Annotated in this window: 49 protein-coding genes (1 of these 49 running past the window's edge); 34 read left to right on the top strand and 15 right to left on the bottom strand. The window is 62.2% G+C overall.

The window, feature by feature from the left end; translation table 11 throughout:
- The 8 genes from odhB to ACQZ6J_RS13925 all read left to right on the top strand — a co-directional run.
- A protein-coding gene (odhB, locus tag ACQZ6J_RS13960) for a 2-oxoglutarate dehydrogenase complex dihydrolipoyllysine-residue succinyltransferase (protein ID WP_449084491.1) crosses the window boundary here: on the top strand, positions 1–892 show its 3' portion. The gene continues 335 nt to the left of window position 1, outside the view; only the last 892 of its 1,227 coding nucleotides appear in the window; its start codon lies off the left edge, out of view; it ends in the stop codon at positions 890–892.
- A 14-nt stretch (positions 893–906) separates the two neighbouring features.
- Positions 907–1,656: a DUF4241 domain-containing protein gene (locus tag ACQZ6J_RS13955; protein WP_163987040.1), complete on the top strand. Its 750-nt coding sequence runs from the start codon at positions 907–909 to the stop codon at positions 1,654–1,656.
- 2 nt (positions 1,657–1,658) lie between these two features.
- On the top strand, positions 1,659–2,180 hold the full coding sequence (locus ACQZ6J_RS13950) for a hypothetical protein (protein ID WP_449084490.1): 522 nt from the start codon (positions 1,659–1,661) through the stop codon (positions 2,178–2,180).
- Positions 2,177–2,932 carry an SDR family oxidoreductase gene (locus ACQZ6J_RS13945; protein ID WP_163987039.1) on the top strand — a complete coding sequence of 252 codons (756 nt, stop codon included), beginning with the start codon at positions 2,177–2,179 and terminating at the stop codon, positions 2,930–2,932. The genes ACQZ6J_RS13950 and ACQZ6J_RS13945 overlap by 4 nt, the downstream gene beginning before the upstream one ends.
- A gap of 18 nt (positions 2,933–2,950) precedes the next feature.
- Entirely contained in the window at positions 2,951–3,589 is a 639-nt protein-coding gene (locus ACQZ6J_RS13940; protein WP_163987038.1) for a LysE family translocator, read from the top strand.
- Positions 3,590–3,617: 28 nt separating this feature from the next.
- Positions 3,618–5,024 carry a dihydrolipoyl dehydrogenase gene (gene lpdA / locus ACQZ6J_RS13935; protein ID WP_163987037.1) on the top strand — a complete coding sequence of 469 codons (1,407 nt, stop codon included), beginning with the start codon at positions 3,618–3,620 and terminating at the stop codon, positions 5,022–5,024.
- A 114-nt stretch (positions 5,025–5,138) separates the two neighbouring features.
- Positions 5,139–8,000 carry a M16 family metallopeptidase gene (locus ACQZ6J_RS13930; RefSeq protein ID WP_449084489.1) on the top strand — a complete coding sequence of 954 codons (2,862 nt, stop codon included), beginning with the start codon at positions 5,139–5,141 and terminating at the stop codon, positions 7,998–8,000.
- 202 nt (positions 8,001–8,202) lie between these two features.
- Complete coding sequence (locus ACQZ6J_RS13925) at positions 8,203–8,715, top strand: DUF2867 domain-containing protein (protein ID WP_449084488.1); 513 nt, start codon at positions 8,203–8,205, stop codon at positions 8,713–8,715.
- On the opposite strand, the gene ACQZ6J_RS13920 is transcribed toward ACQZ6J_RS13925, so the two are convergent.
- Both ACQZ6J_RS13920 and ACQZ6J_RS13915 read right to left on the bottom strand, forming a co-directional pair.
- Positions 8,693–9,784, bottom strand: coding sequence for a TraB/GumN family protein (locus tag ACQZ6J_RS13920; RefSeq protein ID WP_449084487.1), 1,092 nt, complete (start codon positions 9,782–9,784; stop codon positions 8,693–8,695). The genes ACQZ6J_RS13925 and ACQZ6J_RS13920 overlap by 23 nt on opposite strands.
- 130 nt (positions 9,785–9,914) lie before the next feature.
- Positions 9,915–10,850, bottom strand: coding sequence for a tyrosine recombinase XerC (locus ACQZ6J_RS13915; RefSeq protein WP_449084703.1), 936 nt, complete (start codon positions 10,848–10,850; stop codon positions 9,915–9,917).
- A 246-nt stretch (positions 10,851–11,096) separates the two neighbouring features.
- Between ACQZ6J_RS13915 and ACQZ6J_RS13910 the strand changes: the two genes are divergently transcribed.
- From ACQZ6J_RS13910 to ACQZ6J_RS13865, 10 genes are all read left to right on the top strand, one after another.
- Positions 11,097–12,041 carry a GNAT family N-acetyltransferase gene (locus ACQZ6J_RS13910; protein ID WP_449084486.1) on the top strand — a complete coding sequence of 315 codons (945 nt, stop codon included), beginning with the start codon at positions 11,097–11,099 and terminating at the stop codon, positions 12,039–12,041.
- Between the two features lie 26 nt (positions 12,042–12,067).
- Entirely contained in the window at positions 12,068–13,204 is a 1,137-nt protein-coding gene (locus tag ACQZ6J_RS13905) for an AAA family ATPase (protein WP_449084485.1), read from the top strand.
- A 60-nt stretch (positions 13,205–13,264) separates the two neighbouring features.
- On the top strand, positions 13,265–13,972 hold the full coding sequence (locus tag ACQZ6J_RS13900) for a uridylate kinase (protein ID WP_449084484.1): 708 nt from the start codon (positions 13,265–13,267) through the stop codon (positions 13,970–13,972).
- Between the two features lie 656 nt (positions 13,973–14,628).
- Entirely contained in the window at positions 14,629–16,860 is a 2,232-nt protein-coding gene (locus tag ACQZ6J_RS13895; RefSeq protein ID WP_449084483.1) for a primosomal protein N', read from the top strand.
- A gap of 110 nt (positions 16,861–16,970) precedes the next feature.
- Positions 16,971–17,354, top strand: a complete 384-nt coding sequence (locus ACQZ6J_RS13890) for an AGROH133_08824 family phage infection protein (protein WP_449084482.1) — start codon at positions 16,971–16,973, stop codon at positions 17,352–17,354.
- A gap of 262 nt (positions 17,355–17,616) precedes the next feature.
- Entirely contained in the window at positions 17,617–18,183 is a 567-nt protein-coding gene (locus ACQZ6J_RS13885) for a F0F1 ATP synthase subunit delta (RefSeq protein WP_449084481.1), read from the top strand.
- A complete protein-coding gene (gene atpA / locus ACQZ6J_RS13880; RefSeq protein ID WP_163987027.1) occupies positions 18,183–19,712 on the top strand; it encodes a F0F1 ATP synthase subunit alpha in 1,530 nt (509 codons plus the stop codon). Before ACQZ6J_RS13885 ends, atpA begins: the two co-directional genes overlap by 1 nt.
- A gap of 28 nt (positions 19,713–19,740) precedes the next feature.
- Positions 19,741–20,625, top strand: coding sequence for a F0F1 ATP synthase subunit gamma (locus ACQZ6J_RS13875; RefSeq protein ID WP_163987026.1), 885 nt, complete (start codon positions 19,741–19,743; stop codon positions 20,623–20,625).
- Between the two features lie 23 nt (positions 20,626–20,648).
- Positions 20,649–22,079 carry a F0F1 ATP synthase subunit beta gene (gene atpD, locus ACQZ6J_RS13870; protein WP_163987025.1) on the top strand — a complete coding sequence of 477 codons (1,431 nt, stop codon included), beginning with the start codon at positions 20,649–20,651 and terminating at the stop codon, positions 22,077–22,079.
- 77 nt (positions 22,080–22,156) lie between these two features.
- A complete protein-coding gene (locus ACQZ6J_RS13865) occupies positions 22,157–22,564 on the top strand; it encodes a F0F1 ATP synthase subunit epsilon (protein WP_163987024.1) in 408 nt (135 codons plus the stop codon).
- Between the two features lie 90 nt (positions 22,565–22,654).
- On the opposite strand, the gene ACQZ6J_RS13860 is transcribed toward ACQZ6J_RS13865, so the two are convergent.
- Both ACQZ6J_RS13860 and ACQZ6J_RS13855 read right to left on the bottom strand, forming a co-directional pair.
- Positions 22,655–23,221, bottom strand: a complete 567-nt coding sequence (locus tag ACQZ6J_RS13860; RefSeq protein WP_449084480.1) for a type II secretion system protein GspG — start codon at positions 23,219–23,221, stop codon at positions 22,655–22,657.
- A gap of 227 nt (positions 23,222–23,448) precedes the next feature.
- Positions 23,449–24,351 (bottom strand): LysR substrate-binding domain-containing protein, encoded by a 903-nt coding sequence (locus tag ACQZ6J_RS13855; protein ID WP_449084479.1) that lies wholly within the window; start codon positions 24,349–24,351, stop codon positions 23,449–23,451.
- Between the two features lie 116 nt (positions 24,352–24,467).
- On the opposite strand from ACQZ6J_RS13855, the gene ACQZ6J_RS13850 reads away from it, so the two are divergent.
- The 3 genes from ACQZ6J_RS13850 to ACQZ6J_RS13840 all read left to right on the top strand — a co-directional run bounded on the left by ACQZ6J_RS13850 (position 24,468) and on the right by ACQZ6J_RS13840 (position 28,298).
- Positions 24,468–25,613 (top strand): iron-containing alcohol dehydrogenase, encoded by a 1,146-nt coding sequence (locus ACQZ6J_RS13850; protein WP_449084478.1) that lies wholly within the window; start codon positions 24,468–24,470, stop codon positions 25,611–25,613.
- Between the two features lies 1 nt (position 25,614).
- Positions 25,615–27,114, top strand: a complete 1,500-nt coding sequence (locus ACQZ6J_RS13845) for an aldehyde dehydrogenase (RefSeq protein ID WP_449084477.1) — start codon at positions 25,615–25,617, stop codon at positions 27,112–27,114.
- A 62-nt stretch (positions 27,115–27,176) separates the two neighbouring features.
- Positions 27,177–28,298 carry a mandelate racemase/muconate lactonizing enzyme family protein gene (locus ACQZ6J_RS13840; protein WP_449084476.1) on the top strand — a complete coding sequence of 374 codons (1,122 nt, stop codon included), beginning with the start codon at positions 27,177–27,179 and terminating at the stop codon, positions 28,296–28,298.
- Positions 28,299–28,438: 140 nt separating this feature from the next.
- Here the strand turns inward: ACQZ6J_RS13840 and ACQZ6J_RS13835 are convergent, their stop codons facing one another.
- Together ACQZ6J_RS13835 and ACQZ6J_RS13830 are read right to left on the bottom strand one after the other, a co-directional pair.
- Positions 28,439–29,650 carry an acyltransferase family protein gene (locus tag ACQZ6J_RS13835; RefSeq protein WP_449084475.1) on the bottom strand — a complete coding sequence of 404 codons (1,212 nt, stop codon included), beginning with the start codon at positions 29,648–29,650 and terminating at the stop codon, positions 28,439–28,441.
- 192 nt (positions 29,651–29,842) lie between these two features.
- Positions 29,843–30,418: an NADPH-dependent FMN reductase gene (locus ACQZ6J_RS13830; protein ID WP_449084474.1), complete on the bottom strand. Its 576-nt coding sequence runs from the start codon at positions 30,416–30,418 to the stop codon at positions 29,843–29,845.
- 74 nt (positions 30,419–30,492) lie between these two features.
- Here ACQZ6J_RS13830 and soxR point away from each other — a divergent pair, with 74 nt between their 5' ends.
- Positions 30,493–30,957 carry a redox-sensitive transcriptional activator SoxR gene (soxR, locus tag ACQZ6J_RS13825; protein WP_163987017.1) on the top strand — a complete coding sequence of 155 codons (465 nt, stop codon included), beginning with the start codon at positions 30,493–30,495 and terminating at the stop codon, positions 30,955–30,957.
- 9 nt (positions 30,958–30,966) lie between these two features.
- On the opposite strand, the gene glpD is transcribed toward soxR, so the two are convergent.
- Both glpD and ACQZ6J_RS13815 read right to left on the bottom strand, forming a co-directional pair.
- Entirely contained in the window at positions 30,967–32,478 is a 1,512-nt protein-coding gene (glpD, locus tag ACQZ6J_RS13820) for a glycerol-3-phosphate dehydrogenase (RefSeq protein WP_449084473.1), read from the bottom strand.
- A 113-nt stretch (positions 32,479–32,591) separates the two neighbouring features.
- Positions 32,592–33,365 carry a DeoR/GlpR family DNA-binding transcription regulator gene (locus tag ACQZ6J_RS13815; RefSeq protein WP_163987015.1) on the bottom strand — a complete coding sequence of 258 codons (774 nt, stop codon included), beginning with the start codon at positions 33,363–33,365 and terminating at the stop codon, positions 32,592–32,594.
- A gap of 96 nt (positions 33,366–33,461) precedes the next feature.
- Between ACQZ6J_RS13815 and ACQZ6J_RS13810 the strand changes: the two genes are divergently transcribed.
- The 8 genes from ACQZ6J_RS13810 to ACQZ6J_RS13775 all read left to right on the top strand — a co-directional run bounded on the left by ACQZ6J_RS13810 (position 33,462) and on the right by ACQZ6J_RS13775 (position 41,966).
- Entirely contained in the window at positions 33,462–34,232 is a 771-nt protein-coding gene (locus ACQZ6J_RS13810; protein WP_449084472.1) for an SDR family NAD(P)-dependent oxidoreductase, read from the top strand.
- A 103-nt stretch (positions 34,233–34,335) separates the two neighbouring features.
- Positions 34,336–34,674 (top strand): ArsR/SmtB family transcription factor, encoded by a 339-nt coding sequence (locus ACQZ6J_RS13805; RefSeq protein ID WP_163987013.1) that lies wholly within the window; start codon positions 34,336–34,338, stop codon positions 34,672–34,674.
- Positions 34,675–34,744: 70 nt separating this feature from the next.
- Complete coding sequence (locus ACQZ6J_RS13800) at positions 34,745–35,638, top strand: LysR family transcriptional regulator (protein WP_163987012.1); 894 nt, start codon at positions 34,745–34,747, stop codon at positions 35,636–35,638.
- Between the two features lie 163 nt (positions 35,639–35,801).
- Positions 35,802–36,281, top strand: a complete 480-nt coding sequence (locus ACQZ6J_RS13795) for a formate dehydrogenase subunit gamma (RefSeq protein ID WP_163987011.1) — start codon at positions 35,802–35,804, stop codon at positions 36,279–36,281.
- Positions 36,278–37,834, top strand: a complete 1,557-nt coding sequence (locus tag ACQZ6J_RS13790; protein WP_449084471.1) for a formate dehydrogenase beta subunit — start codon at positions 36,278–36,280, stop codon at positions 37,832–37,834. The genes ACQZ6J_RS13795 and ACQZ6J_RS13790 overlap by 4 nt, the downstream gene beginning before the upstream one ends.
- A gap of 5 nt (positions 37,835–37,839) precedes the next feature.
- Complete coding sequence (gene fdhF / locus ACQZ6J_RS13785) at positions 37,840–40,719, top strand: formate dehydrogenase subunit alpha (RefSeq protein ID WP_449084470.1); 2,880 nt, start codon at positions 37,840–37,842, stop codon at positions 40,717–40,719.
- Positions 40,720–40,906: 187 nt separating this feature from the next.
- A complete protein-coding gene (gene fdhD, locus ACQZ6J_RS13780) occupies positions 40,907–41,734 on the top strand; it encodes a formate dehydrogenase accessory sulfurtransferase FdhD (RefSeq protein ID WP_449084469.1) in 828 nt (275 codons plus the stop codon).
- Positions 41,724–41,966, top strand: coding sequence for a formate dehydrogenase subunit delta (locus tag ACQZ6J_RS13775; protein WP_449084468.1), 243 nt, complete (start codon positions 41,724–41,726; stop codon positions 41,964–41,966). Before fdhD ends, ACQZ6J_RS13775 begins: the two co-directional genes overlap by 11 nt.
- 171 nt (positions 41,967–42,137) lie before the next feature.
- Here ACQZ6J_RS13775 and ACQZ6J_RS13770 read toward each other — a convergent pair whose 3' ends face one another.
- The 3 genes from ACQZ6J_RS13770 to rocF all read right to left on the bottom strand — a co-directional run bounded on the left by ACQZ6J_RS13770 (position 42,138) and on the right by rocF (position 45,871).
- Positions 42,138–43,811: a methyl-accepting chemotaxis protein gene (locus tag ACQZ6J_RS13770; RefSeq protein ID WP_449084467.1), complete on the bottom strand. Its 1,674-nt coding sequence runs from the start codon at positions 43,809–43,811 to the stop codon at positions 42,138–42,140.
- 296 nt (positions 43,812–44,107) lie between these two features.
- Positions 44,108–44,584, bottom strand: a complete 477-nt coding sequence (locus tag ACQZ6J_RS13765; RefSeq protein WP_163987005.1) for a chemotaxis protein CheW — start codon at positions 44,582–44,584, stop codon at positions 44,108–44,110.
- 351 nt (positions 44,585–44,935) lie between these two features.
- Positions 44,936–45,871 carry an arginase gene (gene rocF / locus ACQZ6J_RS13760; protein WP_163987004.1) on the bottom strand — a complete coding sequence of 312 codons (936 nt, stop codon included), beginning with the start codon at positions 45,869–45,871 and terminating at the stop codon, positions 44,936–44,938.
- A gap of 241 nt (positions 45,872–46,112) precedes the next feature.
- Between rocF and ACQZ6J_RS13755 the strand changes: the two genes are divergently transcribed.
- A complete protein-coding gene (locus ACQZ6J_RS13755; protein WP_112804040.1) occupies positions 46,113–46,541 on the top strand; it encodes an Lrp/AsnC family transcriptional regulator in 429 nt (142 codons plus the stop codon).
- Between the two features lie 3 nt (positions 46,542–46,544).
- Here the strand turns inward: ACQZ6J_RS13755 and ACQZ6J_RS13750 are convergent, their stop codons facing one another.
- From ACQZ6J_RS13750 to ACQZ6J_RS13740, 3 genes are all read right to left on the bottom strand, one after another.
- Positions 46,545–50,735: a translocation/assembly module TamB domain-containing protein gene (locus tag ACQZ6J_RS13750; protein ID WP_449084466.1), complete on the bottom strand. Its 4,191-nt coding sequence runs from the start codon at positions 50,733–50,735 to the stop codon at positions 46,545–46,547.
- 65 nt (positions 50,736–50,800) lie between these two features.
- Positions 50,801–52,726: an autotransporter assembly complex protein TamA gene (locus ACQZ6J_RS13745; protein ID WP_449084465.1), complete on the bottom strand. Its 1,926-nt coding sequence runs from the start codon at positions 52,724–52,726 to the stop codon at positions 50,801–50,803.
- Positions 52,727–53,048: 322 nt separating this feature from the next.
- Positions 53,049–53,324 (bottom strand): glycine zipper domain-containing protein, encoded by a 276-nt coding sequence (locus tag ACQZ6J_RS13740; protein WP_163987001.1) that lies wholly within the window; start codon positions 53,322–53,324, stop codon positions 53,049–53,051.
- A 294-nt stretch (positions 53,325–53,618) separates the two neighbouring features.
- On the opposite strand from ACQZ6J_RS13740, the gene ACQZ6J_RS13735 reads away from it, so the two are divergent.
- From ACQZ6J_RS13735 to ACQZ6J_RS13725, 3 genes are all read left to right on the top strand, one after another.
- Positions 53,619–54,107 carry a (2Fe-2S)-binding protein gene (locus tag ACQZ6J_RS13735; RefSeq protein ID WP_449084464.1) on the top strand — a complete coding sequence of 163 codons (489 nt, stop codon included), beginning with the start codon at positions 53,619–53,621 and terminating at the stop codon, positions 54,105–54,107.
- Positions 54,108–54,191: 84 nt separating this feature from the next.
- Positions 54,192–56,537 carry a xanthine dehydrogenase family protein molybdopterin-binding subunit gene (locus tag ACQZ6J_RS13730; RefSeq protein WP_449084463.1) on the top strand — a complete coding sequence of 782 codons (2,346 nt, stop codon included), beginning with the start codon at positions 54,192–54,194 and terminating at the stop codon, positions 56,535–56,537.
- A gap of 20 nt (positions 56,538–56,557) precedes the next feature.
- Complete coding sequence (locus tag ACQZ6J_RS13725; RefSeq protein WP_449084462.1) at positions 56,558–57,352, top strand: FAD binding domain-containing protein; 795 nt, start codon at positions 56,558–56,560, stop codon at positions 57,350–57,352.
- A 121-nt stretch (positions 57,353–57,473) separates the two neighbouring features.
- Here the strand turns inward: ACQZ6J_RS13725 and ACQZ6J_RS13720 are convergent.
- On the bottom strand, positions 57,474–57,671 hold a 198-nt coding region (locus ACQZ6J_RS13720; protein ID WP_449084718.1), incomplete at its 5' end, for a hypothetical protein.

Below are 57,671 nucleotides of genomic sequence, written 5' to 3'. Positions count from 1 at the left end.
GCCGCCGGCTCCTGCCGCTGCCAAGCTGCTCGCTGAAAACAATCTCTCCGCCGATCAGGTCGAGGGCAGCGGCAAGCGCGGCCAGGTGCTGAAGGGCGATGTCATCGCCGCCGTTGCCAAGGCCGCTTCGGCGCCGGCAGCCGCACCGGCTGCTCCGGTCGCAGCGCGCGCGCCGACCGCCGTCGAGGACGTCAGCCGCGAAGAGCGCGTCAAGATGACCCGCCTGCGCCAGACGATCGCCCGCCGCCTCAAGGATGCGCAGAACACCGCCGCCATGCTCACCACCTACAACGAGGTGGACATGAAGGCCGTCATGGACCTGCGCAACAAGTACAAGGACATCTTCGAGAAGAAGCATGGCGTGAAGCTCGGCTTCATGGGCTTCTTCACCAAGGCCGTCACCCACGCGCTGAAGGAACTGCCGGCTGTCAACGCCGAGATCGACGGCACCGACATCATCTACAAGAACTACTGCCACATCGGCATGGCCGTCGGGACCGACAAGGGTCTCGTCGTTCCGGTTATCCGCGATGCCGACCAGATGTCGATCGCCGAGGTCGAGAAGGAGCTGGGCCGTCTGGCAAAGGCTGCCCGCGACGGAACGCTATCGATGGCCGACATGCAGGGCGGCACCTTCACCATCACCAACGGCGGTGTCTACGGTTCGCTGATGTCTTCGCCGATCCTGAACGCGCCGCAGTCGGGCATTCTCGGCATGCACAAGATCCAGGAACGTCCGGTCGCCATCGGCGGTCAGGTCGTCATCCGTCCGATGATGTATCTGGCGCTTTCCTACGACCATCGCATGGTCGACGGCAAGGAAGCGGTTACCTTCCTCGTGCGCGTCAAGGAAAGCCTGGAAGATCCGGAACGTCTGGTTCTCGATCTCTAAGGGAGCGGTGGATCATGTCGACATGGCCCATGCGGACGCTGCACGGATTGTTGTGCGCTGTCGCCGCATGGATACCATCGTCCGCCGGCGCGGGTGAGCTCGACATTTCCAGGCTCAGCAGCAACTTCGATCTGGCGTCGCTCAGCGACGCCGATCTCGCCGCCCGCTCGATCAAGGCTCTCCATGTCGGCAAGGTGGAGTTGACCTCCGGGCGCGTCGTCGCCAGCGATCCGCTCGTCGGGCCCGATCGCGCGGCGTTTGTCCGGACGGTTCCTCCCGGCGACTATCCCGTCACGCTCTACGAAGCCTTCGGCCGCATCGCCGCTGCCGGCATGCGCTTTGCCGAGGGCAGGCCGGTGCGCTGGGAGCTGGCGCTGATCCCGGGCCAGGATATCGGTTCGCTGAAGGGCGACGAATTCTTCGGCTATCCCGTCGATGCCGGTCTTGGCTGCTATATGGATGCCGAGACCTATGCTCTGATCCAGGAGCGCGAAACGCAGGTTCGGGCAGAGAAGGCATCGCCCGATATCAATTACTATGACGACGTCCTGGCCTCCGAACTCGGAGTGAACGACGACAGATACGCCATGCATCGGCCGATACCGGGCAAGCGTGGCAATGTCGCCGTTTTCTGGAGCGGCTGGGGCGACGGTTTCTATCCGGTTTTCTGGGGCCTCGATGCCGACGGCAGGCCGCTGGTTCTGTTCACCGATTTCGGCGTGACCGAAAATGCCGATGGCCGGCGCGAGCCGGGAGGGGAGTGACCATGCTGGCTGAAAGCACGATGGCACGACTGGCCTCGACGCATTGGATGATGCTGGCCTTCGCGATCAATCCGGTATCTGCCTATGCTGACGAATGCGTGCAGGAAAAGGCCGTCTACGTCGATATGGACAATGCCTACGAGCTGCGGTTCGAGCCGATGGGATCGGAGTCGGCGGTCAGCAACAGGTTCAAGCTTGCGGTGCGCAACACCGCCGTCGTTGCCGATGGCGTCGTCATGCGCAGCGACGATCAATTGCGCGCCGATGGCCGCATCATGTTCGAATGCCCCGAAGGCGACGTAACTGGGGCTGATCTCAGAGCCTGCACCGTCTGGCAGGGCATGGTCTATGCCTCCGATCTGACGGGCCATATCCGTGCACTGCCAGCGGAAGGCGAGAACGCGGCGGACCGGCTTTTCCTGCCGGCGCTTGGACCTTCGATCCAGAAGTCGTCTCTCTGGGGCGAGGGAAAGGCGACCGTCGCACCTTGGGATGTCCTCAGTCTGAAAGGATGCTACCAATGACCGAGAGTGCTGCTGTTCTTCTCGTAACCGGTGGTAGCCGCGGCATCGGTGCCGCGGTGTGCCTGGCCGCCGCCCAGCATGGCTGGGCCGTGGCGGTGAACTACGCGTCCAACAAGGATGCGGCCGAGGCCGTGGTGGGGACGATCCGCGACGCCGGCGGCGAGGCGATCGCGGTTGCCGGCGATATCGGCAAGCCCGAGGATATCAAATCCGTCTTCGCCAAGGTCGACGCGTATTTCGGCCGGATCGACGGCCTCGTCAACAATGCCGGCATCGTCGATGTCATCCAGCGCCTGGACGAGATGACGCCGGAACGGCTCGACCGCATGTTCCGCATCAACGTCACCGGCTCGATGCTGGTCGCGGCCGAGGCCGTGCGCCGCATGTCGACCCGCCATGGGGGCAAGGGCGGGGTGATCGTCAACGTCTCCTCCATGGCCGCAACGCTCGGCGGCGGCGGCCAGTATGTCGACTATGCCGCCTCCAAGGGAGCGATCGATACGTTCACGGTCGGCCTTGCGCGTGAGGTGGCGTCGGAAGGCATCCGCGTCAACGCGGTCCGGCCCGGCATCATCGATACGGATATCCATGCCGCCGCCGGCCTGCCGGATCGGGCGCGCGACATCGCGCCGCAATTGCCGATGAAGCGTGCCGGAACGTCCGACGAGGTTGCCGACGCCATCCTCTACCTCCTCAGTCCTCACGCATCCTATATTACGGGTGCTCTGCTCGACGTGAGCGGCGGCCGCTGATCAGAATGGACAAGTGACATGCAGTATATTCTCGAATTCCTCGGCCTGATGGCGGTGTTCTCGATCTTCATCGTCGTTCCCGGCGCGGACTTTGCCGTGATCCTGCGCCAGAGCATCGTACATGGCCGCCGCGCCGCCATGATGACCGGGCTCGGCATGGGCTTCTCGCTGCTGTTCCACATCAGCTACACCATTCTCGGCCTGGGGCTCATCGTGTCGCAGTCGCTGATGCTGTTCAGCATGATCAAGTGGGCGGGCGTCCTCTATCTCGTCTACCTGGGCATCAAGTCCTTCCGCGAGCCGGGCTTCAAGGTGAAGGATGTCGAGATCACCGAGGAAGACCGCAAGCCGGTTTCTGTCTGGCGCTGCCTGGCGACGGGCTTCGTCACCAATGCGCTTAACCCGAAGCCGGTGCTGTTCTTCCTGTCGCTGTTTTCGACGCTGGTCCATCACGACACGCCGGCGCTCATCCAGTTCAGCTACGGCATCGGCATGGCAACGGCGCTCGTCGCCTGGTTTGCCGGCGTCTCCACCTTCTTCACCGTCAAGCCGGTCCGCGATCGCTTCATCGCCGGCGGCAAATGGTTCAACCGCATCACCGGAGCGGCGCTCGTCGGCTTCGGCATCCGCCTCGCCTTGGCACGGGCGACCGACTAACAAAGATACAAAACAAGGAAATTAAACCATGTCCTACGATGTGATCATTATCGGAACCGGCCCCGGCGGCTATGTCTGTGCAGTCAAGGCAGCGCAGCTCGGCCTGAAGGTCGCGGTCGTCGAAAAGCGCGCGACCTACGGCGGCACCTGCCTCAACATCGGCTGCATTCCGTCCAAGGCGCTGCTGCACGCTTCCGAAATGTTCCATCATGCCGGCCATGGCATGGATGCGCTCGGCGTCGAGGTTGCCGCGCCGACGCTCAATCTTCCGAAGATGATGGCGCACAAGGATGCGACCGTGAAGTCGAACGTCGACGGCGTCGCCTTCCTCTTCAAGAAGAACAAGATCGACGCCTTCCAGGGCACCGGCAAGATCGTTGCCGCCGGCAAGGTTGCCGTGACGGCCGACGACGGCAAGGTGACCGAGATCGAGGGCAAGAACATCGTCATCGCCACCGGCTCCGACGTTGCCGGCATTCCGGGCGTTCCGCTCGAAATCGACGAAAAGGTCATCATCTCCTCGACCGGCGGCATCGCGCTCGACAAGGTGCCGGGCAAGTTGATCGTCGTCGGCGGCGGTGTCATCGGCCTCGAGCTGGGCTCGGTCTGGTCGCGTCTCGGCGCCAAGGTGACTGTCGTCGAATATCTCGACAGCATCCTCGGCGGCATGGACGGCGAAGTTTCCAAGCAGTTCCAGCGCATGCTGGCCAAGCAGGGCATTGAATTCCATCTCGGCGCCAAGGTGGTCGGCGTCGAAAAATCCGGCAACGGCGCGAAGGTTACTTTCGAGCCGGTCAAGGGCGGCGACAAGGTCGTGCTCGATGCCGACGTCGTGCTGGTTGCGACCGGCCGCAAGCCCTACACGGCAGGCCTTGGCCTCGAAGAGGCTGGCGTTGCGCTCGACAATCGCGGCCGCGTCGAGATCGACGGCCACTTCAAGACCAATGTCGCCGGCATCTATGCCATCGGCGACGTGGTGAAGGGCCCGATGCTCGCGCACAAGGCGGAAGACGAGGGCGTGGCGCTGGCCGAAATCCTCGCCGGCCAGGCCGGCCATGTGAACTATGACGTCATCCCGAGCGTCGTCTATACGCAGCCGGAAGTCGCCTCCGTCGGCAAGACCGAGGAAGAGCTGAAGGCAGCGGGCATCGCCTACAAGGTCGGCAAGTTCCCGTTCTCCGCCAACGGCCGCGCCCGCGCCATGCTGGCGACGGACGGTTTCGTCAAGATCCTGGCCGACAAGGAAACGGATCGGGTTCTCGGCGGCCATATCGTCGGCTTCGGCGCCGGCGAGATGATCCACGAGATTGCCGTGCTGATGGAATTCGGCGGCTCTTCGGAAGATCTCGGCCGCACCTGCCATGCGCATCCGACCATGTCGGAAGCCGTGAAGGAAGCAGCGCTCGCGACCTTCTTCAAGCCGATCCACATGTAAGAACCGGCGGTTTCCGCCGGGTTCCGCGCCAGGATTGCAATGCTTGCCCGATGATGCGATGAACGGGGCTCCCGTGCATCGCATCATCGACTCGTTCTCATCAACAAAGCAAGCATGTCACGTCAAATCCCAGCCGCTCACCCATCCGTAAAACTTTTCGTTGCGAGCGCGCTCGCTCTCCTCGTCACCGTTGCGGCGCCCGCGCATGCCGAAGCGCCCGTCGTGGGCTGGCCGCAGGCGGTCAGCGACCTGCCGGTGGAACAGGGGATCCGTTTCGGTACGCTGCCGAACGGCATGCGCTTTGCCGTCATGCACAACGCGACGCCCTCGGGTCAGGTGGCCATCCGCTTCCGCATCGGCGCCGGCTCCCTCCAGGAGCGCGATGACCAGCGCGGCCTGGCGCATTTTCTCGAGCACATGGCCTTCAAGGGGTCGACCCATGTTCCCGAAGGCGAGATGGTGCGCATCCTCCAGCGCCTCGGCCTTGCCTTCGGCGCGGATACCAACGCTTCCACGAGCTATGGCGAAACCGTTTATGCGCTGGATCTGCCGGAGGCCGATCCCGAGACCGTTTCGACCGGCTTGATGCTGATGCGCGAAACCGCCAGCGAGCTGAAGCTCGATGCGGGCGCCTTCGACCGCGAGCGCGGCGTCATTCTTTCGGAAGAGAAACTGCGCGACACGCCGCAATATCGCGGCGGGATCGGTTTCCTCGATCAGGTGCTGCCGGGCCAGCTCGTGCCGCAGCGTTCGCCCATCGGCAAGACCGATATCATCAGCAACGCTCCGGTCGATCTGGTGCGGGACTTTTACCGAACCTATTATCGACCGGATCGCGCCACCCTGATCGTCGTCGGCGATATCGATGCCGCCGCTGTCGAAGCCGATATCCGTAATCGGTTCGGCAATTGGACCGCAGCCACGGCCGCGCCGGCGGACCCTGACCTCGGCACGCCTGAAAAGCACGGAGAACGTGTCGGCACGGTCGTCGTGCCCGGCGGTGCGACCCGCGTTCAGATCGTATGGACGCGGCCCTATGACGCCTCGCCGGATACGGCTGCCAAGCGCCGCGCGCAGCTGGTCGAGGACATCGGTCTTGCCGTTCTCAACCGGCGCCTGTCGGTGTTGGCGCAGCAGCCCAATCCGCCCTTCGTCAGCGCGCAAGCCGGCGCCCAGGATGTGTTCAAATCGGCTCGTATCGCGATGATTGCGGCCGATAGCGATCCCGCCAAGTGGCAGGCCGCGCTTGCCGCAATCGACCAGGAGCAGCGCCGCATCGCGCAGTTCGGCGTCGACCAGAGCGAGATCGACCGTGAAATCGCCGAATATCGTTCGATGCTGCAGGCCGCGGCTGGCGGAGCGGCAACGCGCACGAGCCCGGACATTGCCGGCACGCTCAACTGGAGCGCCGGCGAGAACCTGGTCTTCACCTCGCCCGCGGAAGACCTCGCCTTGTTCGATACCGCGATGAAAGGCCTGGCTGCGGATGACGTCAACCAAGCTCTTCAGCGCGTCTTCGCCGGCAACGGTCCGCAACTCGTGCTGCAGGTTCCGCAAATGCCCGATGGCGGCGATGCGGCTGTCGAAAAGGTCTATGCCGCTTCCCGCGCCGTAGCGGTGAAGGCGCCGGAATATGCGGCCTCCGTCGCATGGCCCTATACCGATTTCGGAAAGCCGGGCGATGTCGTCGAACGATGTGCGGTCGATGATCTCGGCATTACGATGGTCCGTTTCGCCAATGGCGTCCGCTTGACCGTCAAGCCCACCAAGTACCGGCAGGACGAGGTGCTCGTGCGCGCCAATATCGGCCATGGCCGGCTGGACCTGCCGCACGATCGCCTGCTGCCGATATGGGCTGCGCCGGCGCTGCCGCTGTCCGGCCTGAAGGCCATCAGCTACGACGACATGCAGAAGGCCTTTGCGGCAAAGGTTGTCGGCAGCGATTTCTCCATTCAGGATTCGGACTTCAAGTTCGAGGGTGCCACACGTCCGCAAGACCTGCAGACGCAGTTGCAGCTTCTGACGGCCTATGTCTCCGATCCGGCTTACCGTCCCGATGTCTTCAAGCGGGTCCAGCAAGCCTATCTGAATACTCTTACGCAGCTTCAGGCCACGCCGGGCACCGTGCTCCAGCGTGATTTCTCCAGTCTTCTGCATTCCGACGATCCGCGCTGGACATTTCCGGACCGGACGCAATTGCTCGATGCCAAGCCGGAAGATTTCGAGGCGCTCCTGCGGCCGCTTCTTGCAACGGGACAGATCGAAGTCATCATCGCGGGCGACGTCGAGGTCGATGACGCCATCCGCATGACCGCGCAGACTTTTGGCGCGCTGCCGGCGCGTGGCGACGAGAAGAGTAAAACGGACGGGGCCGACGTGCATTTTCCCGCGCCAACGTCCGAACCGGTCGTCCGGCTGCACGATGGGCGAAACGATAGTGCCGGTGCCGCCGTCGCCATGCCGATCGGCGATTTCCTCTCCGATCTGCCGAGAGCGGCTGCGGCCAATGTGGCCGGAGCCATCCTGCAGAACCGCCTGATCGAGCAATTCCGCCTTGCGGAAGGGGCAACGTACAGCCCTCAGGGCGATGTCGATCTCTCCCGGTCGATTCCCGGCTATGGCTTTGCCTATGCCTATGTCGAGACTATCCCCGCCAAGGTGGATCATTTCTTCGAGCTGGTGGACAAGATTACCGACGAGCTGCGCAATGGAGACGTTTCTCCCGACGAACTGACGCGGGCCAAGGTTCCGATCGTCGAAGCGGTAAAGCGTTCGCAACAGACCAACGGCTATTGGCTTCAGAACCTTCGCAATGCCCAGACGGATCCCCGGCGCCTGGAGCGGATCCGCAGCAGCATCAGCGGTTATGAGGCTGTAACCGCGCAGGATGTCCGCACCATCGCAACCACATATCTGAAGCCGGATGCCTCCTGGCGATTGAAGATATTGCCGGTTAACGGATCGGCCGTTCGCTAAAGAGATTCCGCGTTTCATCGAAGCGCGGAATTGCCCTATCTCTTTGCTTCTACGCGATTCCGGATGGAAGAGTGCGCAGCACTTTTACTGGAATTGCCGTGGCCGCGATCAGCCGGCCAAATTGCCGCATCCGGCGTTTGTGATTCGGGTCGATTTGCACCCTGTGCTAGAGTGCGGTGACTGCAAATCAACGGATGACGCGATGTCTGCAAGACCTCTGATGGTGGAACCGAATATGCCGCATCCTGCTTTGCCGGATGCCGATTGGGCGGATTGCTTCGAACTCCAGATCCCGACATCGGATCTTACCGCCGGTGCCGCTGCACGGAGCATGCTCACCCGTTTTCCGCTATGGGTACGGCTCCTGTTGCGATTGCGCGACGCGGCGACCGGTCCGTTCGGGCTGAGGTCTTCCAGCGGCCATCAGGCGGATGGACTGGAAAAGATCGGGTTCTTTCCGGTCGTCAGCAAATCCGACAGCCAGATCGTGCTTGGCTTCGACGATCGGCATCTGGATTTTCGGGTCGTCATCGATGTCCGGAATGACGAGCAAGGGCGCCGGCTTGTGGATACGACCACGCTCGTCAGGCGCAAGATACTGCTTGGCCGGATCTATATCGCTCTGATCGCGCCGTTCCATCGGCTGATCGTCGCGACGATGCTTGCCGATTTAGGCAAGCGCATGCGGGCGCTCAGTTCGCGGCCGTTACCGTAAAACCCTGACCGCGCAGCAGTGCCACGAGACCCTGATCGCCGACGAGATGAAGCGCGCCGACGGCGATGAAGGCGTTGCCCTTGTCGAGAACCGGCGCTGCGCGCTCGGCCATGATCTTGTTGCGGTCGAGGATGATGCGCTGCTCGAAGGCGGTGGTATCGTCGTCCGTGATCGTCTGGTCCGGCTCGATCACCTTCAGCATCGGGATCATCGCGCCGATATTGCCATCGAGATAGAGGTCGGTCATCGTTTCGTTGACGTCGTTGATCTTGTCGCCCAGTTCCAGCGTCTGCATCAGCGATTTCAGGTGCAGCGCGATCGGCAGGTCGCTCATGGCCTTGGCCTGTTCGGCAAGCGTTTCCAGACCCTTGACCTGCTTGCCCTCGGCTGCGGCATCGGTCGCCAGCTTCTGATCGAGAAATTTTGCGCCGCCGGCCTTGCGGCGAACCTCGCAGCCCGTCATTTCGAAGGAGCTCGAGATCAGCCAGGGCTGCATGCGCGAGACGGCGGCCAGCGTCAGGCCGCGTGCCTTCAATCCCTCCTCAAGGCGAGTATTGTCTTCCGGCGACAGATGCTCGCTGATGGTGGAACCATCGGTCAGCATCGTCAGCGACGGATTGGCGAAGAGGGCGGCCGCCGCCTTCTTGTCGTCCAGGATTTCGTCGGATTCGACGACGATCGTGTCGGCCGCGGCAACCGCGTCTGCCGCACCCTTCGGCAAGGTGAGCACGCGCGAATCCGAGACGTGCATGGTGCCGAGCAGCCATGACGGTTTCAGGCCGGGCTTCTCGATCTTCCAGAAAATGCCCTTGCCGTTTTCCACCTTGTCGCCGGCGGCGATGATCGAGGCGTATTTTGCCGGATCGGTCTTTTGAAGTTCCGCCATGAGATCCTTGCCGCCGCAGCTGTCGGACACCCCGCCTTCGGCATGGGCCGGCTGCAGCGTCAGCAGGGTCACGAGCAGCACGATAGCCAGCATCAACGGAAAGGCCGTGGCAAGCCAAAGGAGGATATCGCCGCGCGTCGGCTTCGTCGATCGCATCGTCTTGGATCCAAGGGCAGAAATCATCAAAACCTTCCGTTCGCAGAGGGCACGACTCCTAGCGCTCGAAAGCGGCTTTCGGGAGGCATGCCAGCACAGCCTTCTGCTCTATTCGTTCGAGACGGAGATTCCCTTAACGCGAGAGGTTAATCTTTCCTTACGCGCGTGGATGGGCGCGGTCGTAGACTTCGAGCAGCCGCGAGGAATCGACGCCGGTATAGACCTGCGTGGTCGATAGGCTGGCATGGCCGAGCAATTCCTGGATGGTGCGCAAATCGCCGCCGCCGGCCAGCAGATGGGTAGCGAACGAGTGGCGAAGCGCGTGGGGCGTTGCCGTGTCGGGCAGCCCGAATGCGCCGCGCAGCTTCTGCATGCCATGCTGGATGATGCCCGGCTGCAGTTTGCCGCCGCGCGCGCCGCGAAAGAGCGGGCCGTCGGCATCGAGATGGTAGGGGCATGTCGCGCGGTAGTGATCCACCGCCTCGACGACGATTGCCAGCAGCGGCACCAGCCGCGTCTTGTTGCCCTTGCCGGTGATGCGCAGCGAAGTCGCGCCCGGCGAAAAATCCTGCGGCTTCAGATCCAGCGCTTCGGAAATGCGCAGGCCGCAGCCGTAAAGCAGGGTCAGCACGGCCGCGTCGCGCGCGGCGATCCATGGTTCCTCGTGCAGCTGCGCCTCGTCGCTGACGACCGTGATCGCCTGCTTGTCGGACAGCGGCTTGGGAAGCGATTTCGGCTGCTTGGGTGAACGCACCGCGGCCGCGCCGGCGGCATTCACCAGGCCCTTCTTCTCGAGGTAGCGCAAAAGTGAACGAAGGCCGGCGAGATTGCGCCCCAGCGAGCGCGCCCCGGCGCCATCCTTTCGGCGTGCGGCCAGAAAGGCGCGAAAATCGGCAGGGCGAAGTGCGTGGATATCCTCGATCGTTACCGGACCGCCGAGATGGCCGGTCAGGAAGGCCAGGAACTGCCGGGTGTCGCGCTCATAGGCATTCAGCGTATGGGCCGAAAGCCGCCGCTCGTGACCCAGCGTGTCGAGCCAGCGGCTGCGCTCGGCCATCAACCTTGGGTCGGCGATGATCAACAACTCGTTCAGTGGAAAACCCCTTGAAATTCGGATTCCTTCTGCCACTTTGGAGGAAGGAAGGTTATGGAATCGCTAACTTTCCCGCTGCTTCCGGTACGTTTTCCATCGTACTGCCTGCGCGGCTGCATTTGGAAGGAAACGGCATATGGGCCGACCCCGGATCCCGGATGGTTCGGCGGCCATATGCGAGGCGCTTGTCATGCTTCGATCATATTCGATTGCGATAGAATATATCCCAACCATTCAGGACCCTTCATGGCACGCCGCGGTTCGATAACTGCACTGGGACAGCTTGCAGAGGCGATCGCTTTGGTGTCCCAGGGCCAGCCGGGACACATCGTCGATACGCTGATCGCCGAGCGCGGGCAGAAGATCGTCCGCAATCCGCTCTGGCCGGTCATGCGCCCCTTTCTCTACACGCTGCTGCGCTACAACAAGGCAATCGAATTCGCCGATGACGTTGCCAAGCTTTCGGGCTTTCAGTGCTTCGAATATATGAGCGACCTGCTGCGGCTCGACATCGGCGTCACCCATGACGATCGTATTCCGGCGTCCGGCGGCTTCATTCTCGTCAGCAATCATCCAACAGGCATCGCCGATGGCGTCGCCGTCTTCGATCTCCTGAAGTCGCGCCGGCCCGACATGATGATCTTCGCCAATCGCGATGCCGTGCGGGTCAATCCACGCTTCGCCGAGATGATTATCCCGGTCGAATGGCGCGAGGAATACAAAAGCAAGCCGAAGACGCGCGAGACGCTGCAGCTGACCAACCGAGCCGTCGCCGAAGGCAAGGTCACCGTGCTTTTTCCATCCGGTCGCATCGCCTACTGGGCGAATGGCAAGCTGAACGAGCGCCCCTGGAAGACCTCGGCCGTGGGCCTGGCGCGCAAATACAACCTGCCGATCCTGCCCGTTCACCTGACGGCGCGCAATTCCGGCCTGTTCTACTGGTTCGCCAAATGGTCGACCGAGCTGCGCGACATGACGGTGTTTCACGAGCTGCTGAACAAGCGTGGCGACCGCTTCGATTTTCTCATCGGCAACCTTATTCCCGTCGAGCATCTGGACGGCGACGTCAACGAGGTGACGAAGGCGCTGGAGAAACACACGGTCCTCGACCTTGCGGCCGACGGCAATGCAACCTTCTCGCCGCTTGCGCCTTCCAAAGAGGACGAGACCCTGGTTTCGCATTCTCTTTAATATCGGAATCGGTTAAACCCCGGGGCATGCAACTTCGCTCCATGTCTGCCCGGAACTATCGCTCCCTGCGCTCGATCCGCATGGATCTGTCCGACGTCAACCTGTTCATCGGCGAGAACGGTGTCGGAAAATCAAACCTCTATCGCTCGCTGCAGCTCGTGCAGGCGGCGGTTCGAGGGCGGCTGGCGCATGAGATTTCCAGCGAGGGCGGCATGTTCTCGGCCATGTGGTCGGGCAAGCGGCGGTCGCATGAGTCCGCCCGCATCCACTTCGATGTCGAGCTGCTCGATCCGGAAAGAGCGGCAACCTTCCGTTACTGGATCGAGGCGGGCATGCGTCCGCCCTGCGCATCCGCCGGATTTCCGCTGGAGCCGCAAGTCAAGGCCGAGGAACTGTCGCTCGAGACCGGACGGCGGCCGGTGACGATGATGAAGCGCGAAGGTCCCGGCATTTCCGTACGCGGAGAGACCGGCCGCATGGAGCAGCACCGCGAGCAGGCCTTGACCTCGGAGACCGCGATCGCGCTGCTCGGCGATGCCGGATATTTTCCCGAGGTCGGCACCTTCCGCCGCGCCGTCGATGCCTGGCGGTTCTATCATGGTTTCCGCACCGACCGCGGTTCGCCGCTGCGTGCGCCATGTCTTGCGGTCACCGCGCCCATGCTCGATGAGGACGGCGCCAATATCGCCGCCGTCTTCGCCACGCTCGTCCACACGCGCGAAGATACTGTCGAGCTTGACCGGGTTGTTGCGGCCGCACTTGGCGGAGCGCGCCTTGTCGTGCCCGAACCGCGGGAAACGGCGGATTTCGGCCTGATGCTGCCGGAATTTCCCAACCGCGTCTTCCAGCCGCGCGAGCTGTCCGATGGCCAGATCCGCTTTCTCGGGCTTGCCGCGGCGCTGATGTCCTATCGTCTGCCGCCGCTGATCGCGCTCAACGAGCCGGAGGCGAGCCTGCATCCCGACATGCTGCCGCCGCTTGCCGACATGATCGCCGAGGCGGCAAAGACCAGCCAGATCTGGATCGTCACCCATTCCGAACGTTTGGCCGAGGCCGTGCGCGAGCGCTGCGGGGCGAGGCCGCGCCGGGTGGTCCGCGAAGACGGCTCCACCTGGATCGACGGCATGCGGCTCACCGGCGAGATCGATGAGGATGATGAATAGCAGCCGTGGAGCGTTCGCTTTTTTTTACGGCATTGAAGCATTCCAAATGGACGTTTTGACATGACCTCTTCAAGCAGGACCGCTTTGCTGAACGAGCTGGCTGTTATGATTGCGAACCTCGGCTCGGAGCGGCCGATCCGCATTGCGATCGACGGCCGCACGGCGTCGGGCAAGACCACGCTGGCGAACGAACTGGCCGAATGCCTCAAGGCCAGCGGACGGCAGATCATCCGCACCTCGATCGACGGCTTCCATCGGCCCAAGGTGGAGCGCTATGCGCGCGGGCGGCACTCGGCCGAGGGTTATTACCACGATGCGCGCGATTTACCCGCGATCAACGCGCTGCTTCTGAAGCCTTTGGGGCCGGGCGGCGATCAATGGTATCGCACGGCATCCTTCGATCTGCACAATGACGTGCCGATCGCACAGCACCCGCAATTTGCGCCCGATGATGCGATCCTCATTGTTGACGGCACCTTTCTGCAGCGACCGGAGTTGCGCGAGGGCTGGGACCTCGCGATCTTCGTCGAAACCGCGGAACATGTCTCCGAGCAGCGCGGCATTGCGCGCGACACCCAGCTTCTGGGCGGAACGGATGCGACCCGCCAGCTCTATGCCGATCGATATCGCCCCGCTTTTGCTCTCTATGAAAGCCTGTCCGCGCCTGCTCTCGCCGCCGACGCGATTTTCAACAATGACGATTTCGATCGGCCGGCGCTTCGCATTCGCGAGGGTGGGAGGTTGTCTGCGGTGCAAAACAATCTCTAGCATTACTGAAGTTTTGTAGCAGATGAGCTCTTCCAATCTGCTCGGTGCGTTTTTTGAGGCGGCGCCCGCAAAACCCGCAATGAACAGCATGTTCTCCTCCCAATGCTGGCGGCGTGGGCCGTGTGGGGCTGGTACATTGGTTGCTGTCCATCACGCGGAAATCCGAACAGCCTCAGGTTTCCACTCGATGCAAAATCGAATAATCTTTGTTTATTGCAAAGGGCCAGGGAACGTTGGGGATATCGATGCAGCCGATCTACTACGGGCTCAAGAGGGCAGTTGCGTTAGGCACACTGATTGTTTTTCCTGCTATCTTCTTTGTGTCCTGCTCGACGGTCGGCGGAGCTGGCGATCAATCGCGTTCGACAGCCGCCAGCAAATCCACAGAATCCGCCAAGGAGAAAGCGGCCGAGCGCCGGCGGTGGGAAGACAGGGTCCAACGGGATAATCAGCTGGATCCAACCGGGTCGGCACCGGGTTCCTATGGTTCTTTCGGGCCTCGTTTCACTTGGTAAGCGAGAGATTTTCAAACGGCTAAGTTCATGGCGCGCGGCGCGCTGTTCACACGTTATCGGTAGATTTTGATTTGCAGGCAGGGCAATGCTGCGCCAAAAGCCGGTTTTCTTTTGTGCCCGTCCGGGGCATGGTCTGGCGCAATGAGTAGAGATTCTTCCGATCTGTTCGGTGCGCTTTTCGAGGCGGCGCCCGCAAAGCCTGTGATGAGCCGTACGGTTCCCGTTCTCGTGCCGATGCCGGCGCCGAGAGCCTATTCCTATGCCGTGCCGGAGGGCATGGCGGTGGAGCCGGGCTCGGTCGTGCAGGTGCCGCTCGGGCCAAGGCAGGTCATCGGCGTCGTCTGGGACGGCGATGACGACGGCGGGGTCGACCCGAAGAAGCTTCGGCCCATCAGCCATGTGTTCGACTGCCCGCCGCTCGGCAAGCATATGCGCGATTTCATCGATTGGGTCGCCACTTACACGCTGTCGCCGCCCGGGCTGGTGGCGCGCATGGCGCTCAGGGCGCCGGCCGCCTTCGATCCTGAACCGATGGTCGAGGGCCTGCGCTTCGTCGGCGGCCAGCCGGAGCGGCTGACGCCGGCACGCGCCAAGGTGATGGAGATTGCCGCCGACGGATTGTCGTGGACGCGTACCGGGCTCGCGCATGCGGCCGGCGTTTCCACCAGCGTCATTGACGGGCTGATCGCGCAGGGCATTTTCGAGACCATCTTTCTGCCGCCCCCGCCCGTCGTCGCCAGGCCCGATCCCGAATTCATCCCCTCGCGGCTGCAGGGGCCGCAGAAGGATGCGGCCGACGAGATCCTGGCTGACGTGCGCAAGGGCGAATTCGCGGTGTCGCTGATCGACGGCGTCACCGGCTCCGGCAAGACGGAGGTCTATTTCGAGGCTATCGCCGAAACGCTGAGACGCGGCAAGCAGGTGCTGATCCTGTTGCCGGAAATCGCGCTGACGGCAAGCTTCCTCGAACGTTTTCAGGATCGCTTCGGCGCCAAGCCGGCGGAATGGCATTCCGATCTTGCGCCGCGCATGCGTGAAAAGGTCTGGCGGCAGGCCGTGACGGGCGACGTGCGGGTCGTGGCCGGTGCGCGCTCAGCGCTCTTCCTGCCCTTCGAGGATCTCGGCCTGATCATCGTCGACGAAGAACACGATCCCGCCTACAAGCAGGAGGATCGCGTCTACTACAATGCGCGCGACATGGCCGTGGTTCGCGGGCGCATCGGCGATTTCCCGGTCGTACTCGTTTCGGCCACGCCGTCGGTCGAGAGCCAGGTCAACGGCCAGAGCGGGCGCTACACCACGATCCACCTGCCGACGCGCTACGGCGATGCGGCGCTTCCGGACCTGCATCTGATCGACATGCGCAGACACGCGCCGGAGCGTGGCGGCTTTCTTTCGCCGGTCATGATCCGCGCGATCGGCAAGACGGTTGCCAAGGGCGAGCAGGCGCTGCTGTTCCTCAACAGGCGCGGCTATGCGCCGCTGACGCTCTGCCGGGTCTGCGGCCACCGGTTCCAGTGCCCGCAATGCTCGAGCTGGCTGGTGGAGCACCGCTTTCGCGGCCAGATCCAGTGCCATCAATGCGGCTATGCCGAGCGTACCCCCGAGGCCTGCCCCGAATGCGGCACGCTCGATCATCTCGTCGCCTGCGGGCCGGGCGTCGAGCGCATCGCCGAGGAGGTGGAGCGGCATTTCCCCGACGCGCGGACGATCGTGCTCTCGTCCGACATCATGGGCGGCGTCAAGCGGCTGAGGCTGGAGCTCGACGCGATCGCCAACGGCGAGGCTGACATCGTCATCGGCACGCAGCTCGTCGCCAAGGGACACAATTTTCCGCTGATGACGCTGGTCGGTATCGTCGATGCCGATCTCGGCCTGGCGAATGGCGATCCGCGCGCCGCCGAGCGGACGTTTCAGCTGCTGTCGCAGGTGACGGGACGCGCCGGGCGAACCGGCCTCAAGAGCCATGGATTGCTGCAGACCTACCAGCCGCAGCATCCCGTGATGCAGGCGATCGTCTCAGGCGATGCCGGTGCCTTTTACGAGCGCGAGATTTCCGAGCGTGAAAGGGCCATCCTGCCGCCCTTCGGCCGTCTCGCCTCGATCATCGTATCGGCCGATACCCGGCAGGACGCGGAGGCCCACGCTCGCGGCATGCGCAATGCGGCCCCGCAGGTCTCGGGCATTTCGGTGCTCGGCCCGGCCGAAGCGCCGATCGCGCTGGTGCGCGGGCGGCATCGCTTCCGCCTGCTGGTCCACGGCCGGCGCAATTCCGACATGCAGGGCTTCCTGCGCGCCCTGTTGGCGCAATCGCCGAAAGAACGCGGCTCGGTACAGGTGCAGCTCGATATCGATCCGCAAAGCTTTCTGTGATTGACGTGGCAGATATTTTGGCTGTGCCTTCCCCTTGCGGCGCGGATCATGCCATAAGTCGGCCGTTTCAATGGCGCGATTTGCGCGCGGGCTGATTTTGAGGGCGACCGATGGAGCTTTATTTTCCGACCGAATTCGGCGAACAGCTTGCCTATTGCTCGGCGGTGGTCACCGCGATCATCGGTCTCTTTCTCATGTTCGCGCCGGGCTACGCCTATCGCTTCCTCAAGCTGCAGGTGAAAGAGGGACGTTCCGAAGCCTATGCCGAGGCTCGTTCGGCCGGCGGCTTCATGGTCGGTTTCGGGCTGGTGGCGATCCTGCTGGCGCAGCCGATGATCTATCTCGCGCTCGGCGCGTCCTTCGGCGTCGCGGCTTTCGGCCGCATCCTGTCGCTCATGTCCGATCGTGGCAGTATCCTCTTGAGTCTTCTCCTTCTGGTTGTGCAGGCGATTCTGGCTGCGCTACCGTTTCTCTACGGGCTTGGCTATATTTGAGCCGAAAACAGCTTCGGCCAGGCCTTTTTTACCTGTGCTATCCCCATGCTTTTTGAATTTTGACATCATAAATTCGCCCGAATGGCGTATTCATCGAATACGCGTGTTGCGAGTCTCAATATCCTATGTTAGACGAACCCCGAATTTCGGATGAGGCAGGAGCGCGCTCCTGCTGATTTCTGGGGGAAATCAAAACGAATTCAAGGGCATATGGCTTCCGTCACCCGGAAGCCCGGTTCTTGGGTTGAAATCAGGGAATTTTGTGCCCGTGGCAGACACATCCCAGCATGTTTCTGGCGTTGCAGAACGATATGCCTCGTCGCTGTTCGAATTGGCTCTTGAAGAAAGCGCCGTGCCGGCAGTGACCGCCGATCTCGATCGGTTCCAAGCCATGTTCGACGAAAGCGAAGATCTGAAGCGCTTCGTCCTCAGCCCGGTCTTTTCGGCTGAAGAGCAGGTCCGTGCCATACAGGCGCTGGCAGCGAAGGCTGGCTTTGGTGCCTATGTCACCAATTTTCTGAAGCTTGTGGCCAGCAACCGGCGCCTTTTTGCGCTGCCGGGCATGATCAAGGCTTTCCGCATCATCGCTGCGAAGCATCGCGGCGAGATTTCCGCCGAGGTAACCTCGGCCCATGCGCTTACCCCTGCGCAGGAAGATGAATTGAAGGCGGCGCTGAAGGGCGTCACCGGCAAGGACGTGGCGATATCAGTCACGGTCGATCCGTCGATTCTCGGTGGTCTGATCGTCAAGGTCGGCTCGCGCCAGATCGATACGTCCCTTCGCACCAAACTCTCCACCCTTAAGCTTGCATTGAAAGAGGTCGGCTGATGGATATCCGCGCCGCGGAAATTTCCGCAATTCTGAAAGATCAGATCAAAAACTTCGGCAAGGAAGCTGAAGTCTCCGAAGTCGGCCAGGTTCTCTCCGTCGGTGACGGTATCGCCCGTGTCTACGGTCTGGACAACGTCCAGGCCGGCGAAATGGTCGAATTCCCGGGCGGCATCCGTGGTATGGCGCTGAACCTTGAAGCCGACAACGTCGGTGTGGTTATCTTCGGCTCCGACCGCGACATCAAGGAAGGCGACACCGTCAAGCGTACCGGCGCGATCGTCGACGTTCCGGTCGGTCCGGAACTGCTCGGCCGCGTTGTCGACGCGCTCGGCAACCCGATCGACGGCAAGGGCCCGATCAATGCGACCCGCCGTTCGCGCGTCGACGTCAAGGCTCCGGGCATCATTCCGCGCAAGTCGGTTCATGAGCCGATGTCGACCGGCCTCAAGGCCATCGACGCCCTGATCCCGGTCGGCCGCGGCCAGCGCGAGCTCGTCATCGGTGACCGTCAGACCGGCAAGACCGCCATCATTCTCGACACGATCCTGAACCAGAAGGCCATCCACGATGCCGGTCCGGACAGTGAAAAGCTGTACTGCGTCTACGTCGCCGTCGGCCAGAAGCGTTCGACCGTCGCACAGTTCGTCAAGGTGCTCGAAGAGCGCGGCGCGCTGAAGTACTCGATCATCGTTGCTGCTACGGCCTCCGACCCGGCTCCGATGCAGTTCCTGGCTCCGTTCGCCGGTTGCGCCATGGGCGAATACTTCCGCGACAACGCCATGCATGCCCTGATCGGTTACGACGACCTTTCCAAGCAGGCCGTTTCCTACCGCCAGATGTCGCTGCTGCTGCGCCGCCCGCCGGGCCGCGAAGCTTACCCGGGCGACGTTTTCTATCTGCATTCGCGTCTCCTCGAGCGCGCTGCCAAGATGAACGACGAGAAGGGCGCCGGCTCGCTGACCGCTCTGCCTGTTATCGAAACCCAGGGCAACGACGTTTCCGCCTTCATTCCGACCAACGTGATCTCGATCACCGACGGCCAGATCTTCCTCGAAACCGACCTGTTCTATCAGGGTATCCGTCCGGCCGTTAACGTCGGTCTGTCGGTTTCGCGCGTCGGTTCGTCCGCTCAGATCAAGGCGATGAAGCAGGTTGCCGGTTCGATCAAGGGCGAGCTCGCCCAGTATCGCGAAATGGCCGCCTTCGCCCAGTTCGGTTCCGACCTCGATGCCGCAACGCAGCGCCTGCTGAACCGCGGTTCGCGCCTGACGGAACTCCTGAAGCAGCCGCAGTTCTCGCCGCTGAAGACGGAAGAGCAGGTCGCGGTGATCTTCGCCGGCGTCAACGGCTACCTCGACAAGCTGCCTGTCGCGCAGGTCGGCAAGTTCGAGCAAGGCTTCCTGTCCTACCTCCGTTCGGAAGGCAAGGAAATCCTCGACACCATCCGCACCGAAAAGGCTATCAGCGATGCGACGAAGGGCAAGCTCACCGCTGCTCTCGACAGCTTCGTCAAGTCTTTCACGTAATCGGGCTAAGCTCTAGGACGGACCAAGGATGCCTTCACTCAAGGATCTGAAAAACCGGATCGCCTCCGTCAAGGCGACGCAGAAGATCACCAAGGCGATGAAAATGGTCGCCGCGGCGAAGCTTCGGCGTGCGCAGGAGGCGGCCGAGGCCGCCCGGCCTTATTCGCAGCGCATGGCCGCTGTTCTGGCCAACATCTCGGCTGCCGTCAGCGATGCCGACGGCGCTCCGCTGCTGATGACCGGAACCGGCAAGAGCGATGTCCATCTGCTCGTCGTCTGCACGGCCGAGCGTGGCCTTTGCGGCGGTTTCAACTCGCAGATTTCGCGTTTCGCCCGCGATCACGTCCGCAAGCTTCAGGCCGAAGGCAAGACAGTGAAGATCTTCACCGTCGGCAAGAAGGGCTATGACGTGCTGCGCCGTGAATACGCATCGCTGATCGTAGAGCGCAAGGAACTGCGCGACGTCAAGCGCATCGGCTTCGACAATGCCGACGCCATCGGCAAGCGCATCATCGATATGTTCGAGGCCGGCGAGTTCGACGTCTGCACGCTGTTCTACTCCGAATTCAAGTCGGTGATCAGCCAGGTGCCGACGGCACAGCAGCTCATTCCGGCTTCGGCTCCCGCCGCTGTCGAAGAAGATGCGGCCCACAAGGGCGCCGTCTACGAATACGAGCCGGATGCGGCTGCGATCCTCGCGGACCTGATCCCGCGCAACATCTCCGTCCAGATCTTCCGCGCGTTGCTCGAAAACGTCGCCGGCGAGATGGGCGCCAAGATGAGCGCGATGGACAATGCGACGCGCAACGCTGGTGAGATGATCAACAAGCTGACGCTGAGCTACAACCGCCAGCGCCAGGCACAGATCACCAAGGAATTGATTGAAATCATTTCGGGCGCGGAAGCGCTCTGAGGTTAGGAAAAGAGGGTAAGAATATGGCTGACGCAGCTACCCCCGCAGGTTCTGTCGGTAAGGTTACGCAGGTTATCGGCGCCGTTGTGGACGTTGCTTTCGAAGGCGAACTCCCGGCGATCCTGAATGCGCTTGAAACCGACAACAACGGCAATCGTCTGGTTCTCGAAGTCGCACAGCACCTCGGCGAAAATTCCGTCCGCACGATCGCCATGGACTCGACCGAAGGTCTGGTTCGTGGACAAAAGGTCAGCGACACCGGCGCACCGATCTCGGTTCCGGTCGGACATGAGACGCTGGGCCGCATCATGAACGTCATCGGCGAGCCGGTCGACGAAGCGGGTCCGCTGAACACTGCCAAGAAGCGCGCCATCCACCAGGATGCTCCGTCCTACGTCGAGCAGTCCACGGAAGCGCAGATCCTCGTCACCGGCATCAAGGTCGTCGACCTGCTCGCTCCTTACGCAAAGGGCGGCAAGATCGGCCTGTTCGGCGGCGCCGGCGTTGGCAAGACCGTTCTCATCATGGAACTGATCAACAACGTCGCCAAGGCGCACGGTGGTTATTCGGTCTTCGCAGGCGTGGGTGAACGTACCCGCGAAGGCAACGACCTTTACCACGAAATGATCGAATCGGGCGTCAACAAGCACGGCGGCGGCGAAGGCTCCAAGGCTGCGCTGGTTTACGGCCAGATGAACGAACCGCCGGGCGCCCGCGCTCGCGTCGCTCTGACCGGTCTGACGGTTGCCGAAAACTTCCGCGATGAAGGCCAGGACGTTCTGTTTTTCGTCGACAACATCTTCCGCTTCACGCAGGCAGGTTCGGAAGTGTCGGCTCTGCTCGGCCGTATTCCTTCGGCCGTGGGCTATCAGCCGACGCTCGCCACCGACATGGGCCAGATGCAGGAACGCATCACCACGACGACGACGGGCTCGATCACCTCGGTTCAGGCCATCTACGTTCCGGCCGACGACTTGACCGACCCGGCACCGGCAACCTCGTTCGCCCACCTGGACGCAACGACGGTTCTGTCGCGCTCGATCGCTGAAAAGGGCATCTACCCGGCCGTCGATCCGCTCGACTCCACCTCGCGCATGCTCGACCCGATGGTCGTCGGCGAAGAGCACTACGAAATCGCCCGTAAGGTTCAGTCGACGCTGCAGCGCTACAAGGCCCTGCAGGACATCATCGCCATCCTGGGCATGGACGAACTCTCCGAAGACGACAAGCTGGCTGTTGCCCGCGCCCGCAAGATCGAGCGCTTCCTGTCGCAGCCGTTCTTCGTCGCCGAAGTCTTCACCGGCTCGCCGGGCAAGCTCGTTGCGCTCGAAGACACGATCAAGGGCTTCAAGGGCCTCGTCAACGGCGAATACGATCATCTGCCGGAAGCTGCCTTCTACATGGTCGGCTCGATCGAAGAAGCGATCGAAAAGGCCAAGAAGCTGGCTGCCTAATCAGGCCAATCCATCGGCGCGCGGCATTGCCCGCGCGCCCTTGCCTTGCGAATAAGACAATCGAGAAGTGACGGGCCATGGCTGACAATTTCAATTTCGAACTGGTTTCTCCGGAGCGCCTGCTGCTGTCGGAACAGGTCATCGATGTCGTCATTCCTGCCACCGAAGGCGAGATGACCGTCATGGCGCATCATGCGCCGACCATGACCACGATCAAGCCGGGCGTCGTCAAGGTGCATTCGGCTTCGGGCAAGAAGCAGGACTACGTCGTTTTCGGCGGCTTTGCCGATATCCTGCCGACCGGCTGCACGTTGCTCGCCGAATCCGCCGTTCCGGTGGAAGACATGAGCCGCGACGAGCTGGACCGCCGCATCAATGCCGCCAAGACCGAGCTTGAGGATGCCGAGCATCACGAGCACAAGTCGCGCCTAGAGCATTTCATCATGGAACTCTCGCATCTGCGCGGCTCGATCGTTCAGGATTGATGCGATCTCCGAGTTGTGAATGAGATGAAAGCGGTCCTATGGGCCGCTTTTTTGTTTTTACGTACCTTTCGTTGAGCTGCTGCGCAGCCATCATGACGACTGCGCTTTAACGGTTAGCAATCCTAAGTTGCCGGAAGGATTCGAAACATCAGGTACAATATCATCGGTCGTGAACGGGATGCCGTCGGGACCGACGCTGCGAAGGTAGTAGTGATCGGTGCCTACGCGTTGATAATAGAAGAAGTTCTGACCTGGCAGCGCGCTGGATTGGAACGGGTCGCCCACGAAAATTACATTGTTCTTTCCCGCCGCTTTTTGCAGTTCGTCCAAGGAAGCCGGATAGCTTCCGTGCTGTAACCGGTATAATTCTATGGCCGGAACCAGGGTATAAAGTGTCTGTGACGCGAGCCGTGTTTTAAGATCATCGGCGATACCGCCGCGTTCGACGAATCCCTTATAATAGAGACCGCCATAAAGGACGATCGTAACGAAGATTCCGCACGTACCGAGTATCGCTAAGAGTCGCCCACCTTTCTTCCTAGTCAGCAATCCCCAAAGAATAGCTGTGATCCCAAAAGGAACGCCAAGCAGGGGAAAGAATGAAAATCCGGCAATGACATAAGGCGCCGCACCAAGCCGCGGCTGATTGTCTGTCATGGAATGTCCTCGCGCCAGGGCAACAATAATAATACCGCACCGCTTGCGAACCCAAATGGGGGAATAAAGGCTCGCTTGCTGTGTCGGAGTAAAGCCCAATATGAATTGTATGGGCGCGAACCAGATTGCTTGCAATATACCTAGGAGGTGAATGAATGGCGTTTTGAGGTGAATGCAAGTCGGCATGGATGTGACGTTGCAACTTCAGTTCGTTGGCAGCTATTGGTTTAGCGATTTTCGCCTAGCAGAAAGCGGTGCAGCTGCCCTGCCTCGGGTGAGAGCGAGCGAAAACGCGGTGCGCCGAGATAGTATCCGAAGCCACTCTCGACGCTGTCACTGCCGACGGTGACGAGTGCGTGGGATTGCAGGTACTCTTCGATGAGGCCGAGACTGCCGAGCGCGATGCCTTCGCCCCTCAACGCCGCTTCCACCGCCATGATGTAGGTGGAAAAGGAAAGGCGCGGCCTTGGCGGCTTGCCTTTCAGGGGATCGCCGATGCGGCCGAACCATTGACGGAAGCTGATCCAGTGGGCGTTGGCGCGCTCATAGTCGATGAGATCGAGACCGGCGATATCGACTGCCGTCAGGGTCTTGGGGTCGAGGCCACGGACCGCTAGGTAATCCGGCGATGCGATGGGCACCAATACCTCCTTCATTAGCGGCGTCAGGCTCCAGCGCGGATGTTCGCCCGTCGAATAGATGATGATGAGATCGTTGTTCTCCGAGGCAAGCTCGGAGTGAACGTCCGTCGTCAGCAGGCGCACGGAAATGCCGGGGCTCTCCTTGCCGAAATCCCGGAGCCGCTGGCCGAGCCAGAGATGCGAGATCGAGCCGCTTGCCGCAATCGAGATGATTTCGCCCGTACCGGCGCGAAACGGCTCCAGGCTTTCCTCGAGATATTCGAGCGTCGCGCGCACGCGCTGGAACAGCCGCTCGCCATCCGGCGTCAGCGCGAGATTTCGGCCGCGCCGCGTAAACAGCGTCGCGCCGAGGTGATCCTCAAGCCCCTTGATGCGGCGGCTGACGGCAGCCTGGGTGATGTTCAGCTCGCGGCCGGCCCGGGAAAAGTTCATGGCACGCGCCGCCGCGTCGAAAACGCGGAAGGCCTCCAGCGGTATTTTTTCTAGCATCGGCTCTCCATGACTTCAGATCATCAATATTCCCGATAATTGCCCGGATTTGAAGATCTGAAATTGTGATGCAGGATCGCAGGCATCATATCAGTCGTTTCCCAAGGGGATCCCTCGTGTCCTTTTCCATTTCCGCCATTCCTGACATCCGTTTCGGTGAGGGTGTGCTCTCCGGCCTTCCCGCTGCGGTCAAATCCTTCGATGGCGTCGGCGCCGTTCTGCTCGTGATCGACGCCTTCCTGGCGCAATCGGGCCTGGCTGCCAAGGTCAGTGCCGAGCTTGCCGAAGCGGGCGTCAAGACGCAGGTCTTTTCCGATTTTGCCGGCGAGCCGAAGCTTGCGCATCTTCATGCCGCGATCGCGACAGGGCAGGGCGCGGATATGGTGATCGGCATCGGCGGCGGCTCGGCGCTGGATATCGGCAAGATCGTCGCCTGCTGCATCGCCTCCGGCGAGGACCCGATGCACTATGCGCTTGCCGCCAACCCGCTGCCGAAGAATCCGCTGAAGAAGATCATGGTGCCCACGACGGCCGGCACGGGATCGGAGACCTCGGCCACGAATATCTTTGCCGGCCCCGAAGGCAAGAAGCTCTGGATCTGGGGACCGGAGACGAAGGCCGATCTCGTCATTCTCGATCCGGCGCTGACGAAGACCTTGCCCGCCAATCTGACGGCATGGTGCGGCCTCGATGCCTTCATCCATGCCTTCGAAGCGGCAACCAACCGCAACACCCATCGCGGCGCTCAGTTCTATGCGCATCAGGCGCTGCGGCTGATCACCGGCGCTCTGGAAACCGCCGTCAAGCAGCCCGACGATATGGCTGCGCGCGGCGATGTGCTGCTCGGCTCCTGCTTTGCCGGCATCGCCATCGACAATTGCGGCACGGCGATCGCCCACAATATCAGCCATGCGCTGGCGGGCCTTGGCCCGGTTCATCATGGGCTTGCGACGGCTCTCGGTTTTGAGGCGACGCTCCCGTGGCTCGTTGAAGCGGATACCGCTGAGCTGAATGCAGCGGCCAAGGCATGCGGTGTCGCCAGTGCCGCTGATCTCCCCGCTTTCGTCTCCGGCTGGATGGATCGGTGCGGCATCACGCGCTCGCTGCCAGCTGCCTTCAAGCCGTTCGATGCCGCCGATCTCGCCCGCGAGATGCGTGCGACCGAAAACCAGCCCATGCGGCGCTCAACGGTCCGCGACGTGACGGATGCCGATATCGACCGCTTTGCCGCCGCCGTCATGGCGCTGCCGAAAGGAATCTGAGATGACCAAGGAATACACGCGCGACTATTGGGAAGGCGTTCTCTCCAATCTCAAGCCTGAGGGGCGCCACTTCATAAACGGTGCCCATCGCGCCGCTTCCTCCGGCGAGACTTTCACCCGCATCCGCCCGATGGATGGCAAGCCCGGCGCTGAGCTGGCGCGCGGCAATGCCGCCGATATCGATGCTGCCGTCGCCTCCGCTCGCGCCGCCTTCGAGAGCGGTGTCTGGCGCAGGAAGGAGCCGCTGGAAAAGAAGAGGATCATGCTGAAATGGGCGGAGCTGATCCGTGCCCATGGCGACGAGCTTGCCATGCTCGAAACCATCGACGTCGGCAAGCCGGTCATGGCGTCGCTTGGTGTCGATGTGCGCCTTTGCGCCGACGGCATCCAGTTCTACGGCGAGATGATCGACAAGATGTATGACGAGATCGCGCCGACCGGCCCGAATGCCCGCGCGCTGGTGCGCAAGGTGCCGCTCGGCGTCGTCGGCGCCATCACGCCCTGGAACTACCCGATGATTATCGACGCGTGGAAGCTCGGGCCGTCTATCGCTGCCGGGAATTCCGTCGTGCTGAAGCCGGCCGAGCAATCCTCGCTCTCGGCGATCCGCCTGGCTGAACTCGGCTTCGAAGCGGGCCTGCCTGCCGGCGTCTTCAACGTCGTCACGGGTTATGGCGAGGAAACCGGCAAGCCGCTGGCCTTGCACATGGATGTCGACATGATCGCCTTTACCGGCTCGACCGAAGTCGGCAAGTTGATCATGGGCTATGCGGCGCAGTCGAATGTCAAGCGCGTGGCGCTGGAGCTTGGCGGCAAGTCGCCGCTGGTCGTGTTCGAAGATGCCGATCTCGATGCCGCCGCCGTGGCCGCTGCCTGGGGCTGCTTCTACAATTCCGGCGAGACCTGCCATGCCTCGACGCGGCTCATCGTGCAGCGCTCGGTGCAGGACAGGCTGATCGAGAAGATCGAAGCGGTGACCCGTTCCGATATCGCGCTCAAGCATCCGCTCGATCCCTCGGCGCAGATCGGCGCCCTGATCGAGGAAGAGCACATGAACAAGGTGCTGGCGATGATCGCGGCCGGCGAGAAGGAAGGCGCGCGCCGTGCTTTCGGCGCCGAGCGCGTCTTGAGCGAGACCGGCGGCTACTATGTGTCGCCGGGCGTCTTCGTCGACATGACCAACGACATGAGCCTGGCACGGCAGGAAATCTTCGGCCCGGTTCTCGCTGCCATTCCCTTCGACACGGAGGAGGAAGCGCTCAAGATCGCCAACGACACGATCTATGGGCTTGCGGGCGCCGTCTTCACCAGGGACATGGATCGTGCTCACCGCTTTTCGGAAGAGATCCATGCGGGTACGGTGTGGATCAACACCTATGACATGTCGAACTTCGCCACGCCGTTCGGCGGCTTCAAGCAGTCCGGTTTCGGCCGCGACCGTTCGGTGCACGCGATCGACAAATATTGCGACTACAAGACGATCTGGCAGCAGTTCGGTTGAGAGATTGAAGTCGGCATGATCCTTTTCGAAGGATCGTGCCCGGAGGATAAAGGGGAGCCAGCATGAGCAAGATCGTTTCCATCGAAATCACCCATCACCGCCTGCCGCTCGATCCGGCGTTCAAGGCAAGCTGGGACGGCCGCCCGCGCCGGCATTTCGATGCGACCATCGTCCGCGTCAGGGATGACGAGGGCCGCGAAGGCATCGGCTCCGGCGATCTCATGAAGGGTTTTGAGGGGCACGAGGATCTGTTCATCGGGCAGGACCCGCGGCACGTCGAACGGCACTATGAAGTCCTGTCGCATATCAACTTCCACTATGGCCGCTGCTGGCCGATGGACCTGGCGCTGTGGGATCTCTCCGGCAAGATCACCGGCGAGCCGGTCTGGCGGATGCTCGGCGGTCGCGCCAGCCGCGTGCGGCTCTATGCCTCTTCCGGTGTGCTGCGCGAGCCGTCCGCCATGGCCGCTCAGGCCGAGCGTTATATCGACGAAGGTTTCCCGGCCATGAAGGTGCGCTTCTCCTCGTCTTCGGGCGGCCGCGGCGGCTGGCGCGAGGACGTCAAGGCGCTGGAAGCGATCCGCGCCCGCGTCGGCGACCGGCTGGAGCTGATGGTCGACTGCAATCAGGGTTGGCGCATGCCCTGGGATACGACCTTGCCCTGGACCTTCAAGGATGCGCTGGCCGTTGCCAGGGAGCTGGAGCGGCTCGGTGTGTACTGGATGGAAGAGCCGCTTTACCGTTCCGACCGCAAGGGCATGAAGGAACTGAAGCAGGCAACCTCGGTGCGGATCGCCGGCGGCGAGATGACCCGCGAACTCTACGAGTTCCGCGATATCATCGAAGAGCGCGCCTTCGATGTCGTGCAGCCCGACGTCGCGCTGGTCGGCGGCATCACCGGCTGCCGGCGTCTGGTCTATCAGGCTCGCGAAGCCGGCGTGCAGTTCACGCCGCATTCCTGGACGAACGGCATCGGCGTGCTGGCCAACGCGCATCTGACCGCCGGCGTCGGCGATGCCGCTTGGCTCGAATACCCTTACGACAATCCGGAGTGGAGCGAAGCGCGCCGCGACTATCCGATGGCGTCGCCGCTCAAGCACGATGCCGGCTGGCTGGATCTCGGCACCGCGCCGGGGCTCGGCATCGTTCTCGATGAAGAGCGACTGAAGGCGACGCGCATCTAGAGCAATTCCAGGAAAAGTGCATAGCGGTTTTCCGTCCGGAATTGCGTAAAAACAAAAGGATAGAGCGTTTTTTGCGATTCGAAGAAAAGCGGAAAAGCTCTAGGGAAGCTGCAGCCTGCGCCCTATCTCTTGTCGGCCCGTTACGCGGTAGCGGGTCGTGTTGCCGTATTTTCCCGATTGCGGGCCCAATGGATCATGGGACGTTCGAGCAGGACATAGCTCAGCGTGCCGATGGCGAAGATGATGGCGATTGCTATGAGGCTTGATGTGATCCAGCCGCCAAGCACGTCATCCGAGCCGGTGCCGAAGGTCCAGGGAAAGAGCTGCTGCATCAGTGTCAGCACGATATCCTGCCAGATATAGACGCCGAAGGAGACGGTGGCGACATAGCGGCTGAAGCGGTTGTCGAGCAGCTTTGCCAGCAGCACCGATTGCGGAAGCGCACAAAGCGCGATGGCGACCGCCAGGGGAAACAGCGGGAATTGATAGGGAATGCCGAGCCAGGCATAGCCTTCTCCCGGGCCGCCGATGGATTGCGGCAGCTGCCATGCGCCCATGACGATCGCGAGCGCTCCGATGATGTCGTAGATTGCCGAGCGGCGGGCCGGGATGACGGTCTGGATTCCGGCCGCCAGCGCACCGATCGCGAAGATCGCGAAGAAGCCGACGGGATTGTAGCGCGGCATCCATTCCTTGGCGCCGCCCTGGAAGCCGTATTGCCATCCCCGCCCGACGCTGTCGGTCGGCAGGTAGGTGACAACAAGCCAGTGGCCTATGAGTGCCGCCGCGATGATACCGATCCAGAGCAGGCGGCTGGCGAGAACCGGGCGCGACCTCAGCCTCGCATGAAACAGCAGCAAAAAGCCGATCGGCAAAAGAACATAGCAGGTCGTCTCGAAGGGGATCGACCATAGGGGGCCATCCCCCTGAACCGGGAAAAAGGTGCGCCAGTGCCATTGGCTCATCAGGAAAAAGCCTGCGATGTAGCGGCCGATCAGCTCGGCATCGAGCGGAAATCCATAGACCGTGAAGCTGACCACGAAGCCGACCGTCAGGGCGACCCAGAAGCCCGGCAGGATACGCGCGGCGCGGCGCATGGCGTAGATCTTCAGCGATGGCAACGGCTGGTCCCTGTCCAGCGCCAGCCAGAAAGGGCGCGAAAGAAGAAAGCCGCTGAGCACGAAGAAGACCGAGACGCCGTGATTGCCGAAGCGCGCCAGTATGAAGGTCAGGTCCAAAGCCGGGGGGATCTTGTTGAAATTCATCCGGAGCACGAGATGGTGAACAAGCACCATCAGACATGCGACGGCGCGCATGAAGTCCGCTCCTCCCAGACGCTTGTCGTTCTCCATTCCAACACCGTCGAAACTGCCTCCCTATTGGGTTAGGTCATCGAAGCGGCTTCGGCAAGCGCGGCCATCCGGCAGGGTTGATTTATGGAGGAGAACAAACGCCCGGACCCGTGGTGCCAGGTCCGGGCGTCAAGCCGGTCTTTCGCACCTGCCAGAAACGAAAGACCGGATTCGATTGTTGCTGGAGGCGAATCAGGCGGCGACGGAGCGATAGGGGCGCACGGCGCGCGCCGGGTTCAACGCATTGCTCCACCATTGCAGCCGGGCGATCATGCGGACCAGCGATTGGCGGGCATCGATCGGATTGTCGAGCGAGCCGTCCTCGGCGAACCGGCCCCAGGGATTGGCGAAGCTCACCGTGTCGCGCACGGTCACGGCATGCAGCTCCGCAAAGACCTGGCGCAATTGTTCGACGGCGCGCAGGCCGCCGGAGATGCCGCCATAAGAGACGAAAGCGACCGGCTTGCCGTGCCACGGCTCGTAGACCAGATCGAGCAGAAATTTCAGCGAGGCCGTGAAGCTGTGATTGTATTCCGGCGTGACGACGATGAAGGCGTCGGCGTTCGAAAGCCGCTCTGAAAGGGCTGTCACGCCGGCGTGCTCGCGGTCATGCTGGAATGGCAGATCGAATTCGAGGGGATCGATCAGGTCGATGTCGATGAGGGGATAATGCGCCAGCTCCCGTGCGACCCAGTTGACCACCTTGTCGCAGAGGCGGCCCGGGCGCGTGCTGCCATAGATGATTGCCAGCCGGGTTGGTTCAGTCATGTCGTGCTCCTGCCTTTACGCGCTTCGGAGCTGGGGTTATAAAACCTCAAGTATGATTGAGGTCAATAGAGAATATGGGCAAAATCGGTCCTGCTCAAATTTCCCGGCTGCTGACGGTCGGGGAGGTGGCGGCCCGCAGCGGGGTAGCCGTATCGGCGCTGCATTTCTATGAGGCGAAAGGCTTGATCGAGAGCCACCGCAGCCGCGGCAATCAGCGGCGTTATCCCCGCGAAGTGCTGCGGCGGGTCGCCGTCATCAAGGTCGCGCAGAGGGTCGGCATTCCGCTGGCCGAAGTTCAGGCGGCGCTCGAAGCCTTGCCGCAGGGCCGCACGCCGACGGCGGCCGACTGGAAGGGGCTCTCGGCATTGTGGAAGAGCGATCTCGATGCCAGGATCGAACGCCTGCAGGGCCTTCGCGATCAGCTGGACAGCTGCATAGGCTGCGGCTGCCTGTCGCTGGGCAATTGTCCGCTGAGAAATCCGTGGGACCGGCTTTCCGAAGAGGGCGCAGGGCCGCGATTGCTCGATCCCGAAGAATGAGCCAAAGGCTCAGGCGTGGACGCGGCTATCGGCCATGTAACTTTCAAGGGCCGAGGCCTCTTCCTTCGAGAGGTAAAGGCCCTTCTTGGAGCGGCGCCAGAGGATGTCGGCGGCGCTGTAGGCCCATTCCTGCTCCATCAGGTAGCGCACTTCCGCTTCATAGAGATCGCTGCCGAAACAGCGGCCGAGATCGGCCAGCGCCTTGGCATCGCCAAGGATCCGGGCGGCGCGCGTTCCATAGCGGCGAACGAGGCGGCGGGCGTGCTGATCGGCCAGGAAGGGATAGCGCGACTTCAGCTTGGAGACTTCGGCATCATAGCCGCGCACCGGAAAGTCCCCGCCCGGCAGCGAGCTCCCGGCGGTCCAGGGCGTGCCTTTCAGGCCTATGGCCTCGCCGATCTTCTCCAGCGCGTGTTCGCCCAGGCGGCGATAGGTGGTGAGCTTGCCGCCGAAGACATTCAGTAGCGGCGCCTGGCCCTCTTCGCCTTCGACCTTCAGCACGTAGTCGCGCGTTGCCTCCTGCGCCTTGGAAGCCCCATCGTCGTAAAGGGGGCGAACGGCGGAATAGGTCCAGACGATATCCTCGGGCCGCACCGGCTCCTTGAAGTATTCGCTGGCGGCGTTGCACAGATATTGGGTTTCATCCTCAGTGATCTTCACGTCCTTCGGATCGTCCCTGTAGTCGCGATCCGTGGTGCCGATCAGCGTGAAATCCTGCTCGTAGGGAATGGCGAAGATGATGCGGTTGTCCGGGTTCTGGAAGAAATAGGCGCGGGGATCGTCGAACTTCTTGCGCACGATGATGTGGCTGCCCTGGACGAGGCGGACATTGTGCACCTGGTTCTTGCCGAAGGCATCGGACAGCACATGATCGACCCAAGGGCCGGCGGCATTGACCAGCATACGCGAGCGGAATTGCCGCTTCTCGCCGCTCAGCGTATTTTCCGTCTCGATGGCCCACAGGGCGCCTTCGCGGCGGGCGGAAATCACCTTCGTTCGCGGCATGATCGTCGCGCCGCGGTCGGCTGCGTCGCGCGCGTTCAGCACCACCATGCGGGCATCGTCCACCCAGCCGTCGGAATATTCGAAGGCCTTGGTGAAGAGTGCCTTCAGCGGCTTGCCGGCGGGATCCCTCTTCATGTCGAGCGTCGCCGTCGGCGGCAGCAGCTTTCGGCCGCCCAGATGATCGTAAAGGAAAAGGCCGAGGCGGATCAGCCAGGCCGGGCGGATGCCGCCCTTGTGATAGGGAAGGACGAAGCGCATCGGCCAGATGATGTGCGGAGCCATCGCCCAGAGCACTTCGCGCTCCATCAGCGATTCGCGCACGAGGCGGAATTCGTAATGTTCGAGATAGCGCAGGCCGCCATGGATAAGCTTGGTGGCGCCGGAGGATGTGCCGGAGGCAAAGTCGTTCATCTCGGCGAGCGCGACCTTGTAGCCGCGCCCCGTGGCGTCACGGGCGATCCCGCAGCCGTTGATGCCGCCGCCGATAACGAAAATGTCATAGATCTGATCGCTCACCCGTCCCTCCGCAAAGCTTCGCCATTCCACGAAGGCGGAAAATCGAAACTAAACCATCTAAAGTGAAACAGATACGAATGTCAAACGAACGTTTGTTGACGGAAGGCGAGCAGTCACCCTTGTCGGGCGGAGGTTTCCACCAGATGCACGTCATGTTCCGCCGCGATGGAGCGCACGGATTCCATGATGCATACGTCGGTGACGAAGGTATGAACCTGCGACAGATGGCCGATGCGAACCGGCGCGGTTCGTTCGAACTTGGTGCTGTCGGCGACGAGAATGACGTGCCGGGCATTGGCAATAATGGCCTGCGCCACTTTCACTTCGCGAAAATCGTAGTCCAGGAGTGCGCCGTCGGCATCGATCGCGGAGGCGCCGATGACAGCATAGTCGACCTTGAACTGCTTGATGAAATCGACCGCCGCTTCACCGACGATACCGCCATCCGAGCCGCGCACGACACCGCCGGAAATGACGACCTCGATGGATGGAAAAATGCGCAACTTATTGGCAACGTTGATATTGTTGGTGATGACCATCAGCTCGTGATGGCCGAGCAACGCTTCGCCGACGGCTTCCGTCGTCGTGCCGATATTGATGAAAAGCGAGCTGTTGTTGGGGATCATGCTGGCGGCGGCGCGGCCGATCGCCTGCTTTTCGAGGGCGGCGATCGAGCGGCGCGCCTCGTATTTCACATTCTCGGTTCCGCCCGGAAAGATCGCACCGCCATGCACCCGCGACAGCACGCGGCCGTCGCAGAGATCATTGAGATCCTTGCGGATGGTTTGCGGGGTGACGGAGAAGCGCAACGCCAGTTCTTCCACCAGCACGCGCCCCTCCGCCTTGGCGATTTCGAGGATCTCGGTCTGGCGTCCGGATAGGAACATGGCTTCGCTCCCTTTCTTTCGTTTTTTCGTCATCATATGATAAAGTGAAAATTCCGCAATTACCGGCGCGCGAATTGTGCGGTTGAGGAGGTCCTGGTGTTTCATCCGAAGCTATTCGAAAATCGCAATGTCGTGGTCACCGGTGCTGGCCGCGGCATCGGACTGGAGGTCGCGAGGCAGTTTCTCGATTGCGGCGCCCACGTCCTCGTCCATGTCGGCCGCGATGCCGATCGCGAATTGCCCGATTTCCTGATGGAGGCGGAAGCCGACCGCCGCGCCTTTCTCATTGCCGGCGATTTCGCTGCCGGCAACGGGACGCGGGATTTCGTCAGCGCGGCCGGCGAGCGTTTCGATCGCATCCACGCATTGGTCAACAACGCCGGCACGATGGTCGGGCGTTTTCCTGCCGGCGAGCTGACGGACGAGCAGTATGAGAGGATCGTGCATCTCAACCAGACCTCCGTCATGGAAGTGACGAGAGGACTGCTGCCCTTGCTGCGCGCGGCGGGGGAGGCTGCGATCATCAACACGGTTTCGATTTCCGCGCTCACCGGCGGCAGCCCCGGTTCTGCGATCTATTCCGCCTCGAAAGCCTTCGTCTCGACCTATTCGAAGGCCCTGGCGCGCGAATTGGCGCCGGATGGCATTCGGGTGAACTGCGTCTCGCCGGGCACGATATCGACGGATTTCCATGAGCGCTATTCGTCCAGGGAAAAGCTGGAGCAAACGCGCAAGTCGATTCCGCTTCAACGGCTCGGCACCCCGGAAGATTGCGCGCCGGCCTATCTCTTCCTCGCGGCCCCGACACTGTCCGGCTACATCACCGGCCAGGTGATCGAGATCAACGGCGGACAGCTTATCTGCTGATAAAACGGACCTTTTTTGGTTTTACATGTCTTTTTTCAGTCAGCTTGTGGTTCGACAATATTATAAGCATACCACTAGGTGAGTTCTCACTAGAGGCTGTGATATGTCGTCGTCTCCACCACAAGGCGGTGCAGCAGAACATAATATCGAGGAAATGACGGGAAGGGCGCGAAAGGCGAGCGCGCTGCTGAAAGCGCTCTCCCATGAGACTCGTCTGGCGATCCTGTTCACGCTCGCCAAACGCGAGAAGACGGTGATGGAGCTCGAGGCGCTTCTCGACCTGCCGCAGGCTGTCGTTTCGCAGCATCTGGCCCGTCTTCGCCTGGACAAGCTGGTCGATACGCGCCGCGAGGGCCGGCTCATTCACTATGCCGTCGCGCGGTCGGAACTCTGTGCCGTCGTCGATTCCCTGCAAAAGGCCTTCTGCCAGGGCGAGCGTTGAGGTTTGAACCGGCTTTGCATGTTGCGCTTACCGGGCTGGCGGTCTAACTCTTTCGCTGCGGGAGAGTGTGATGATCGAAAAGCTGGAGTTCTTCATCGCGCTGGCGAATCAGAAGCATTTCGGCCGCGCCGCCGAGGAATGCGGCGTGACGCAGCCGACCTTGTCCGCGGCAATCAGGCAATTGGAGGATCAGCTCGGCGTGATGCTCGTCAGCCGCGGCTCGCGCTTTCAGGGACTGACGCCGGAGGGGCAGCGCGTGCTGGAATGGGCACGGCGCATCGTCGGCGACAGCCGCACCATGCGCGAGGAGATGCGGGCCGCGCGCAAGGGCCTTGCCGGTCATATCCGGATCGCGGCCATCCCGACGGCGCTCGCTATGGTGCAGAAAATCACCACGCCTTTCCAGGAAAGGCACCCGGACGTCACCTTCTCCATCTTGTCGCGCAATTCGCTGCAGGTTCTGAGCCTGCTCGAAAATCTCGAGATCGATGCCGGCATCACCTATCTGGAAAACGAGCCGCTCGGCCGCGTCACCAGCGTCCCGCTCTATGCCGAACGCTACCACCTGATCACGGCGGCGGGCAGCCCGTTCGCCGAACGCAAAACCGTGACGTGGAAAGAGGTCGGCGATCTTAGGCTTTGTCTATTGACCGCCGACATGCAGAACCGCCGCATCATCAACCGGCACCTTGCCGAAGCGGGCGTTACGGCCAAGCCGACGCTCGAATCCAATTCCATGATCGTGCTGTTCTCGCATGTGCAGACCGGGCGCTGGGCGAGCATCATGCCGAAGAATATTGCCGATTCCTTCGGTTTCCCCGTCGATATTCACAAGATTCCGATCACGGAACCTGATGCCGAGCATCTTGTCGGCCTGGTCGCCACGCATCGCGAACCCTTCACGCCGCTGGTTTCCGCCCTGTTGCATGAGGCAAGATTGCTCGCGGAAGGTAGCGAAGCTTGATAGAAATTTTCTATCAAGCAACGAGACTGCCTTATTGATCCTTTATCATCTCCCTGCGACCTTATCTTCGGGCGTGTCGATCGCGCGCCACGAAGGAAATGCCGCATAAGCCCTTTCCGAAGATTCGCCTTCAATTTTCGGAGCTATGCGTGGGAGGCTGCCAATGAGTTTGAATCAGGCCGCGGGCGATGTCGCAAACCGCGCCGGGACCATCATCGATAGCATGAAATCGATGGAGGGGCCGCTTTTGCCGATCCTGCACGGGATTCAGGAGGAGTTCGGCTATGTGCCGCAGGATGCGCTGCCGCTGATCGCCAAGGCCCTGAACCTTTCGCGCGCCGAAGTGCACGGCGTCATGACCTTCTACCATGACTATCGCGACCATCCTGCCGGCCGCCATGTCCTCAAGCTCTGTCGCGCCGAAGCCTGTCAGTCCATGGGCGGCGATGACGTTGCCGAACATATCAAAAGCCTGCTCGGTATCGATTTTCATCAGACGACGCTGGATGGCAGCGTGACGCTGGAGCCGGTCTACTGTCTCGGGCTCTGCGCCTGCGCGCCGGCGGCGATGCTGGACGGAGAGCTTCACGGCCGGCTCGACGACGAGAGCGCCGCCGACCTCGTGAAGGAGGCGCGCCAGTGACGCTCACCATCTATATCCCCCGCGATGCCGCTGCCCTCTCGCTCGGTGCGGAGAAAGTGGCGAAGGCGGTAGCTCAGGAAGTTGCCAAGCGCGGTCTCGATGCGCGCATCGTGCGCAACGGCTCGCGCGGCATGTTCTGGCTCGAACCGCTGGCCGAAGTCGAGATCGACGGCAAGCGCATCGGCTATGGGCCGGTGAAGGCCGGGGATGTGCCTGATCTCTTCGACGCCGGGCTCGCAGAAGGCGGCGAGCATCCGCTCTGTCTTGGGGAGGTCGAAAGCCTCCCATTCCTGAAAGAACAAACGCGCCTGACCTTTGCCCGCTGCGGCATCACCGATCCGCTTTCGCTGCAGGATTATGAAGCTCATGGCGGTCTCAAGGGGCTCCGCCGCGCCATCGGCATGGCGGCTGGCGATATCGTCAAGGACGTCACCGATTCCGGCCTGCGCGGCCGTGGTGGCGCCGGCTTTCCGACCGGTATCAAATGGAAGACGGTGCTCGATGCGCCGGGGATACGCAAATATATCGTCTGCAACGCCGACGAGGGCGACAGCGGCACCTTCGCCGACCGGATGATTATGGAAGGCGACCCCTTCGTGCTGATCGAGGGCATGGCGATCGCTGGTCTTGCGACCGGCGCGACCAAGGGCTTCGTCTATACGCGTTCGGAATATCCGCATGCGATCGCCGCGATGACCGCAGCCGTCGAGATCGCCCGCAAGGCCGGCATTCTCGGGGCTTCGGTTCTCGGCTCGGGCAAGGCGTTCGACATGGAAATCCGTACCGGCGCCGGCGCCTATGTCTGCGGCGAGGAAACGGCGCTGCTTAACAGCCTCGAGGGCAAGCGCGGCATCGTGCGGGCCAAGCCGCCGCTGCCGGCGCACAAGGGGCTGTTCAACTGTCCCACCGTCATCAACAACGTCATTTCTCTCGCTTCCGTGCCTGTCATCATGGACAAGGGCGCTGCCTTCTATCGTGATTTCGGCATGGGCCGTTCGCGTGGCACGATCCCGCTGCAGATCGCCGGCAACGTCAAGCGTGGCGGCCTCTACGAGACGGCCTTCGGCCTGTCGCTTGGCGATATCGTCGACAGGATCGGCGGCGGCACGGCAACGGGGCGGCCGGTCAAGGCGGTGCAGGTCGGCGGGCCGCTCGGGGCCTATTTCCCGCGCGCTCTGTTCGACACGCCGTTCGACTATGAATCCTTTGCGACCAAGGACGGTCTCATCGGCCATGCCGGCCTCGTCGTCTTCGACGATACCGCCGACATGTTGAAGCAGGCGCGCTTTGCGATGGAATTCTGCGCGGTCGAAAGCTGCGGCAAGTGCACGCCCTGCCGCATCGGCTCGACGCGCGGCGTCGAAACGGCCGACAAGATCGCGCGCGGCATCGAGCCTGAGAAGAACAGGGTGCTGCTCGCCGATCTCTGCAACACGATGAAGTTCGGTTCGCTCTGCGCGCTCGGCGGTTTCACGCCTTATCCCGTCCTGAGCGCGATGACCCATTTCCCGGAGGATTTTTCTCCGGCTCCCTTGATTGAAGCGGCGGAGTAAGAGCCATGTCCCTCGTTCCAGAAATCGATTACGGCACGCCCGCCTCCCTCTCCGAAACCATGGTGACGCTGACCATCGACGGCCGCCAGATCAGCGTGCCCGAGGGAACGTCGATCATGCGGGCCTCGATGGAAGCAGGCATTCAGGTGCCGAAGCTCTGCGCCACCGACATGGTGGATGCCTTCGGCTCCTGCCGGCTCTGTCTCGTCGAGATCGAAGGCCGCAACGGCACGCCGGCGTCCTGCACGACGCCGGTCGCACCGGGCATCGTCGTCCATACGCAGACCGGCCGGTTGAAGGACATCCGTCGCGGCGTCATGGAGCTCTACATCTCCGACCACCCGCTCGACTGTCTGACCTGTGGCGCCAACGGCGATTGCGAGCTGCAGGACATGGCCGGTGCCGTCGGCCTGCGCGACGTTCGCTACGGCTATGAGGGCGACAATCACGTCAAGGCGCGCAACAGCGGCGACATCAATCTGAAATGGATGCCGAAGGACGAGTCCAATCCCTATTTCACCTATGATCCTTCGAAGTGCATCGTCTGCTCGCGCTGCGTGCGCGCCTGCGAGGAAGTGCAGGGCACCTTCGCGCTGACCATCGAGGGTCGTGGCTTCGGCTCGCGCGTCTCGCCCGGCATGCACGAGCATTTCATCGACTCGGAATGCGTCTCCTGCGGCGCCTGCGTACAGGCTTGCCCGACGGCGACGCTGACGGAGAAATCGGTTATAGAGATCGGCCAGCCCGAGCATTCGCTCGTCACCACCTGCGCCTATTGCGGCGTCGGCTGTTCCTTCAAGGCCGAGATGCGCGGCGAGGAACTGGTGCGCATGGTGCCCTGGAAGGATGGCCAGGCCAATCGCGGCCATTCCTGCGTCAAGGGCCGCTTCGCCTATGGCTATTCGACGCACAAGGACCGCATCCTCAACCCGATGGTGCGCGAAAAGATCACCGACCCCTGGCGCGAGGTGACCTGGGACGAGGCTTTTGCCCATATCGCCACCGAGTTCAAGCGTCTGCAGTATCAGTATGGCCGCGAATCCGTCGGCGGCATCACCTCGTCGCGCTGCACCAACGAGGAAACCTTCCTCGTGCAGAAGCTGGTGCGCGCCGGCTTCGGCAACAACAATGTCGATACCTGTGCCCGCGTCTGTCATTCGCCGACCGGTTACGGGCTCGGGCAGGCCTTCGGTACCTCGGCCGGCACGCAGAATTTCGACAGCGTCGAGCATTCCGATGTGGTTCTGGTCATCGGCGCCAATCCGACGGACGGCCATCCGGTGTTCGGCTCGCGGCTGAAGAAGCGGCTGCGCCAGGGCGCCAAGCTCATCGTCATTGACCCGCGCCGGATCGATCTGGTGCGCACGCCGCATGTCGAGGCCAGCTATCATCTGCCGCTGAAGCCGGGCACCAACGTCGCGATGATGACGGCGCTCGCCCATGTCATTGTCACCGAAGGCCTGTTCGACGAAAAGTTCATCCGCGAACGCTGCGACTGGTCCGAATTCGAGGATTGGGCAGCCTTCGTTGCCGAACCGCAGCACAGCCCGGAGGAGACGGAGAAATATACCGGCGTTCCCGCCGATCTCGTGCGCGGTGCGGCTCGTCTCTTTGCCACGGGCGGCAATGGCGCGATCTATTACGGCCTCGGCGTCACCGAGCATAGCCAGGGCTCGACCACGGTCATGGCAATCGCCAATCTCGCCATGGTAACGGGCAATATCGGCCGTCCGGGCGTCGGCGTGAACCCGTTGCGCGGGCAGAACAACGTGCAGGGCTCCTGCGACATGGGCTCCTTCCCGCACGAGCTGCCTGGCTATCGCCATGTCTCCGACGACGCGACCCGCGATATCTTCGAAAAGCTCTGGGGCGTGAAGCTCAACAACGAGCCCGGCCTGCGCATCCCGAACATGCTCGATGCCGCCGTCGACGGCAGCTTCAAGGGCCTCTATATCCAGGGCGAGGATATTCTCCAGTCCGATCCGGATACCAAGCATGTCGCCGCCGGCCTTGCGGCGATGGAATGCGTCGTCGTCCACGATCTCTTCCTGAACGAGACCGCCAATTACGCCCATGTCTTCCTGCCCGGTTCGACCTTCCTCGAAAAGGACGGCACCTTCACCAATGCCGAGCGCCGCATCAACCGCGTGCGCAAGGTCATGACCCCGCGCAACGGCTATGCCGATTGGGAAGTGACGCAGAAGATGGCGCAGGCCATGGGACTTGACTGGCACTACACGCATCCGTCCGAGATCATGGACGAGATCGCCGCGACGACGCCGAGCTTCGCCATGGTCTCCTACGACTATCTGGAGAAGATGGGCTCGGTGCAGTGGCCCTGCAACGAGAAGACGCCGCTCGGCTCGCCGATCATGCATATCGATGGCTTCGTGCGCGGCAAGGGCAAGTTCATCCGCACGGAATATGTACCGACCGACGAACGCACAGGCCCGCGCTTCCCGCTGCTGCTGACCACCGGGCGCATTCTTAGCCAGTACAATGTCGGCGCCCAGACGCGGCGCACCGAAAACGTCGTCTGGCATGCGGAGGACCGCCTGGAGATCCATCCGCACGATGCGGAGCAGCGCGGCATCCGCGAAGGCGACTGGATCAGGCTCAGCAGCCGCTCCGGCGACACGACGCTCAGGGCATTGATTACCGACCGCGTCGCTCCCGGCGTCGTCTACACGACCTTCCATCACCCGGACACGCAGGCTAACGTCATCACGACGGACTATACCGACTGGGCGACGAACTGCCCGGAATACAAGGTGACGGCGGTGCAGGTCTCGCCGTCGAACGGTCCGTCGCAGTGGCAGGTCGAGTACGACGAACAGGCCAAGCAGTCTCGTCGGATACTTGGGAAGATGGAGGCTGCGGAGTGAGGCTGGGTGGATTTTCTCCTTCTCCCCTCGGGGAGAAGGTGCCCGAAGGGCGGATGAGGGGGTATTTTCTCGCAAAAGGAAATATTCTTCGCTTGCGCTCCGGACGCGCGGAACTGCCGCGCCTTGCCCCCCTCATCCGACGTTTCGCGCCACCTTCTCCACGCCGGGGAGAAGGGGAGTTCGGACAATGACCAGCTTCACCCCCACGGCCACCGTCCCCGAGACTGCCCGCCGTAACGGCCTGCTGCGCTCTGGTTCGCGTATCGTCCCGGAGGAAGTGCCGATCGCCTTTTCCTATGGCGGCACGTCGCACGCCGTCATGATGGGAACGCCCGCCGACATCGAGGATTTCGCCATCGGTTTCAGTCTGACCGAGGGCATCATCACCGATATCGGTCAGATCGCGGCGATCGAGCCGATCGAAGACGAGCAGGGGATAGACGTTCAGATCATTCTGGTCGACGAGGTGGCCGATGCGTTGCGGTTGCGCCGTCGCCATATGGCGGGGCCGGTCGGCTGCGGCCTGTGCGGCATCGAATCGATCGAGCAGGCCGTGCGCAAGGTGCCGGATGTCTCCAAGGTCGAACTCGCCTTGACGCAGAAGGATATCGTCAGCGCGATCGCTCTCCTCAACGACGCCCAGCCGCTGCATCGCGAGACGCGCGCCGTTCATGGCGCCGGGTTCTATATTCCGGCCGAGGGATTGCTTGCGGTGCGGGAGGATGTGGGCCGGCACAATGCGCTGGACAAGCTCTGCGGCGCGGTCATCGGCTCCGGTCGCAAAGGAGCCGAAGGCGTGGTTGCCGTTACCAGCCGGCTGTCGGTCGAGATGGTGCAGAAAGCGGCGATACTGGGCAGCGCCGTGCTCGTCGCCATCTCCGCGCCGACCGCGCTTGCCATCCGCACCGCCGACGAAGCCGGCATGACGCTGGTGGCGCTTGTGCGTGGCGACGACTTCGAGATTTTTACCCATCCGCATCGCATCACTCTGGAGAGCATCGCCGATGTCGCCTGACGAAACGCCGCACGGCAAGACCGAAGCCAAACTCGTCTACATGGCGAATCAGATCGCCACCTTCTTCAAGACGCAGCCGGCGGACGAGGCGGTCGAAGGTGTGGCGACGCACATCAACAAATTCTGGGAGCCGCGCATGCGGCGGCAGCTGTTTGCCATCATCGATCATGGGGACAGCGGGTTGAGTCCGCTGGTGCTGGAGGCGGCCCCACTCATTCATAAGCCGGCTTAGTATCGAAGTCCGCAAGGGCTTTTGGGCTTATTGCCAATTCACAGAGGTAGTCTCATTCTCGGGCGAGTTGGATGGCGCTTGCGTAGTTCGGCTGACTGCGCGTGCAAGAAATGCAGAAGCCGCCTCGGCGGTCGCGGCGGCTTCCTGTAGCACAAGCAATGGCGACAGAGTTCACGCCGCGCGGCGCATCACCATACCGCGGATCATCGAGTCCGCCAGGCGGAACTGTGCGAGCAGCGTGTGCAACGCATCCGCCTCATTGGCGAGCCTGAGGCTTGCCGCGGTGCTCTCCTCGACCATGGCGGCATTCTGCTGCGTGGTCTGATCCAGCGAATTGATCGCGGAGTTGATTTCCCGGAGGCCGATCGTCTGCTCCTTCGATGCCTTCACGATGGCGGCGACATTGGTGTTGATATCGCCAACCTGGGTGACGATCTGCTCCAGTGCCTTGCCCGTCTGGCCGACAAGGCCGACGCCGCTCTTCACATGCTCGCTGGAGGCGGTGATCAGCGCCTTGATCTCCTTGGCGGCACTCGCCGAGCGTTGCGCCAGCTCGCGCACCTCCTGCGCCACGACGGCGAAGCCCTTGCCGGCTTCGCCTGCGCGTGCCGCCTCCACGCCGGCATTCAATGCCAGGAGGTTGGTCTGGAAGGCGATGTCATCGATGACGCCGATGATGTTGGTGATCTCGCGCGAGGATTTCTCGATCTGGTCCATGGCGGCGACGGCGCTGCGAACCACTGTGCCGGATTGCTCGGCACCGCGCTTGGTCTCGGCAACGAGACGCCCGGCCTCCTCGGCACGCTGGCTGGAATCGGCAACCGTGGTGGTGATCTCTTCCAGGGCGGCGGCGGTTTCCTCCACGGAGGCTGCCTGCTGCTCGGTGCGCCTCGAGAAGGCTTCCGCCGAATCGCCGAGCTCGCGGGATCCGGCAGCGATGGCGCTGGCATTGTCGCCGACCGTGGTCAGTGTCTCGGAGAGCCTGTGGATCGTTGCGTTGAAATCGTGGCGGAGCTGCTCCATGGACGGCACGAAGGCATGCTCGAGCGTCTTGGTCAGGTCGCCCTCCGACAGGCTGCGGAGCGCCCCGCCGAGTTCGCCGATGGCGCTCATGCGCGAGGTCACGTCGGTCGCGAACTTGACGACCTTGTAGACCTGGCCGTCGGCGCCGACGATGGGATTGTAGGCGGCCTGGATCCAGATTTCCTTGCCGCCCTTACCGTAGCGGACGAATTCGTTGGCGATGAACTCGCCCTGCGCCAGGCGCTGCCAGAAGCGCTTGTATTCCTCGGTGCGGGCATAGGCCGGTTCGCAGAAGATGCTGTGATGCTTGCCGACGATCTCGCCGAGCGTATAGCCCATGGCGCTGCAGAAGTTCTCGTTCGCCGTCAGGATCTCGCCGGTCGGCAGGAATTCGATGACGGCCTGCGAGCGGGAGATGGCGTCAAGCTTGCCAGCATCGTCGATCGCCTTTCTTTTGGCTTCGGTGACGTCTACGGCGAATTTTACAACCTTCACCGGCTTTCCGTTGCGGAAAACGGGGTTGTAGGATGCCTGGATCCAGATTTCCCGATTGCCTTTTGCGAGCCGCTTGTAGGTGCCGGCTTCATATTCGCCGCGGCCGAGGCGCGCCCAGAAATCCTGATAGGCCGATGTTGCGACATAGGCCGGTTCGCAGAACATCCGGTGGTGGTTGCCGACGATTTCCTTCAGCTCATAGCCAAGCGCGCGACAGAAGTTCTCGTTTGCGGTCAGCACTTTGCCTTGGAGGTCGAATTCGATGATGGCTTGCGATTTGGAAACGGCGGAAAGAATGCGGCTGGTATCCGATGAAAGACTGAACATTCCTATTCCCTCTCAGAAGGCTCACGCTTGACGGGCGTCGATCCATGGCATCGAAGCGGGCGGCCGCGCTCGTCGGTACGCCGAAAGACGGCGCTCCGCACGGGATGGTCGGAATGTTGAGATCGTTTCTTCTTTCCTCGCTTCGGAAACGATGATGATTAAAACCCCTTAATTTTAAGTAAAATTAAGTGTATTAGAAATTACAACTTAAATAAAATATAATTATCTAAAATTTACTCCAATAAAAAAGCCGCCACTGATTAGGCGGCGGCTTTTAAAAAGGCTATAGCGCGAAGTTACGCGGCCAGTTCTTCTACTTCGTTTTCCTTGAACATCTTGGCGAGGTTCAGGAAGCAGATCATTCCATTCTCCGTGGCGATGATACCTTCGCAATAGGCGCGGTCGAAGGAAGCCGTGACTTCCGGCACCGGCTGGACCTGGCTGGAGGCGATCGTCAGGATGTCGGAGACCCGGTCGACCAGCATGCCGATGACCATGTTGTGCACTTCGGCGACGACGATGGCGCTGCGCTCGTTGGCAACCGTGCTCTGCATGCCGAGCTTGTAGGCGAGGTCGATGATCGGGATGACCGAGCCGCGCAGGTTCATGACGCCGATGACGTCGGCCGGTGCGTGGGGGATCGGCGTAGACGGCGCCCATCCGCGAATTTCGCGGATCGTGGTCGTCTTGACGCAGAATTCCTGGTCATGCAGCCGGAAGGCAATGATCTCCAGAGTTTCGCCGCTGAAGCTGGTGGAATTGATCGTGGCCATGAACGTTCTTCCCATTGAACCGTGACGCCAAATGCGGCGCGTTGAGGTCACGATAGAGCAAGAACATTGCTCAAACCTAAATCTATACAAGGGATTTCGAGTAAGGGGGGCTGGCCACACGTTCTCGTGGTTCGAGGGCGCTTGCGCGCCACCTCACCATGAGAACTGATCTTCTCGTTCCGCAGCCCCAAAGAGGCAAGCCGTATCGGGGGGCAAGCCGTCCCATCCTCACCGTGATGCGCGGAGGCTCCTGAGCTTGTCGAAGGGGCCAAAGCCTCGAAGGGCGAGGATGGCCCCCGTGAGAGGAAGGCTGCTCCCTCGGCGGATTTCTTCTGCCGGTGGTAGGCGCCCTCAGGCGGCCCGTGTCGGACGGTCGAAGATGCGTCGGCCGAAGAGGCTTGCCGCCATTTCCACCAGAACGCGGGCGCTCTTGCCGCGGTCGTCGAGGAAAGGATTGAGCTCGACGAGATCGAGCGAGGAGACGAGACTGCTGTCGGAGAGCATCTCCATGATGAGATGGGCTTCGCGATAGGTCGCGCCACCCGGCACCGTGGTTCCCACGCCCGGCGCAATATCCGGATCGAGGAAATCGACGTCGAAGCTGACATGCAGCAGGCCGTTGGCGGCGCTGACGGTATCGAGCACCTTGCGCATGATGGCGGCCACACCCTGTTCGTCGAGCGAGCGCATGTCGAAGACGTTGACGCCATGCTCGCGGATCTCCTCGCGCTCGCGCGGATCGACGGAGCGGATGCCGACCTGGAAGACCTTCGTCGGATCGACCAGCGGCCGGCCGGCCGGCAGAACGCCTTCAATCTCGGCCTCGCCGCAGTAGTAGGCAACGGGCATGCCGTGAATGTTGCCCGACGGAGAGGTCGCGGGCGAATTGAAATCCGAGTGCGCGTCGAGCCAGAGCACGAAAAGCGGCCGGCCGACCTCGGCTGCATGGCGGGCCATGCCGGAAACGCTGCCCATGGACAGGCTGTGATCGCCGCCAAGGATCAGCGGGAAGCCACCCGACGATGCGACATCGTAGACTTTCGCTTCCAGCGCCCGGGTGAATGCGCCGACGATTTTCAGATTGTGGGCGTGGGGATGCTCCGGAAGGTCTGCTGCCGGAACCGGATGCAGATCGCCGCTGTCGGTGACACGGTGGCCGAGTTCGATCAACGTCGTTTCGATGCCGGCGATGCGCAGCGCGGTCGGGCCCATTGCGGCGCCGCGGCGGCCGGAGCCTTCCTCCAGGGGAACGCCGATCAAGGTAACGGGAGTGGATTGCGTGTTCATCGGCATTGCTCCGAGGGTTGGAGAAATTCCGGACGGAAAACTGCGGAGCGGCTTTCCGTGCGGAATTGCATAAAACAATGAGATAGAGCAGCTCGGAGTTTCCATGAAGTGCCGAACCGCCCTGGAGGCTGTCGAGTCGCATTATTGATTGTCTGCATGACAGCAAAAAGATGGAAAAGTGTCGAAAATCGATTAGGTTTCGACAGATTGATCAATTCGATTTACCAGAATGACAAGCCATATGGACGACCTCGACCGCGATCTCCTCAGTGCGCTGCGCAACAATGCGCGCATCTCCGTTTCCTCCCTGGCGGCGGCTACCGGCGCGTCGCGCGCAACCGTCGCCGCGCGCATAGAGCGGCTCGTGGAGAACGGCACCATTGCCGCCTTCACCATTCGCACCGGCCATGAAACCCGTGCGGCCGGCGTCAGGGCCATCGTTCTGATCGAGGTGCTCGGCAAGCTGGCCGACAAGGTTGCCGATCAGCTTCGAGGCTTGCCGCAGGTCAGGGCACTGCACAGCACCAACGGCAAATGGGATTTCATTGCCGAACTGGAAGATCGCGATCTGGCCTCGTTCGACGAAACGCTCAGGCGGATCAGGCTGATCAACGGCATCAACATCACCGAATCCAATATCCTGCTGAAGACCAGCAAGATGGGATTCTGAGGCTTAATATTCGTGCTCGTAGACGATGCCGGCTTCGCCTGCGCCATCCGAGCCTGCCGCGCCGCGCAGCTTCACGCCGCGCCCGACATTGAGGTTGATGATCGCCTTGGTGTTGTTGGACGCGCCCTGCTGCAGCTCGATATAGGTGCGCTTGTTGATGTACTTGCCGGCGCCGACCTGCGCCTGACCGTTCGCATCGGTCGAGATGTCGAGGTCATCGACGCCGAGATGGCTGCGCAGGCCCTCGAACAGCGAGGTCGAGCGACCGCCTGCGAGCTGGCTTGCGGCATCGGCGAGCTGGGCGATCTGCATGGCCGACAGTTTTGACATGGATTGGCCGAAGATCAGCTGCGCCAACACCTCGTCCTGCGGCAAGGCAGGGGAAGAGGAGAAGCCGATCTGCGGGTCGGTCGCGAGACCGGTGACATCGACCGTGATCGTGGTGGAACCGGCCGACGATGTCGCTTCCATGTTGAGCGCCGGCGTCAGGTCGCCGCCGAAGGTGATCTTGCTGGTGTCGGTGAAATCGAGCCGGCGGCTGAGGATGGTCAGGCGTCCACGGCGCATGGTGAAGCCGCCGGAGACGACCGGCTCCGCCGCCGTCCCGCGCACGGTGATGTTGCCGCCGAGTTCGGCGTCGATGCCGCGGCCGCGCACGAAGATCTGCGAGGGCGCCTGGAGCTGCAGGTCGATGCCGAGCGTCGTCGATTTGCTCCTTGGCCCTTCCGGCTTCTGATCCTTGAACTGGGCGCTGACGGCGGCCGGCGCATTCTTGTGCTTGATGTTGATTTCGGAGAGCGACGCCGGCAGCTTTTCGGGCACGGTGATCGACGCCTTGTTGATCCGCAGGTTGCCCGTCAGCATCGGCGCGGTCATCAGCGGGCCCTTGACGCCGAGCGTGCCGTTGACGGTCGCGGCCACCAGCGTGCCGTCGACATAGGTCGCGTTGTTGAACTTCACTTGGATATCGGCGGGGAAGCCGCTTTCCGGGGTGATGCCGACCGTGCCGCTGCCCGATATGCTGCCGCCGCTGGCCAGGTTGCCGCTGAGGCGCGATATGACGGCCTGCTTGCCGTCGAGCGTTACCGTCACGGCGAGCCCGTTGAGCGTCAGGTTGCGGCGGACATCGACCAGCTTGGCGCCGTCGGTGGAAATGGAACCGCTGATGGCGGGTGCGGCGGTGGTGCCGCCGATCTGCATGTCGATCCTGGCCGTGCCCGTCATGACGAGGCCCTGTGCCGCAAGCTGGCCGGCAAGGGCATCGAAGGGCAGATTGCCGGAAAATTTGAGTGCCATGGCCTTGCTGCCGGCGATGGCGACTGTGCCGCCGCCATTGAGCGCCAGGCCGCTCTGGCCGGTCAGGTTGGTGTTGATCGTGACGACATTGTCGGCAAACTTGCCGTCCGCCTTGATGCCGAGCGGCGTAAGCCCGGCGGATTTCGTCTGGCTCGTTGCCGCCCCCGACCAATTGGTCTGGAATACGACGGCGGGCGAGGTCGCCTTGCCGGTGACGGCTACCGTTCCGGAGATGACGCCCTCGGCGGCAAGCGTCGGCGCGAAGACATTGGCGAGGCTGGCCGGCAGGTTGGCGATCCTGGCGTTGATGTTCAGCGTCTGGCCAGCGGTGCCGTCGACCGTAACCGAACCGCCCCCGGTCTGCAGGGTCAAGCCGTTCAGCGATGCGATGCCGTCCTTGATGACGATCTTGGTCGGAGAGGCGAGCTTCACCGGGATCGTGCGCGGGGCGCCCGCAAAGGAGTCGAGGCTGACGGTCGTCTGCCCACCCGATGTTTCGACGCTGCCGCGCGTTGTCAGCGGCGCGTTGTCATAGGTCGACTTCAGATCGAAATCCGTGCGGCTGCCCTGTTGGGTGAAGGTCAGGCCGAGATCGGCGATACGGTTGGCCCCGGAGGCGATGGCGTCGGCGCGGATGCTGCCGTTTGCCGAGAAAGCCTTGAGATCGTCGACGGTGAGGGCAACGGCCGGCTTGCTGATCACGAGATCGTCGCGGCGGATGCCGCTGCCGCCGGCGTTGACCTTGAGGCCGATCTTGCCATTGGCGCTGGCGATATCGAGCGAGCCCTTGAGATCGCCCTCGGCCTTCTGTCCGGCGAGCGCTGCGAGCAGGCCGAGATCCGGCAGGTTGAAGGTGAGCGCGCCGTTCGGCTCGAAGCTCGGGGAAAGGTCGAGCTTGCCCTGCAGCTTGTTCGTGCCGATTTCCGCCGATAGCGATGGAATGCTCGTGCGGCCGTCTTTGGAAACCGCGTCGGCGGTGATGCGGATCGGCTTGCCGTCGATCGCGCCGCTTGCCTGGATGTTCGCCTGCGGTGCCTTCGGATCGGCGGTTCCCGTCACGCCGATATCGAGCGTATCCAGCAGCCGTCCTGCCAGCTTGACGTTGACGGCCTTGACCGTCGCATCGATGCCGAGCGCGGTGAGCGGCCCCTTGGCCTTGAGGCCGATATCGGCCTGTCCTTCCGCATTCGGGACGAACTTGGAGAGATCGAGCACCTTGCCGGTGAGATCCGATGTCAGGGACTGGTCGTTGAGCGCGACATTGCCGCTGATTTCGGCGACATTGGATTTCACCGCGAGGTTGGACAGCGTCATCTTGGTCGGCACTGTGCCGGCGACCTGGCCTTCCAGCGAAATCGTGCCTTCGAACTTGTTCGACACGCCGTCCGGCAAGACGCCGGGCAGAGCGAACAGCTTGAAATTGCCCGTCAGCGCCTTGGACGACAGCGTGTATTTGCCGTTGACGGTGCCGCCGATGCTGGCGCTTTCCAGCGTGGTGTTGTTGAAGCCGATCGTGTCCGGCGAGAGTTGCAGCGGCGCGGTGAGCGCGATCGGCGCGCGGATCAGCCGATTGAGGTCGGCGCTGACGAAGGCCGTCTGGCCGACGACGAGGCGAAGCTGCAGCGGACCGGACATGGCTGCAAGATTGAAGGCATCGCTTCTGGCGCTGAGATTGATCTGTCCGACCTGCCCCTGCGGCGTGCTGGCGCTGTCGAGCGCGGCCTTCGCATCGATCTTCACCGATTGCGCCGCGCCGGTCAGCGCGATATCGACGCGCGAAATCATGGCGCGCACTTCGCCGTCCTCCATCGGCCAGCGGAAGTCGACGGGTCCGGAGGTGCCGAGCAAATTGGCGTTGAGGCTGTTGTTGCCGGCGGGATCGAGCGTGCCGGATGCGGCAAGGACGGCGCTGCCGGTAGCAAGGTTACCGGTCTGGATATCGATCTTGCCCTTGCCGTCGAACGTTGCCGAGACATCGATGGTCGTCTGCCCGGCAAAGAGCGGCCGCATGGTCGGCGGCAGGAGCGAATCGACATCGCCGCCGCCCTTGACGTCTATATGATGCAGGCCATCGGCGGAGAGGCTGTGATGGCCGTCGATGGCAACTGTCGGCTTGCCGTCGAGGGCTGCCTGCAGTTTGCCGGCCCAGTTGGACAGCGGGCCTTCGCCGGAAAGGTCGATGCTGACGGCCGGGCCGCCCGGCAGGTGTAGCAGGCCGGCAAGCATACCGTCGCGAGGCTCGGAGATCTGCGTCTTCAGCTTCAGCTGGTTTTCGGCCGGGGCGAAAGCGATATCGGCGGAGAGCTTGGCGTCCGGCACATCATGACGGCTGGCGTTGAGCGTCAGGCCCATGCTGCTGCTGTTGGCCTTGACGCTGCCATCGGCGGCCAGAATGAAATCCTGCCCGGCGACCGCCTGCCCGATGCGAAGGTCAGGCAGGGCGATGGCGCCGATATCGATGGCGATGGGCAAGGAGAAGCCGGTGCTGCCTGCCGTCTGCGTCTCCGGCGCCTGCGTCGGGCTCGCCGTCGAGACCGGCAGGCGCTGGAAGTCGATCACATCGGCCGCAATGCGATCGGCGTGGAAGGTGCCGGTCAGCAAAGACAAAGGAGACCAATCGACGGCGAGGTTTTGCACCTTGGCGTAGACGCCCTTCGTGTCGGCCACGGTAATGGCACCGACCCGCAGACTGCCGCTCAGCAGCCCGGAAGGCGCTGCGATGGCAATGGTGCGGTCCGGCGTCGAGGCGAGCCTGGCCACCTGATCGACCGCATAACCCGTTGCGGAAGGCACCATGCCGACGATGAGCACAGCCGCGATCACGAGCAAAAGGATCGCCACGACCGCATAGGCGATCCAGCGCACCAGTTTCCCGAGAATTCGAATCAACATGCTCATGAAAGCGACAGTAACCTCAATTTTGTAACCGTGTGCTGAAACGTCTGCGACAACTATACGGTTTGTCAGAAGGCCTGGCCGATGCCGGCATAGATGCCATAAGATGTGCCGCCGTCGTATTTCTTCAACGGAACGGCGACATCGAGCCTGATCGGGCCGAAGGGCGTAGCGTAACGCAGGCCGACGCCAGCGCCAATGCGCAGATCGGAAAAGTCCGGAAAGGCGGTATCGGTGACGCTGCCCATATCGACGAAGGGAACGACCCCGATCGTATCGGTGATCTTCATGCGGGCCTCGAACGAGGCGGTGGCATAGGAGCGGCCGCCGGTTTCGTCGCCGTTGGAGTTGTAAGGCGAAATTTCCTGATAGCTGTAACCGCGCACCGAGCCGCCGCCGCCGGCATAGAAGCGTCGGGTGGCGGGGATATCCTCGATGCTGTTCGCGCCGATCAGCGAGCCCAGCGCGAGCTTGCCGGCGAAGACGACGTTGTTGTTGGCGCCGATCCCCTTGTAGCCGGAGATCGAACCCTCGACGGAGCTGAAGATCGAGCCGCCTATCGCCTCATAGCTCGGCTTGGCGCTGATCGAAGCGCGATAGCCTTCCGTCGGGTCCAGCTTGTTGTCGCGCGTGTCGCGAATATATTCGAGCGGGATCGCGACCGTCAGATAATTGTGCTTTCCGAAGGCGTCGGTCGTGTCGGATTCATAGGACACTTCTCCGCCGGCGGAGACGGTATCCTGATCGTTGATTTCATAGGCAAGGCCGCCGCTTCCCGTCACCGTATTGGCGTCGTAGGCGTCCGGATGCAGGCTCTGCATCTTCAGGGCCGCGGTGAAGGTCGCCGAAGGGTAGAATGTCGCAGGCCTGACATAGGTGATGCCGGCCGTATAATCGAGCTGGCCGACATCGGTCGTCTCGCCGATGCGGGACACGGATCCGTCGATGCGCAGCGAGTCCGCGCGGCCCGTCAGATTGCGGTGCCCCCAATAGCCCTGCAGGCCGAAGCCATCGATGGTGGAATATTGCGCGCCGACGCCGAAGAAGCGCTGCTTGCCTTCCGACACTTCGATAGTCGTCGGGATGCTGCCGTCCGGTGCCAGCTTGTCGGCCTCGCGGATGGTGACGCTGGAAAAAACACCGAGCTTCCGCAAGCGATCCGACGCCTTCTTCAATTCGTCGGGCGAGTAAGGCTTGCCTTCGTTGATGCGGGCATAGCGCTTGATGAAATCCGGATCGACCGATTTCTGGCCGGTGACGCCGACGTTGCCGAAAGGTGCTATGGGACCGCTGTCGACCTTCAGCGTAACATCGACCGTATTGGTGGCGTGGTCGGCGACGACGTCGCGATTGTCGAGCTTGGCGAGCGGATGTCCCCCGTTCTTGAAGTCGGCAACCATCTTGTCGCCTGCCTTCAGGATGGTCAGCGAGCCGGCATCGCCGCCACGCACGAGCCCGTAATTCGCCGGATCCAGCCTGGCGGCATCGCCGAGCAGGCTGACCTTGCCGAGCTTGAAGACGGGGCCGGGGCTGACGCTGATGGTCACCGCGACGGGTTTCGCGCGGCTGAAGGTCGGCGTCGGCGGCAAGGCATCGAGCGGGGTGCCGTTGATGGTGATGGTGACCACGCCGCCGTAGCGCGCTTTTTCGTAGAGGGAGGCGATCAGCCGGTCGCGATCGTCGCGCGCCTTCACCACGACGCCGAGGTCGCCGGACACCGGCTTCTTTTCGTCGGATACCAGCATCGAGCTTTCGCTCAGCGCTTCCTTGAGATCCTTGTCGAGATTGTCGGCCTTGAAATCGACCGTGTAGCGGACGGGATCGGAAACCTGGTCGGCTGTTTCGTCCTCACCCCAGAGCTTGATGCCGAAGAGTTTGAATGCAAAGGCATTTCCGGCGCATATAGGACCGAGCGCAAGCGCTGCCGCAACCGCTGCCACGGTTCCTGCCTGCCGATACGCAATACTCTTCTTCGGTACAGTTCTTTTATGCATACGCCGCTTTACGGTTACATGAGAACTTACTCAGCTTGACGTTTCCCCCAGGTTAACGCGCGGCCACCATAGAGGCAAAAGTCCCCGAGGTGTACCGTTTTGGAGTCAAAAACCCGGAAAATATGACTGCCAAAGCGCAAAACGCGCGGATCTTGGCGAGGGTTCGGAATGTCGGGGCGACCTGTGCTGCGACCCGTAAAGGTTGCCGTCATCCGACCGATAGTCGAGGTCGCCGCCTTGGTGCGGGTTGTTGTGCCCGGCCGGAAATCAAAAAGTCCCGGACTTGCGATCCGGGACTCTGAAAATCTCGATCTGGGATCGATCAGTAACCGCGATAGCCGCCGCGCGGGCAATCGTCGATGTAGCGACGGCCATAGCGGTCGCGGTAGTAGCACTGGCCGGGCTGCTCCTGGACGCTGCCGATGAGGGCGCCGGAGACGCCGCCGATCGCTGCGCCGACTGCCGCACCACGGACGTTGCCCGTGACTGCGCCGCCGATGATCGCGCCGGATGCCGCGCCGATGCCTGCGCCCTGTTCGGTCGGCGTGCAGCTTGCGATAGACAAGCCGACCAATGCGAGCATAAGAACTTTCTTCATTTATCTCTCCAACGTTAGTTAAGCCGAACCCCGGCCAACGTCGTCCCAATTCTTCAGCTCCACCACGATGGGCTGTCTTGCAGTCCTGCAGTGATAGAAAATATCGTGCAAAATATGATTGTCTATCGGTGGATGGCAGTTTTTTTCTTGCTGAAGAAAGATGGCTTGGCGTTCGCAGAATAAAACCGTCCGCGGCAAGGATAAAATCCATGATCTCTCTAAAGTAGAGGTTGATTGGACTGCAAAAAAGTCAAATGATGCCCTTGCCTCTGGAGGAGAGGCGAGGAGGAAAATATGGCAAAAGTGACTTTGACGGTGAATGGCCGTTCGGTCGGCGGCGAGTGCGAGGACCGCACGCTGCTTGTCCATTTCATCAGGGAAAAACTCGGCCTGACCGGAACCCATGTCGGCTGCGACACCAGCCAGTGCGGCGCCTGTGTCGTGCATATGGACGGCAAGTCGGTGAAGAGCTGTTCGATCCTGGCCGTTCAGGCTTCCGGCTCCAGGATCACAACCATCGAGGGTCTGGCCGCCAACGGCGAACTGCATCCGGTTCAGGCCGCCTTCAAGGAGCATCATGGCCTGCAATGCGGCTTCTGTACGCCGGGCATGGTGATGACCGCGGTCGACATGATTAACCGTCATGGCGGAGCGCTGGACGAAAAGACGGTGCGCAGCGAGCTCGAAGGCAATATCTGTCGATGCACCGGCTATCACAATATCGTCAAGGCGGTGCTTTCAGCCAATGCCGAGATGAATGCCGCCAGCCAGGCGGCCGAATAGAGTTTCACCGAGACCGTCTGGCGAAACGCCGATGATCGTCGTCTTGGCGTGGTGCCAGGCCCGCAACCCCAATGGGAGGATGTGATGGGCGTGGAAGGCATTGGCGCGCGCGTGGCGCGCAAAGAGGACAAGCGATTTCTGACAGGCAAGGGGCGATACACCGACGACATGGTGACGCCGGGAATGAAATATGCCTATTTCGTTCGCAGCCCGCATGCACATGCGAAGATCACCGGCATCGATGTGTCGGCGGCTGTTTCGATGCCGGGCGTGATCGGCGTGCTCGACGGCAAGCAGCTGCTGGCCGATGGCATCGGCAACCTCATCTGCGGCTGGATGATCCATTCGCGCGACGGCTCCCCGATGAAGATGGGCGCCTGGCGGCCGCTGGCGGTCGATACGGTCCGCTATGTCGGCGATGCCGTCGCCATCGTCGTTGCCGACAGCCTCGGCGAAGCGCGCGATGCGGCCGAAGCCGTTGCCGTCGATTACGAGGAACTGCCCGCGGTCGTCGAGGCGGTGAATGCGCTGAAAGCGGGCGCGCCGCAGATCCATCCCGAAGCGCCCGACAACCTGATCTTCGACTGGGAGCTGGGCGATGCGGCGGCGACCGACAAGGCAATCGCCGAGGCGGCCCATGTCACCGAGATCGAGATCCACAACAACCGGCTTTCGCCGAATGCCATGGAGCCGCGCGCCACGCTCGGCATCTACGACGCGGCCGAGGACCATTATACCTGCTACACGACGAGCCAAAACCCGCATGTGGCGCGTCTCGTCATGAGCGCCTTCTACAATGTCGCGCCGGAAAACAAGCTGCGCGTCATTGCGCCCGACGTCGGCGGCGGCTTCGGTTCGAAGATCTACATCTACCCCGAGGAAATCGTCTGTCTCTGGGCGTCGAAGAAGACCGGCGTGCCGGTCAAATGGACGGCCGACCGCACGGAAGCCTTCCTGACCGATGCGCATGGCCGCGATCATCTCTCCAAGGTCAAGATGGCCTTCGATGCGCAGAACCGCATCACCGCGCTGAAGGTCGACACGATAGCCAATCTCGGCGCTTACATGTCGCTGTTCTCCTCGGCCGTGCCGACCTATCTCTATGCGACATTGCTATCCGGCCAATACGCCATTCCGGCAATCCACGCCAACGTCCGCACGGTCTACACCAATACCGTGCCGGTCGATGCCTATCGCGGGGCAGGGCGGCCGGAGGCGACCTATCTTCTGGAGCGCACGGTGGAAACGGCGGCGCGCGAGCTCGGCGTTTCGCCGGCGGAACTCCGGCGGATCAACTTCGTCCGCTCCTTCCCCTACCAGACGCCCGTCATCATGAACTACGACGCCGGCGACTATGAGGCTTCCCTCAACGCCGCCATGCAGCAGGCGGATTGGGATGGTTTCCCCGCCCGCAAGGCGGAGGCGGACGCCCGCGGCATGAAGCGCGGCATCGGCATGAGCTGCTACATCGAGGCATGCGGCATTGCGCCGTCGCAGGCGGTAGGATCGCTCGGCGCCGGCGTCGGCCTGTGGGAATCGGCCGAGGTGCGGGTGAACGCGGTCGGAACGATCGAAGTGCTCACCGGCTCGCACAGCCACGGGCAGGGGCATGAGACCACCTTCGCGCAGCTGGTGGCGGATCGTCTCGGCGTGCCGATCGACAGCGTCTCCATCGTCCATGGCGATACCGACAAGGTGCAGATGGGCATGGGTACCTATGGCTCCCGTTCCGGGGCCGTCGGCATGTCCGCCGTCGTCAAGGCGCTCGACAAGGTCGAGGCGAAGGCGAAGAAGATCGCCGCGCACCTGATGGAGGCCGACGAAAGCGATATCGTCATCGAAAACGGTGAAGTGAAGGTGGCAGGCACCGACAAGGCGCTGCCGTGGTTCCAGGTGGCGCTCGCCTCCTACACGGCGCACAACCTGCCCGCCGGCATGGAGCCGGGCCTGAAGGAGACCGCCTTCTATGATCCGGCGAACTTCACCTTCCCGGCCGGCTGCTACATCTGCGAGGTCGAAGTGGACCCGGAGACGGGCAAGACCGAGATCGTGCAGTTCGTCGCGGCCGACGACTTCGGCAACATCATCAACCCGATGATCGTCGAGGGGCAGGTGCATGGCGGTATCGCGCAGGGCATCGGCCAGGCGTTGCTGGAAGGCGTGCATTACGATGAGAACGGCCAGCTTCTGACGGCGAGCTTCATGGACTACACCATGCCGCGCGCCGATGACCTGCCGTCCTTCCAGCTTTCGCATCAGAACACGCCGTGTCCGAGCAATCCGCTCGGCATCAAGGGATGCGGCGAGGCGGGCGCCATCGGCTCGCCGCCGGCGCTGATGAACGCCATCACCGATGCGATCGGCAACAACACGCTGACCATGCCGGCGACCCCGCTCAAGGTGTGGGAAGCGGCGCGGGCCGGTGCCTGAAACGAGAGGAGGATAGGACAATGTACGCAACCAATTACCATCGCGCCTCCTCGGTCGACGAAGCCGTGAAGTTTCTGTCGAATACCGACGAAGGCAAATACGTCTCCGGCGGCATGACGCTGATCGCCACCATGAAGCAGCGGTTGGCCTCGCCGAGCGATCTCGTCGATCTCCGGCATATCCCCTCGCTCAAGGGCATCCGCGTCGATGGCCGCAGGGTCACGATCGGGGCGGCGACCACCCATGCGGAGGTGGCCTCCTCGGCGGCGATCTGCTCGGTCTGTCCGGCGCTTTGCGAACTTGCCGGCATGATCGGCGATCCGCATGTCCGGCATATGGGCACGATCGGCGGGTCCGTCGCCAACAACGATCCGGCGGCGGATTATCCGTCGGCGGTGCTGGCGCTGAATGCCACCATCGTTACCGACCGGCGCCAGATCGCGGCCGACGACTTCTTTCGGGGTCTGTTCGAAACCGCGCTGCAGGGTGCCGAGCTGATTACCTCCATTGCCTTCGATGCTCCGGAAAGGGCCGGCTATGCCAAGTTCCCCAATCCGGCCTCGCGCTATGCGATGACGGGGGTCTTCGTCGCCAAGGGGGCGGGTGGCGTGCGCGTCGCCGTTACCGGCGCGGGTGCGGACGGCGTGTTCCGGCAGGGAGATCTGGAGCAGGCGCTTGCGGCGAACTGGCTGCCGGAAGCGGTGGCGGGCGTGACCGTCGATCCGGGCATGTTGCTTGCAGACCTGCATGCGACGGCGGAATACCGCGCCAATTTGATCAAGGTCATGGCGAAACGCGCCGTGGTTGCGGCATAGATTCGCCACGAGTAAGCCCGGACCGGCGGGGTTTACCCGCCGTTCCGGAGAGAGTGTTTCCGCCATGGTTTCGATTGTCAATTTTGCGTGAATCAGTATTCTTGTCTGGAATTGTTCAAAATTAGGGGCCATTTGCCGCAGCCGGGCGTGAAAGCAATGCGGAGGGGTTGACGTGTGAACCGCCATTCTCGAAAACGGTTGCACGGTACTGGAGCAGATGATGGATTTCGAAGCATTTTTTAAGGGCGAGCTTGACGGACTTCACGGTGAGGGCCGTTACCGGGTCTTCGCCGATCTCGAACGCCGCCGAGGCAATTTC

The organism is Rhizobium sp. A37_96, from assembly GCF_053521765.1.
This window is presented reverse-complemented; position numbering and strand designations above follow the sequence as displayed.

Coding starts and splice junctions, on each gene's coding strand:
- ACQZ6J_RS13955 (WP_163987040.1), top strand. CDS start 907: ATGTCGACATGGCCCATGCGGACGCTGCACGGATTGTTGTGCGCTGTC.
- ACQZ6J_RS13950 (WP_449084490.1), top strand. CDS start 1,659: ATGCTGGCTGAAAGCACGATGGCACGACTGGCCTCGACGCATTGGATG.
- ACQZ6J_RS13945 (WP_163987039.1), top strand. CDS start 2,177: ATGACCGAGAGTGCTGCTGTTCTTCTCGTAACCGGTGGTAGCCGCGGC.
- ACQZ6J_RS13940 (WP_163987038.1), top strand. CDS start 2,951: ATGCAGTATATTCTCGAATTCCTCGGCCTGATGGCGGTGTTCTCGATC.
- lpdA (WP_163987037.1), top strand. CDS start 3,618: ATGTCCTACGATGTGATCATTATCGGAACCGGCCCCGGCGGCTATGTC.
- ACQZ6J_RS13930 (WP_449084489.1), top strand. CDS start 5,139: ATGTCACGTCAAATCCCAGCCGCTCACCCATCCGTAAAACTTTTCGTT.
- ACQZ6J_RS13925 (WP_449084488.1), top strand. CDS start 8,203: ATGTCTGCAAGACCTCTGATGGTGGAACCGAATATGCCGCATCCTGCT.
- ACQZ6J_RS13920 (WP_449084487.1), bottom strand. CDS start 9,784: ATGATTTCTGCCCTTGGATCCAAGACGATGCGATCGACGAAGCCGACG.
- ACQZ6J_RS13910 (WP_449084486.1), top strand. CDS start 11,097: ATGGCACGCCGCGGTTCGATAACTGCACTGGGACAGCTTGCAGAGGCG.
- ACQZ6J_RS13905 (WP_449084485.1), top strand. CDS start 12,068: ATGCAACTTCGCTCCATGTCTGCCCGGAACTATCGCTCCCTGCGCTCG.
- ACQZ6J_RS13900 (WP_449084484.1), top strand. CDS start 13,265: ATGACCTCTTCAAGCAGGACCGCTTTGCTGAACGAGCTGGCTGTTATG.
- ACQZ6J_RS13895 (WP_449084483.1), top strand. CDS start 14,629: ATGAGTAGAGATTCTTCCGATCTGTTCGGTGCGCTTTTCGAGGCGGCG.
- ACQZ6J_RS13890 (WP_449084482.1), top strand. CDS start 16,971: ATGGAGCTTTATTTTCCGACCGAATTCGGCGAACAGCTTGCCTATTGC.
- atpA (WP_163987027.1), top strand. CDS start 18,183: ATGGATATCCGCGCCGCGGAAATTTCCGCAATTCTGAAAGATCAGATC.
- ACQZ6J_RS13875 (WP_163987026.1), top strand. CDS start 19,741: ATGCCTTCACTCAAGGATCTGAAAAACCGGATCGCCTCCGTCAAGGCG.
- atpD (WP_163987025.1), top strand. CDS start 20,649: ATGGCTGACGCAGCTACCCCCGCAGGTTCTGTCGGTAAGGTTACGCAG.
- ACQZ6J_RS13865 (WP_163987024.1), top strand. CDS start 22,157: ATGGCTGACAATTTCAATTTCGAACTGGTTTCTCCGGAGCGCCTGCTG.
- ACQZ6J_RS13860 (WP_449084480.1), bottom strand. CDS start 23,221: ATGACAGACAATCAGCCGCGGCTTGGTGCGGCGCCTTATGTCATTGCC.
- ACQZ6J_RS13855 (WP_449084479.1), bottom strand. CDS start 24,351: ATGCTAGAAAAAATACCGCTGGAGGCCTTCCGCGTTTTCGACGCGGCG.
- ACQZ6J_RS13845 (WP_449084477.1), top strand. CDS start 25,615: ATGACCAAGGAATACACGCGCGACTATTGGGAAGGCGTTCTCTCCAAT.
- ACQZ6J_RS13840 (WP_449084476.1), top strand. CDS start 27,177: ATGAGCAAGATCGTTTCCATCGAAATCACCCATCACCGCCTGCCGCTC.
- ACQZ6J_RS13835 (WP_449084475.1), bottom strand. CDS start 29,650: ATGGAGAACGACAAGCGTCTGGGAGGAGCGGACTTCATGCGCGCCGTC.
- ACQZ6J_RS13830 (WP_449084474.1), bottom strand. CDS start 30,418: ATGACTGAACCAACCCGGCTGGCAATCATCTATGGCAGCACGCGCCCG.
- soxR (WP_163987017.1), top strand. CDS start 30,493: ATGGGCAAAATCGGTCCTGCTCAAATTTCCCGGCTGCTGACGGTCGGG.
- ACQZ6J_RS13815 (WP_163987015.1), bottom strand. CDS start 33,365: ATGTTCCTATCCGGACGCCAGACCGAGATCCTCGAAATCGCCAAGGCG.
- ACQZ6J_RS13805 (WP_163987013.1), top strand. CDS start 34,336: ATGTCGTCGTCTCCACCACAAGGCGGTGCAGCAGAACATAATATCGAG.
- ACQZ6J_RS13800 (WP_163987012.1), top strand. CDS start 34,745: ATGATCGAAAAGCTGGAGTTCTTCATCGCGCTGGCGAATCAGAAGCAT.
- ACQZ6J_RS13795 (WP_163987011.1), top strand. CDS start 35,802: ATGAGTTTGAATCAGGCCGCGGGCGATGTCGCAAACCGCGCCGGGACC.
- fdhF (WP_449084470.1), top strand. CDS start 37,840: ATGTCCCTCGTTCCAGAAATCGATTACGGCACGCCCGCCTCCCTCTCC.
- fdhD (WP_449084469.1), top strand. CDS start 40,907: ATGACCAGCTTCACCCCCACGGCCACCGTCCCCGAGACTGCCCGCCGT.
- ACQZ6J_RS13775 (WP_449084468.1), top strand. CDS start 41,724: ATGTCGCCTGACGAAACGCCGCACGGCAAGACCGAAGCCAAACTCGTC.
- ACQZ6J_RS13770 (WP_449084467.1), bottom strand. CDS start 43,811: ATGTTCAGTCTTTCATCGGATACCAGCCGCATTCTTTCCGCCGTTTCC.
- ACQZ6J_RS13765 (WP_163987005.1), bottom strand. CDS start 44,584: ATGGCCACGATCAATTCCACCAGCTTCAGCGGCGAAACTCTGGAGATC.
- rocF (WP_163987004.1), bottom strand. CDS start 45,871: ATGAACACGCAATCCACTCCCGTTACCTTGATCGGCGTTCCCCTGGAG.
- ACQZ6J_RS13755 (WP_112804040.1), top strand. CDS start 46,113: ATGGACGACCTCGACCGCGATCTCCTCAGTGCGCTGCGCAACAATGCG.
- ACQZ6J_RS13750 (WP_449084466.1), bottom strand. CDS start 50,735: ATGAGCATGTTGATTCGAATTCTCGGGAAACTGGTGCGCTGGATCGCC.
- ACQZ6J_RS13745 (WP_449084465.1), bottom strand. CDS start 52,726: ATGCATAAAAGAACTGTACCGAAGAAGAGTATTGCGTATCGGCAGGCA.
- ACQZ6J_RS13740 (WP_163987001.1), bottom strand. CDS start 53,324: ATGAAGAAAGTTCTTATGCTCGCATTGGTCGGCTTGTCTATCGCAAGC.
- ACQZ6J_RS13735 (WP_449084464.1), top strand. CDS start 53,619: ATGGCAAAAGTGACTTTGACGGTGAATGGCCGTTCGGTCGGCGGCGAG.
- ACQZ6J_RS13730 (WP_449084463.1), top strand. CDS start 54,192: ATGGGCGTGGAAGGCATTGGCGCGCGCGTGGCGCGCAAAGAGGACAAG.
- ACQZ6J_RS13725 (WP_449084462.1), top strand. CDS start 56,558: ATGTACGCAACCAATTACCATCGCGCCTCCTCGGTCGACGAAGCCGTG.